Source organism: Nitrospira sp. Vd2 (genome assembly GCF_979581665.1).
On record NZ_CEFZSK010000003.1, the window covers coordinates 1 to 53,766 of the forward strand.

Consider the following 53,766-nt stretch of genomic DNA (forward strand, 5'->3'; position numbering starts at 1 on the left):
TCCTGGCCAGCGTGGCTCGATTTTGTCAGCGCACTTCAGAGACAGGACACTAGAGGTGTTCTCCAGCCGCGCAAACGCGATAAAGCCCTCGTAGCCGCCGGTTCAAGCGAAGCGTGGTGTGGAGCTGGCGAGAGGAATCGAACCGTCCAACCGTCGCCGAGTCGGCTCTGAAGCTTGCCTCCCGGCTCCTGCGAGGGTGCCAAGCCCCCTCGCAGACTCCCCACGAAGGGGACACATCCCCTTCGAACCCCTCGGTTGGAGGTTCGACATGGAGCTGGCGAGAGGAATCGAACCTCCAACCGGCGGTTTACAAAACCGCTGCTCTGCCGATTGAGCTACGCCAGCGCCAGGCGGAAGGGTATCATCGCTCGTTGTTGGCTGCAACCCGCTTCGTTTTTCGGCTCCTCATTATTGGAACGCCGCGAACGTCTTGACCTTACCTGACTGCCTGGCTATCCTCCCGCCATCATAGCTCCTCGAGGAGGTCTGATGAGAAGCCAGTACAGCGTTGCGGTGATCGGTCTGATGTTCGTAGCGGGCTGTAGTAGTGCCGAATGGGTCCACCCCACCAAACCCAAGGATGACTTCGCGCTCGATTACAACAAGTGCCAGACACAGGCGCTGAACGACCCAAAGTATCAGCAAGGGAACAACTACATGGTTCAGCTCGGCACGGAAAAGTGCCTCGCGAAGGCCGGCTGGGTGTTACGCGAGAAACTAGACTGATGAGTGTCGACGCAGGTCTGATTGTCTTCCTTTTTCATCTCGTCTTCTAGCGTTCACCCGGGCTTGCCAAACGCGGGATATGTGAAACTTCACCGCGTCGGCCAACTGCTGCTGCCGTTTGGCGATCGGTGTGGTACTCGCGACTTGGCGCCTTACTGCCACTGCGGGAGACAAAACGTCTCGTGCTCGAGGGGGCTATACCCACCGGGGAGATTGGGAAAGTCCGCCATCGCATACGTGCCGGTCTTCCAGATATGGAGACAGCGCGCCACGAGATAGGGCACCGGACGCGAGACACGCTCCACCTGAACGACTTGCGTTCCTTCCACTTGTCCGATCACCACGAACTTGTTGCCCGGCTGCACGCCTGCCGGATCGATCGACCCTCTGTAGAGGAAGACAAACACGCCAAGCGGAGCCGTTGATTCCAGCGGCCCCGAGACAAGGTCCTTGAGTGGAAGGCCTTGAGCGGTTATCAGAAGCCCCTGCGTCGTCGGTGACGCAGAGATGATCCGGCCGCCCACTTGTCCTACGCGCCCTTTGAAGTACACGTCGGACTCCGGACTGAAGATGCTCATCTGGAAAGTCGGGTCGAGGCCCTGCATGGCTTTCGGAGGGAAGAGCGACGGACTGCATGCCGGGAGCGCGACGAGCAATCCGATCGAGCCGATCATTAGGCATGCGCTTCGCCGTAGCGGATGGCGGTCGTTTCGCGTGATCGGCATGCGCGGCATTAGAGCAGAGAGGCGCCCTAAATGCATCTACTTTCGCATCTTGCTTGACTCGGCTTGATCGTCCACTTAGGCTTGGCGACGTGGGCGACCATTCCAGCAAGACGATTCTCATTGTCGAGGATGACCCCAACATCCTCAATCTGGTGAAATTGTACCTTGAGAAGGAGGGCTATCGCGTCGTGACGGCGGTCGATGGGCTGACGGCGTTGGCGCAGGTCAAGAGCGAGCGGCCGCACCTCCTGATCCTTGATTGGATGCTGCCGAAACTGGACGGCTTGGAGGTCTGCAAGCGCGTCCGGGCCAACCCCGAGACCGCGCTCCTGCCCATTATCATGATCACCGCCAAAGCCGAGGAATCGGATATGGTGATCGGCCTCGAACTGGGCGCCGATGACTACATTACCAAGCCGTTCAGCCCCAAGGCGCTGGCGGCCCGTGTCAGGGCCGTCTTCCGGCGTATCGAGCGTCAGCACGAACATCCCGAACGGTTCGAGTATCGTGGAATCGTCTTGGACAACGCCCGACATGAAGTGACGGTCGATGGCACGGAGGTCGCGCTCACGACGAAAGAGTACGGGTTGCTCGAGTACCTGCTGCGCTATCCCGGCCGCGTGCTGACGCGCGATGATTTGCTGAACGCCGTCTGGGGATATGACTACCATGGCACGACGCGAACCGTCGATGTGCACGTCCGGCGTCTCAAACAAAAGATCCCGCTCCTGGATGAGGCGATCGTCGCGGTGAAATCGTTGGGCTACAAACTCAAGGATCTGCATTAGCACCGTCATGCTGCGCCTCTCCATCCGCTGGAAACTGACGCTGAGCGTGCTGATGGCCGTCTCGCTCGGTCTGTCGGTCGCCGGTTGGCTGGCATTGCGTTCTATCGAGCGACTGGAACTCGCGCGGCTGCAGGAGGCGCTGGAAGGGGAGGCGAAGCTTGTTGCCACATCGCTCCAGCCGCGGTTGCTCTCCGATCAACAGACCGGCGACGCACGTGCCTCGCTTCAAGCCTTCGCCAAGCATCTGAGCGCGCAAGCGCGCGCGAGGGTGACGGTCATCGCTTTCGATGGCGCCGTGTTGGCCGATAGCGAAACAGCCGATGACCGCGTGGCGTCGCTCGACAATCACCGGGACCGGCCGGAAGTCATCGAGGCGCTCGCCACGGGGATCGGGACCGACATTCGGCTGAGTCAGACCACGGGGAAGCGAATGTTCTATTGCGCGGTCCCGGTTCGCTCGACCGCAGGAGAGGGGATCATCGGTATTGCCCGGCTGGCGCTGCATCTCACGTCCGTCGATGCCCGGATCGAACAACTGCAACACGCACTCGCCGCCGCCTTCGGCGTCGCATTGGCGGCCTCCTTGCTGCTCGCGCTGTTCCTGGCGCAGAGCTTGACGCGCCCGCTCACCAACATCGTCACGGTGGCCGGACGTCTCGCCGCCGGCCGTCTACAGGAGCGGGTGTGGGTGCGCGCGCAGGATGAAGTCGGTGTGCTAGGAACCTCGCTGAATCAAATGGCGGAGCGGCTGGAAGCGACCCTGAAAGAAGTGTCGGAGGATCGGGCCGAGCTGTTGGCCGTGTTGTCTTCCATGGTGGAAGGGGTTATGGTCCTCGACTGCAGCGGACGCATCTTACAGGTCAATCCGGCGTTCGAGGCGATGTTCGGCCTCAGAGGTGCCGACATCAACGGACGGCTGTACGCTGAAGTGATTCGGCATGTTGAATTCGACGACGTCGTCAAGCGGCTGATCGAGAGCAAGCACCACGCCGGTGCCGAGATCACGACGGCGGCGGGAAAGATTCTCAAAATCGAAGCCTCGTTCGCCGGGTACGAGCGGGAGCGGGAGCCCTGCGTCGTCTTGGTCTTTCATGACGTGACCGCTCTTCGCCGGCTGGAAAAAGTGCGCAAGGATTTCGTGGCGAACGTCTCGCATGAGCTCCGCACGCCGCTGACGTCAATTAAAGGCTACGTCGAGGCGCTGCTGGACGGCGCGAAGGACGATCACGAGACGTTGACCTCGTTTCTCCGGATCGTGTTGAACCAAGCCGATCGCCTGAGTCTGATTCTGGAAGACCTCCTGCAACTGTCGCAAATTGAATCCGGCCAGATTGCCCTTCGCCGTGACCCGGTCGATGTCCGAGAGGTGGTCGAGCGTACGCTCGCGCTGATCAAGCCGTTGGCCGACAAGAAGGGCCATCAGGTCCTCGTCGATCTGCCTCAGGACCTTCCGTCTGTGATAGGCGATGAGGACCGATTCGTGCAGGTCATGACTAATTTGGTCGACAACGCGGTGAAATACACCTCCGATCGCGGGATCATCCGAGTGGCGGCACGCCCAGTGTACGGGACACCGGCGTCGACGAGTCTCGATACGGTGGAAGTCAGCGTGAGCGATACCGGCATCGGCATCCCGCCGGCCGAACGGCCGCGGGTCTTCGAGCGGTTTTATCGCGTGGACAAAGCGCGGTCGCGAGAGCTGGGGGGAACTGGGCTCGGGCTGGCCATCGTGAAGCACATCGTGGAGGCCCACGGCGGGAGCGTGTGGGTCGAAGGGAACGAGCCGGCGGGAAGCCGCTTCGTGTTTCGCGTGCCGCGCGGCGAGTCGCGCTAGCCGTTCTTGTTCGCGCAGAACGTCCGTTCGGGCAACGGAGAGAACCCGGCGCCGACGTCCTCCTTGTAGCCCTCGATTTCCGTTCGTCCGGTCTGCCACACGTGAATGCAATCGGCCACGAGGTAGGGCTCGGTCTTCGGCGTGCCGTCCACGACGACGTTCGTGCGGCCCTTGGTGGTGCCGACGACGATAAACTTGTTGCCGGTTCGCAGCACACCGGGATCGAGTTCCCCGGGGTAGAGCAAGGCAAATTCGAAGTCGCCGGTCCGTTTCACCGCGTCCGTCGGTCCATAGACGGGATGTGTGACGATCGGGAGCTGCTCCGCCACGATCAACGTGCCTTTGCCTTGGCTCTTCGCCTGCACAATCCGTCCGCCCAACTCGACTTTCGTCCCGCTGTCCGACTGACCGCCGGGATTGCTCGGCGACGATTCCTTCCAAGCCGTAAAATCGAACGTCGGCGCCACCTTCTCCGTGACCTTGGAGGGAAAGGGCGAGGGAGCCGCACACGCGCTCAGCCCGATGAACCCGACGATCATGGCTGCGAACGGTCGAGTGACCATACCTTCTCCTTCCGTGCGAAACTTCACAATTGTGAATGTTGCGGCATCGTTACGGCTGTGTTACAAGTGCGTTACGGACGCTGACCGGAGGTGCCGCATGAAGATGGGACCGCTCATTCTTCTTTTCACTCCGATGGTCCTTGCCGGCTGCTCGGCACCCCTGTTTCCGCCATCGGTCACTCGGGATGTCTCTTCGGTGGAGTTCGGGGTGCTGGAAGCCCGACCGGACGTGTTCCGCGGAAAAGTCGTCCAGCTTGCCGGCCGTATCGTTGGGGTGGAGGAGGGACCGACCGGTACTGTGATTCGGGCTCAGGAGCTGGCGTTGCGCGACCATCCGGTCTACGGCCCGGCGGAGACCATGCATCCCACGAGCGAATTCGCCATTCTCTATCCGGGGAAGATCGAGCCGTCCGGTCTCTGGTATGGCAACAAGTTGGTCGTCATCGCCGTGTCGAACGGCGTGCAGGCCGTGAATGTCGAAGGTGCGAGCCGTATGGAACCCTATGTCATTGCCCGTTGCATGCATATCTGGAAGACCGGCGGGTACGGACTCTACGGCATCGAAGATTTTCCACACACGCAAGACGGATACTGGCCGCTTGAACATCAAACCTACTGCCCGGCTTGAACCGCTCGACTTGTGGGCGGCTGGAATGCTGGCCGCTCGGTGAGACCCTTCCTTCGTCTCGACTCGCCACACATCAACCGGCGGACGCCGGCACTATTGCCGGGGATTGGACACAGCCGCGAGCAGCACATTCGATGAACAGGCGGACGGATAGCCCAGGCGGCAGGACCGCTCATAGTCGGCATGCGCCTGACGCGTGTCTCCGAGTAGGGTGTACGCCATCGCTCGGTGGTAGTAGAGTTCGGAATCTGTCGACCCGAGAGCGATCGCACGAGAAAAGTCTTTCACCGCTTGATGGGGGCGACCGGACAGCAAGTGAACGAGGGCGCGGCTCTCGTACACTTCGCTGAGCTGGTTGTTCAGCGACGCGGCGCGATCGAGGTCGCGCGTGGCGTGATCGAACTCCTGACGAAGGGCATACACCACAGCCCGGTTCGCGTACGCGACAGCGTGATGGGGATCCAGTTCAACGGCACGAGAGAAATCAGCCATCGCGTCATCGAGGTGTCCCAGACGGCGATGCGCGAGCCCTCGATGCACGAGCGGCAGCGGCGACTCAGGCGCGAGGCGGACGGCTTGTGTCAGGACCACTAGAGCTTCATCGGTTTCACCGCCTTCAAGCAAGGCCACGCCGAGGTTGTTGACGTACCGTGAGTGCGTGCCGTCGAGGGCCACGGCGTGCCGGAAGTCTTTCGCGGCTTCGATCCAACGACCTTGTCGACCATGGACGAATCCGCGCGCGTTCCACGTTTCGGGATCGGATGGGGCCCGCTCGATCGCCCGGGAAAAGAGGTCGAGCGATTGTTCGTACTGGCCCGCGGCAAACCTGTGCTTCCCTTCCGCCATCAACGTTTGGACGGGATCGACGGACCCTGAATTCGTGAATCCAGCGCATCCCGCGACAGCGAGGAGACCCACCAGTGACAGCGCGTGCACGATCTTCATTCTTCCTCCGTGGTGAGCACGCTCCATTCGCCTGCCATCATAAGCACCGGCTGTTACGGAGGAAGAGACGGATTGTTACAGGTATGTAAATTTTTGGGACCGCCAAAGCGGCCCGGTTATCGATCGGAGGGGACTTTCGGTGCTCTGCGAGATTTCATGTCGCTGCGGAGGCGGTCCAGTTCCTGCCGGAGTTGCTCGAGCTCCACGTTCTGCTGCTTCAACCGATCACGCAATTCGAGATTCGCGTTGGTCAGCTCGCGCAATTGCAAGCGCAGGTCTTCAGTTTCGGAAACGGGCGGACCGGTCGGAGGCGCCGCTGGCGCGCCGGCCTTTGTAGCGCTGCTTCGTGGCGGTGGGGCGGTGGGAGCTGGGACGGCAACTGTCCCAGCCGGCCTCGTTGCCGGCGCCAGCGTCCGCCGCGCGACCAACACGTCCTGGACGTTCAAGGAGAGGTGTACCTTCTCGAAGGGGCCCCAGTCCGGCTCCTTGGCCTCAGGGACGATCGGCGGTTTCGCGGGCGGCGCGAGCCACAGTCGCATGCCCTTCGTATCGCGCGGATCGCGTTCCTCACCACCGCCTGGGTCGGCCGGATAAAAGGCATAATGGTCGGCCAGGACCACATGCAGGTATTGATCGCGGAAGAACAGCCCGCCCGACGTCATCTCCTTGAGATTGGGGTACGGCTTCTGTGGACCGGGGATCGAGAAGACGACGCGTTCCTTCGGGCCCGCTTGCTCGAACGCGAGCGCCATCGGTTCGGTGATCACGTCGAGTTCCTCGGCGGTGAAGACCGGAATCGGATGGGGTGTTTGAAAAATGCCGAGAAGGACGCCGCTATAACCCGACACCTCCAGTGCGCCGAGCAATGTTCTGAGGTCGTCGACCGAGATGGTCTTCGGATGTGCGTTGAGGGACGGGGGCGAGGTTCGTTCGGTGGTCAGGTCCGTGGCAAGGCCGATCTTGATGCCCCGTTCGTCGTACAGCGTTCGCTGGTGCACCGGCCCCACGCAGCCCGTGAGCATGAGCACCGCCGGGATGATCGACACGAGCAGCGACCGATATTTCGATGCGCTTGTCATTCCTTGCACGTGAATTGAACCGCCCACCGCTTGTCCATGACAACTTGGCCCATCCATGCCTTATCGGCCGTTCTGCCGACATTCGGCACTTCGCCTTCTCGAACGATGCGATAGCCTGCCGGACATTTCTCCGTCATGAGTCTCAGCGCCGTTCTCCGGGCATCGGACGCAAGCACATCGGTGTCTTGCGCAACCGGATAGATTACCGTGCCGCCGCGCTCGGTCTCATTCACCATGCGCGGACCGGTTCCGCATGCAGCCAGGAGAAGCGGGATGGCAATCCAGCAAGCAATCAGAAGCAGCGTCCGAGTGAACGTGAGATGTAAGTTCGGTAAGGCGGCCGCCGGCGCTATCCTGCACGAATAAAAGCATCGAATTACTGGTAGCGGACTTGCCATTGCACCAAGAACACGTTCTGTGCAAACGGGTCGGTGTTCGGCACGCTGCTGCCCGGTCCGGTGCCTTGATGGTGCCTGAACTCATAGTTGATTTGCACTTTCGATTGGATCTTTGGTGGGAGATTCTCAAAGTAGTAGGTGAGCCCGACGATCGTGCGCGTGTACATGTCGTTCGACGTGCTGGTGTTCGGATCGAATTGTTCGTACATGACGATCGGCTCGAAATTGCGGAAGGGCCCGCTGGAGATCAGGTACTTGCCATAGACGTACCACGTCCGTCGCTGCACGCCTGGCGCGCCGTCGCCGCCGCAAATGGTCCGATTCAAGCAGGCGCCTTGCGCCGGCGTGCCGACCAACGTTTGATTGGCGCCGTCATGGCCTTGCCACACTTCCCCTTGAATCATCAAGCCGGGAATCAGTCGAGACGTGTACCGGGCATCGATGCCGAACCGATCGAATTCCCCTTTGCCGCGCCCATTGATTGCGGTGTTCGTATTATTACTTTCGCCGGCCAGGATATTGAAGCTCACCCAGGAAATATCCGTCAGCATGAGGCGCTGGCGAGTATAGAACACTTTCGGGCCGTTGGCGCCGACGGCATTCGCCTGGAAGTTGTTATTGTTCATGATGCCGATCGCGTATTCAAGGCGATTGAACAGCGTGCCGCGCGCATCGACGAAGAAATCACGCTCATGGAGAAATTCGATCGTGCCGCCCGTCCCGTTCGTCGTCAGCCCCGTCGTGCCGCTGCCGCCGACCGAGGTGAGATAGGGTGAGCTGATCACATCGCGCAACCCGCCGGAAGTTTCCGTGAAGATCCCCCACGGCATCCGGAAGATCCCCATGCGGATGAAATTCAAATAGGGCGCAGCGGTAATGGAGGGCCGAAAGTCGATATAGGATTCGCGGAAGAAGGTCGCCGACGCGGCGCCGCCCACCGGGTTTTGCGTGCGATTGGTACAGTCGGTACCCGGATTACAGCCCGGTGTCGTGGACGTGAGGCCGATGCTCTGGAACTCGTACAGTACGTGCCACTTCGGGATATATTCGTTGATCTTGCCATAGGCCAGCAACTCGGACCGGCGAATCGAGAAGTTGTCCTGACTCTTCCCTTCGGCGACTTTGGCGTCCTGGTGCGTATAGAGGAATTGCAACGCGTTCAACCCGAAGTTCACCTTGTTGCTCAGCGAGGGCAGCTTCTCGATCTTCGCTTTCCACTCCTCGATGATGCTGATGCGCTTTTCCAAATTCGCTACCGGGTCATCCAGCGGGACGCCGCCGGTCGCAACGAGCGGCGCGGGCGGACCTTGGGCCCCCTCCACCTGTTGCGCGCGTGCGTTCGTAGACAAGAGCACTACGCACAGGACCGCCACCGCCAATGAGACAAACCGTGTGTGTCGTACCATCGACTACTCCTCCTCACTCACGTCGGTGTCACGCCGAAACGTTGCGGTAGTTGTACAGAGGTTCTGTGACGAGCACGTGATGGGAATGTTACAGACCGGTTAATTTTCGTACTGAGAAGGCGAGGTACGGATAGTAGGGAGGCCGAGAGAGGCTACGGTGACTTCGGCGGGGGGCTCGATGGCGACGTATGCCGAATGATCTTGCCTTCGACCATGTAGACCACGAGCTCCGCCACGTTGGTAGCATGATCGGCGATGCGCTCGATGTACTTGGCGATGAAGGTCAGGCGAATGGCGCGCGAAATCGTCTGGGGGTTCTCGACCATAAAGGAGAGCAGCTCCCGGAAGAGCTGTTCGGTGAGGCGATCGACGAAATCATCATCGCCACAGACCTTTCGTGCGAGCGTCGAGTCACGATTGACGAACGCGTCCAGGCTCTCTTTCACCATCCGCAGGGACCAATTCGCCATGTGGGGCAGGTCGATGTATGGTTTGAGCTGCGGTTCTTCGTTCAGCTCGATGGCTCGTTCGCAGATATTCTCCGCGAGATCGCTCATCCGCTCCAGCTCGCTCGAAATCTTCATGCCGGTCGTGACGAATCGCAGATCGCCCGCGGCCGGCTGATGCAACGCCAACAGCCGCAGGCACATCTCGTCCACCTCGACGTCCATGGCGTTGACCCGAGGATCGTTCGCGATCACGCGACGGGCACGATCGGCGTCGCGTTCGATGAGCGCCCGGAGTGCGCCCTGGATTTGGCTCTCGACCATCGTGCCCATGTCGATGAGCTTGCGCTTGAGGTCGTCAAGTTCTTCGTCGAATCGTCGGTGCATGTCGCCGTGAATTTGGTCCGTTAGCCAAATCGTCCCGTGATGTAGTCTTCGGTCAACTTCTTGCCCGGATTAGTAAAGATCTTCTCGGTCGTGTCGACCTCGATCAACTCCCCCAGATACATAAAGGCGGTGAAGTCGGACACGCGGGCGGCCTGTTGCATGTTGTGGGTGACGATGAGGATCGTGACCTTTTCCTTCAACCCGGCGATCAGGTCCTCGACCCGCGCCGTGGCCACGGGATCAAGCGCCGAGGTCGGCTCATCGAACAGAAGCATTTCCGGTTCGGTCGCCAAGGCTCTCGCAATGCAGAGGCGCTGTTGTTGGCCGCCGGACAGCGCCGTCGCGGGTTCGTCCAAGCGGTCCTTGACCTCTTCCCAGAGCGCCGCGTGTTTGAGCGCGCGTTCGACCTGCTCATCCAACGACTCCGCCGAGCGTCGGTTTCGCAGCCGCAAGCCGTACGCGACGTTCTCGTAAATCGATTTCGGAAAGGGGTTCGGCCTTTGAAACACCATGCCGATCCGCATGCGGACTTCAATCGGATCGATCGCGTCGCCCAGAATGTTGAAGCCATCGGGATACCATGTGATGGCGCCTTCGTAGCGCGTGCTGGGATACAGGTCGTGCATCCGGTTGAAACAGCGCAGGCATGTCGTCTTTCCGCAGCCGGATGGTCCGATCAACGCCGTCACCCGATGCTCCGCAATCGTCAGATCGAGGTGTTTGAGCGCCTGCACGTCGCCGTAGTAGAAATTCAGGCCTTTGACGTGGGCCTTGGTTGTCAGATGGGCTGATGGTTGCCGTGTGCCTACCATCGGATGCGTGTGCGAAATCGGTGGCGAATGTAAATCGCCGCCGCATTCATGGCGAGCGTCATCGCCATCAGGACGAGCCCGGCCGCGGCGGCATTGTGGTGAAAGGCCGCTTGAGGCCGGGATACCCAATTGAACATTTGAATCGGCAAGGCGGTGAAAGGATCGAAGAGCCACTCCAGGGACACGAATGGAAATTCGCGCTGCCATGGTGGATGCGGGAGAAAGGCGATGAAGGACAGGGCGCCGACGGTGAGCAACGGGGCCGTCTCACCGATGGCCCGCGACAAGGCGATGATCAGTCCCGTTAAGATTCCACCGGTGGAGTAGGGAATGACGTGATCCCGCACCGTTTGCCATTTCGTGGCGCCGAGCGCGTACGACGCCTCGCGAATATGCGCCGGCACACTGCGGAGCGCTTCCCGCGTGGTGATGATCACCATCGGGAGGATGAGCAGGGCCAGCGTGAGTCCGGCGGTCAGGATGCTGGCGCCCAGGTGAAATTGATAGACGAAAAGGCCGAGGGCCATCAGGCCGTACACGATCGAGGGGACGCCGGCGAGATTCGCGATGTTGATCTCGATCAAATCGGTCACCCAATTCTTTGGCGCATATTCTTCCAGGTAGATCGCGGCACCGATCCCCATCGGGACGGCAGCGAGGGCCGTGATCAGCATGACCAGCACCGTCCCGATCCAGGCGGTCAGGATGCCGGCCCGTTCGGGAAAGCGTGACGGATAGGCAGACAGGAACTGCCAGCCCAGCCGCGCCCAGCCGTCGATCAACAGATCCAGTAACAGGGCCAACAGCGTGAAGGACGCGATCAGCAACGCCAACAGGCCGGTGACGGCGAAGAGGCGATCCCGCCTCTTCCACGTCGCGATGCTCGTGCGGGCGTCCTGCGACATCACGTGCCTCCCCGAAAACGCCGGCGGCAGGCGTGTCCGGCGATGTTGAAGAGGAGCGTCATGAGCAGGAGCGTGAGACCAGCTGCGAAAATCGTCTGGTACCCCACGCTCCCGTGCGGGAGATCGCCGAGACTCACCTGAACGATATACGCAGTGATCGTCTCGGCCGGCTGCAGCGGATTCAGCGTCAAGGTCGGCTGCATGCCGGCCGCGATCGCGACGACCATCGTCTCCCCGATGGCGCGCGAGACGGCGAGGACATAGGCGGCGGCAATGCCGGAGGTCGCGGCGGGCACGACGACGTGCAGGGCGGCGTGCATCCGGGTGGCTCCCATCGCATAGGCGCCTTCACGCAGCATCATCGGCACGGCACGCAAGGCGTCTTCACTCATCGATGTGACATACGGAATGATCATGACGCCCATCACGAGGCCGGCGCTCAGCATGTTGAACCCCGGTAGCTCCGGCCACAGTCTTTGTAGAAGCGGCGTAACGAACAGGAGCGCGAAATAGCCGTAGACGACGGTGGGCACCGCGGTGAGCAATTCGAGGAACGGTTTGATGGTCTCCCGGGCCCCTGGCGGGCAGTACTCGCTCAAGAAGATGGCCGCAATCGTTCCGAAGGGTAGCGCGACGCCGAGCGCAATGCCGGTTGTGACAATGGTTCCCGACAGCAACGGCAAGATGCCGAAATGTGCCTCGGCAAAGAGCGGCGTCCATTGCATGTCGGTGAGGAAATCGATCAGCGGGACGGATCGGAAAAACGACCACGATTCGTAGACGAGCACGGCCACGATGCCGATCGTGATGGCGATCGACGAGACGGCGGCGACGAACAGCGCCCCCTCGATGGCCGCCTCACGCATCTTTCGCGCAACCACGCGTGCTCGATCGGTGTGCACAATGGGATAGGACTCTTCGGCGGGACGCGCATCCACGCTCATGGTCACTCTTTGCACGTTACAGTTTGGCCTCTCGCCGCAGCAGATCCTCCACCTTGATCCCAACTATCGATGTGCCGTGGAACGCGGTCCCGATCTTGCCGCTCCGCAAGTTGCCGAGCGCCGTCGTGTAGGCCGCCGACGGCAGCGGAATGTACTTGACCTGTTCCACAAGGGCCGCGCCGTTCGTCAGATAAAACTCGACGAAGCGCCGGACTTCCGGCCGGCCGGCCGACTTGCTGTTGACGTAGATGAACACGGGGCGAGAGAGCGGAAGATAGTGGCCGTTCTCGACCGTTTCACGGGACGGCAGGACTGGCCCGGCGCCGGCATCGACCCCAACAGCCTTGAGCTTGTCTCGGTTCGCATCGAAATAGGCGAACCCGAAATACCCCAAGGCATACTTGTCACGGGCCACCCCTTGCACCAAGATGTTGTCATCCTCACTCGCGGTGTAGTCACCGCGGCTCGCCTTGGCTTTCCCGACGACCGCCTCGGTAAAGTAATCGAACGTGCCAGAATCCGAGCCCGGACCGAACAGTTTGATGGGCGCGTCGGGCCAGGCGCTCCGAATCTGATTCCATTTCGTGATCCGTCCTTGTGCCGAGGGTTCCCATAGCTTTTTGAGTTCGGCCAACGTCACCGCATTCACCCACGTAGCGTGCGGGCTGACTACGATTGTGAGGGCATCATAGGCGACCGGGAACTCGTAGTACTGCACGCCGTTCTTCCGGCACGCGTCCATCTCGTCGACCGTGATCGGCCGCGAGGCGTCCTGAATATCCGATTCACCGCGGCAGAACTTCTTGAAGCCGCCGCCCGTGCCCGAAATCCCGACCGTGACCCGCACGCGCCCCGATGTCTTGTGCTGAAATTCCTCGGCGACCGCTTCGGTGATCGGGAAGACCGTGCTCGATCCGTCGATCTTGATCAGCGCCGGGCTCTCGGCATCCAACGAGGTTGCCAGCCCGGCCAAAGCCAGCATGACGAAAGCCGGAACGAACGCCATCGCTGTTGATCTCTCTCTACGCGACATGATGCCTCCTCATTACGGCAGCCCTTGGCCGCTCGTCTCATCGATCTCGGCTGCGGTCTTGAACCGATACCCGAGCCCCCAGATTGTTTCGATCAAGCTTGGCCCCTCGGGACGTTCGCGAAGCTTGCGCCGGACCTTCGATACGTGGGTATCGACGGTTCGTGGTTCTACGGTCACGCCTGTCCAAACGTGGGTCAACAATTCCTCTCGACGAAACACTCGGCCCGGCTGCAGCGCGAGCTGCCACAGCAACGCACATTCTGTCCGTGTCAATCTGACCCGCCGCGGGCCGATCTGGACTTCATGCCGGTGTTTATCGATCGTCACGTGGCCGATGGATAGACGGTGTGTCCGCCCTGCCGAACTGTGCTGGCGTGGCCGCCGCACGAACGCTCGTGACCGGTCGAACATCGTGTGCCACGATACCTGCTGTCTGTTATGGCTGAATGAACGTCGCGTTAATTTATTGTTACGGGAGGGAGAATACCGCCTCTTCGGACGTAGCCTGGCGCATAGCTTGCCCTGCTTCTCGAGGGAGAAAAGGAGGCACTATGCGAGGGATGATTGTAGCGAGCGCAGTGATGCTGCTGAGCGGATGCAGCGGTGTCGAGCGGGAGACGGGAGGAAATCGCTTTTCGGGTGCGTCGGCCGAAACCTCACCGCCGATGTCGTCCTCTTCGACGGCCGGCTCGGGGCGATCGACGCTGAACGCGTACCCGCAAATGTCGCCCGGCGGCGTTCATATCGGCCCTGATGCGCCGACCGGGTGTACGCCGGTCGCGCCGTGTGGTCCGGACTTATCGAGTGAGTACCGGTAACGGCCTGGCCGGGCTTTCGAGCCGACGTGCGCGCCACGCGCTCGATTGAGCAATAGCGTCCGTGGGCGATCGTAGTGCTTCGATCAGCGACGGAAGCTGCTCGATGATCCGGCGTGCACGTGCCCGCTCGCGACGCCAGTCTTTGACGATCGCCTTCCTCGATTTTAGGCCGTAGCGCTTCGCCAATTTCCGGAATTGAGCCCGTTCTTCGTAACGGCCGAGGACCTTCTGCATCTGCTTGAGCATTGAGAGCAGAGTCGACTCGCCGAGGCGTCCATTCGCCCATTCCTCCTGATATCGGATGGTCTTGACGCGCAACCGTAGCTCATGCAGCACGGCACGCGTTGCATGGCGAGCGGCGTCCGTGGCGAGCGCCTGAAGGGCAAGGGCGTTGATGTCGACCTGACGAAGCGTGCGGAGACGTGCCGCCACCCACTCGGGTGGAACGAAGCGTCCCTCGATCGGCAGCTCGGCCAAAAACGTCTCGATCTGCTGATGCCACCGCTTGCGTTCAATGCGAGCGCGGGCTTTCTCCAGACCTTCCTGAACCAGACGGTGATCGCGGTGCGGTGCGTCGATTGTCTCCAAATACGTCGAGAAAACCTGAAGAGCGCGCAACCGGCTCAGGCGGGATACGAGCTGCCGGAGTGCCGCCGCTCGCTCGTGATCCCCGATCAACTCGAAATACGCTTCCAGGCGGCGCAGGTTCGTTCGGAGCCGATGGAGCGTGTCCGGCGCCGGCTCTCCTGCCATCAGCCGGAGGACGGCCCGCCGCGCGGTCGCGCGATAGCGCGGTGTGGAATTGATGATTCGGGCACGACTCATGCGCTATCATCGCGCGAACGCGGCACCGCAGGCAACGGGCGGTTTTGGCGCCGCTCGTTCCTCGGTGAGCTGAGTCGGAGATGCTGTCATGGGAGTGAATACATGCAGATCATTTTAGTCCGTCACGGGATTGCCGTAGAGGCTTCGGAGTGGCGCGGATCGGATGCGGATCGGCCCTTAACCGATGAGGGCGAAGACAAAACGAGGCAGGCGGCCTATGGCCTGCGGCGGCTCAAGATAGAACCGGATCGAATCATGGCGAGCCCCCTGGTCCGCGCGCAGCAAACGGCCGTCATCCTGCAAGAGGTCCTCGAATGCTCTGCCGCCGTCCAGACGTCGCGTGCGCTGTGTCCGGAAGGCGATCCGGAGGGCGTGCTCGCGGTCCTTGCCGGATATGGGGCTGAGGAGACGATCGTCTGCGTGGGACATGAGCCGAATATCAGCTCGCTCGCGGGCACGTTGCTGGTTGGCGCGCCCGTCCCGGGTCTGCGGTTCAAGAAAGCCGGCGCGTGCTGCCTGCGAGTCGAACGCCGGGTCAAGCCGGGCGAAGCTCTCTTGGAATGGTGGTTACCGCCGGGGCAACTCAGGCTCCTGGCGCGGCGATAGGAGACTCCGCTGCGGCTGGGATGGCTGCCGGCGTCCGTGCGTTCTGCAAGATCGGCTGAATGATCGTGCGAAGCGTGTCCTGAATCTCTTCGGGTGATTTGCGCGCGTCGATCACTTTGAAGGCGAATTCCTCCGCCATCTTGTCGAATTCCCCGATCAGCAGGCTTTGATATTTCTTGAAGCTGTCGAACAGGTCGACGCCCAACCGCAAATCCATCCCCGATTCCCAGTAGTTCATCCCTTTGCTTTCGATCACGCGCAGCGCGAGCGTGTCGACGTCGATACGGAGATAGCAGACGAGATCGGGGACGACCGCGAAGCCGAACACGTCCCGAATCCACTTGCGATCGCCGCCGCGCACCGCATCGCGCGCGAGGGCCGTATAAATGTAGCGATCGGCCAGCACGATGAAGCCCGACCGCAGCGCGGGGATGACCTGATGCTCCAGGCGATCCGCGAAGTCGGTGGCATAGAGCAGGCTGAACGACCAGCGATCGAGGATGTTGCCTTGCTTGGCGGCTTCGATCGTCTTGGACATCAACGTGGACCGCGTCCAGCCGGTCGTCACGACGCCATAACCTTGGACCTCGAGCCATTCCTGCAGCAGGTCGATGTGCGTGGAGCGGCCGACCCCGTCGGTCCCCTCGATGGCGATTAACTTGCCCTTCAGGTCACTCAGATTGAGGTATGGCAAACCGTCGCCAAAATACCGATGTCCGTTTCCCATATGTGCCTCGCTTCGGTCGGTAGTGCTCCAAGGCTTTGGACACCAATTGACGCATCTCGCTCTGTTGCGTCTCGATGTCCTTGGTGGCATCCATAACGGTCAAGCCGTATTCCTCCACGATCTTGTCGTATTCAGCCAAGATTCTGGACTGGAAGATGCGAAAGCTCTCCGCCATGTCCTGACTGATGCCCATGTCCATGCCGGCTTCGTAGTATTTCAACTGCGCCCGTGTCCCGCCCAATAATCGGCTAATCGCCACCTCGATCGGGACCTTGAAGTAAAAAGCCAGATCGGGGCGAATCGCGAAGTTGTAGAGCTTGCGCACCCAATCCCGCGAGACGCCACGGACGGCGTCGCGCGCAAACGCGGTGTAGGCGTATCGGTCGGCGAGCACCACCATCCCGGCTTTGAGCGGCGGCAGAATTTCATGATAGAGCCGGCTGGCGAAATCGGTCGCATGGAGCAGGCTGAACGTCGTCGGCGTCAGCGCCTTGTTCTTCTTTCCGCGCTTCGTCGCCTCGCGCACGAGTTGCGAGGAGTTCCACTCGGTAAAAAACACCTTGTGCTCTTGCGATTCCAGCCATTTTTGCAGCAGGAGCAGTTGCGTGCTCTTCCCCGATCCGTCGATGCCCTCGACGATGATCAGCTTGCCGGGGAAAGGGTGAGGCTGTTGAAAGGTCGGCAGCGGTGCCGTCATGTCGTTTCTCCCACTCGAGTGACCGTAAAATGGATCGGGCGCTTGAAGAGCGTCTCGAACAGATCGGCGCGATTGCGGGCCGCCCACATTTCAAGTTCCGCGTCGGCCGCCGTGCGCAAGGACACCACCACCGGCCGCCCGAGCGTCACCCGCAGGTCCTGCACGACGGCGAATTGCGTGCGGTCGAGTCCATCGGCGATGCGCAACAAAGCGCTGAGGACCTTTAGCCTCCGCCGCTGTTCGCGGGTCATCGCCGCGAAGGTTGGATGCGCGGCCCGTGGCACTGCGCGTCGATGGTAGCGCGCGATGTTCGCCATCATCTCGATTTCCTCCAATGAGAAGCCGGCGAGGTCGGCGTGCTTGATGACATAGTACGCGTGCTTGTGGTGCTGGCGCGAGTTGATCAGGTAGCCCACGTCGTGCAGCCACGCCGCATATTCCAGAAGCTCGCGGTCGTGCTCGCCAAGGCGGTGCAGCCGTCGTGTCTCATCGAACAGGCGCGTCGCGAGTTTCGCGACGTGGCGCGTGTGGCCTTCCGGGGAATGGCAGCGCCGGGCCAAGAAGACGACGTTCCGTCGCCGGACGTTCGGGATTTCTTGCTCTGCGCGAAGGCCTTCCCGGTGCTGCTCGATAAATCGGTAGATCAGACCCTCGCGAATCGCCTTGTCGCTCAACGTCAGCGTGTCGATATCGAGGAGTTGCATCAAGGTGCGGATCACCATCGTGGCGGGCAGCAGCGTATCGGCCCGTTTTGGGTCCAATCCTGGAATTGCCAGCCGGGTCTTGAGCGGTGATCGCGCCAACAGCTTCTCGACCGCCTGAATATCTTTGCGCGTGATCGTCGCAAGGTTCAGTTGGGGGAGAGGCCGGCCCGTGCGCCGGAGATGGACGATCTCGGCCAAATTTCCAGCCATCCCCGAGGTGGCGATCAGCCGAATGATGGACCGCGCCTTCACGCGTTTGAGCGCCTCCTTCAAGTCGGATTCAATCGCGCGGCCCATCCGTGCCACGATCTTTGCAGACGGCGGATCACGGCGCAGGTAGAGGTCCTTGAGGCGAATGGCGCCGAGCTTCAGACTTTGCCCGTGGAGCATGCGTTCGCGGTTGCCGACGATGAGTTCCACCGACCCACCACCCACGTCGATCAGCATCGCCGGGCGCTCATCGAATTGGATGCTATGCCGGACACCGAGGTAGATCAGTCGCGCTTCTTCAAGGCCTGAAATGACCCGGATGGTCACACCCGTTTCGCGGAGGACGGTCTCCAGAAATTCGCCGCCGTTCTTGGCCTCGCGGACCGCGCTTGTCGCGACGGCCTCGATGTGTTCGTACCCCTTGTTCTTGGCCAGCGTGACCAAACTCCGGATTGCGTCGAGCCCGCGCGCCATCGCGGCCGCGGACAGTCGGCGCCGTTGAAAGGCGCCGTCCCCGAGTCGCGCCATGTTCTTGAAGCGGTCCAGAATCTTGTAGGACCCTTCCGGCTCGACCTCGGCCAGCACCATATGGATCGAGTTCGTCCCGACGTCGATGACCGCCAGCTTCGTCATGCCTCTACTTTACAACAATCGCGGGACGCATGTCGGGTAAAGAAAGGCGGGGGACGACAGGCATAAGCCGACACGGTGACGTCAGCTTTCCCGCCGTTTCGCGGTCGGGGTGGCGTTACGCCGAGAGGCGTGTGATCCGTGGGAGGGACAGCTCGTAGCCGAATCCACGACGCCGAAGTTCGATGTCGCCGTGGCGACTGAGCCGGTCCACCGCGTGAAAGACTTCGTTCCAGGTCAGCTCGGGAAGCCGCTCGACAAGCGTTTCCATCGACAGAACGTCCGCGTCGTGCAAGGCTCGAAGGACGAGATGCTCCGAGCGTGAAATGGGTTTACGCATGATGATACCTCCATTGACTCTGGTCACTGTTGACGACCGATGGGTGATCGATCAGGACGTACAGGCGTGTGCGCCCGAGCATGTCAGGAACGAATAAGCCGACCCCTCTCAGGCTGAGCGGCCCGTGATCTGTGGCGACCTCACGCTGCATGTGAAATGACCTGAATCGTTCGGTACGTCCGCGCTCGTCGAGCACCTCCAGGAGATCGAGGCAAAACGCCATGATCGGTCCAGAGAGTCCGCTTCCCCCGTCGACGCATCGCTGTTGGAGCAGGTCCTGGGCGCGTTCGTTTGCGTAGACGATCTGCAAAGAGCTCGCCGAGAGAATGATGATGCCCGTCGGCTCTGTGGTGGGATGCCGCGAGCACGTATTCTCGTCTGGCTGTGTCCGATCATTGTTCATTGGCGATTCCTTGCTGTGGTGCCTGTGACATTGACATCCCACTGTGACATCGGCGTCATGGGAGTATTACGGCCGGGTAAATTTTCCCTGATCACTCTGCGAGCGCGTCTCCGTTCGCGGGGGAACATCGCACCGCCACGACGCGGATGGCCGCCAGAGCAAGGAGGATCCCTCCGAGGATGGTGAGCCGCTGAACGTCAATGCCTTTGAACCACTCGGAGATCACTTCGGTCAGCATGACGACGAGGATGGTATCGACGATGAACGTGACCTTGACGCGTCCTTCTGAAAAATACGTCAACGCGGTCTTGAACACCTCGACGACGGCCAGGAGGAGCAGGGTGTCGATGACGATCTGCCGCAAGGCGACTTCCAGGGGCATGTGCACCAGCAACGTCAGGTCGATCGCGGTTTTGATGGTCCCGCCGACGAGCGCCAGCAGGATGGTGAGGATCAAGAGGCTCAACACAAGTTGGATCCCCCTAATCCAGAGCGCCGTCACGTCGAGGTCGCCGAGATCGTTGTAGAGAAGCGAGGTGGCCAACCGTTTCATGGGTTCCCTCCGTCAAAACTCGTCGATGGACACCGGGTGCAATAAATCCCTCACTGAAAGCACGCCGACAATCATCCCATGATCGAGCACGGCGAGATGCCGGGTCTGATGCCGCTCCATCAGATCGGCCGCCTCGGTGATCGGGCGATGGCCCTCGATGCCGATCACGGGGCTGCTCATGATCGCTGCCACGGCCATGAATCCGGGCATATGCCCGATAGCCACCGCGCGGGCACGATATCGGCTTCGGTCACGATACCGACAATGTCTCCGTGCCGCTCTACGAAGACGCTTCCGATCCGGCGCTCCCGCATCAACGAGGCGGCATCCATGACCGTCGCGGTATGCGGAACGGTCACGAGCTGGCGTGTCATCAGTGAGGTCGTCCTAATCATCCTGGTCTCCTTTCATCCGGCCTCGCGTGCCGGCTCATGATGTCCTGCATTCTAGGTGTCGTTCGGAACAGGGGATACCACGTCTTCGCAAGAGGGGCGCCGACTGCGGCCAGGCCCATAACGATGATGATCGCGACCACGGTGATCCTCTAGAGGATGGCCAGGAGCATTCGTTCAATCAGGAGCGGCCGCACCTCCTGATCCTTGATTGGATGCTGCCGAAACTGGACGGCTTGGAGGTCTGCAAGCGCGTCCGGGCCAACCCCGAGACCGCGCTCCTGCCCATTATCATGATCACCGCCAAAGCCGAGGAATCGGATATGGTGATCGGCCTCGAACTGGGCGCCGATGACTACATTACCAAGCCGTTCAGCCCCAAGGCGCTGGCGGCCCGTGTCAGGGCCGTCTTCCGGCGTATCGAGCGTCAGCACGAACATCCCGAACGGTTCGAGTATCGTGGAATCGTCTTGGACAACGCCCGACATGAAGTGACGGTCGATGGCACGGAGGTCGCGCTCACGACGAAAGAGTACGGGTTGCTCGAGTACCTGCTGCGCTATCCCGGCCGCGTGCTGACGCGCGATGATTTGCTGAACGCCGTCTGGGGATATGACTACCATGGCACGACGCGAACCGTCGATGTGCACGTCCGGCGTCTCAAACAAAAGATCCCGCTCCTGGATGAGGCGATCGTCGCGGTGAAATCGTTGGGCTACAAACTCAAGGATCTGCATTAGCACCGTCATGCTGCGCCTCTCCATCCGCTGGAAACTGACGCTGAGCGTGCTGATGGCCGTCTCGCTCGGTCTGTCGGTCGCCGGTTGGCTGGCATTGCGTTCTATCGAGCGACTGGAACTCGCGCGGCTGCAGGAGGCGCTGGAAGGGGAGGCGAAGCTTGTTGCCACATCGCTCCAGCCGCGGTTGCTCTCCGATCAACAGACCGGCGACGCACGTGCCTCGCTTCAAGCCTTCGCCAAGCATCTGAGCGCGCAAGCGCGCGCGAGGGTGACGGTCATCGCTTTCGATGGCGCCGTGTTGGCCGATAGCGAAACAGCCGATGACCGCGTGGCGTCGCTCGACAATCACCGGGACCGGCCGGAAGTCATCGAGGCGCTCGCCACGGGGATCGGGACCGACATTCGGCTGAGTCAGACCACGGGGAAGCGAATGTTCTATTGCGCGGTCCCGGTTCGCTCGACCGCAGGAGAGGGGATCATCGGTATTGCCCGGCTGGCGCTGCATCTCACGTCCGTCGATGCCCGGATCGAACAACTGCAACACGCACTCGCCGCCGCCTTCGGCGTCGCATTGGCGGCCTCCTTGCTGCTCGCGCTGTTCCTGGCGCAGAGCTTGACGCGCCCGCTCACCAACATCGTCACGGTGGCCGGACGTCTCGCCGCCGGCCGTCTACAGGAGCGGGTGTGGGTGCGCGCGCAGGATGAAGTCGGTGTGCTAGGAACCTCGCTGAATCAAATGGCGGAGCGGCTGGAAGCGACCCTGAAAGAAGTGTCGGAGGATCGGGCCGAGCTGTTGGCCGTGTTGTCTTCCATGGTGGAAGGGGTTATGGTCCTCGACTGCAGCGGACGCATCTTACAGGTCAATCCGGCGTTCGAGGCGATGTTCGGCCTCAGAGGTGCCGACATCAACGGACGGCTGTACGCTGAAGTGATTCGGCATGTTGAATTCGACGACGTCGTCAAGCGGCTGATCGAGAGCAAGCACCACGCCGGTGCCGAGATCACGACGGCGGCGGGAAAGATTCTCAAAATCGAAGCCTCGTTCGCCGGGTACGAGCGGGAGCGGGAGCCCTGCGTCGTCTTGGTCTTTCATGACGTGACCGCTCTTCGCCGGCTGGAAAAAGTGCGCAAGGATTTCGTGGCGAACGTCTCGCATGAGCTCCGCACGCCGCTGACGTCAATTAAAGGCTACGTCGAGGCGCTGCTGGACGGCGCGAAGGACGATCACGAGACGTTGACCTCGTTTCTCCGGATCGTGTTGAACCAAGCCGATCGCCTGAGTCTGATTCTGGAAGACCTCCTGCAACTGTCGCAAATTGAATCCGGCCAGATTGCCCTTCGCCGTGACCCGGTCGATGTCCGAGAGGTGGTCGAGCGTACGCTCGCGCTGATCAAGCCGTTGGCCGACAAGAAGGGCCATCAGGTCCTCGTCGATCTGCCTCAGGACCTTCCGTCTGTGATAGGCGATGAGGACCGATTCGTGCAGGTCATGACTAATTTGGTCGACAACGCGGTGAAATACACCTCCGATCGCGGGATCATCCGAGTGGCGGCACGCCCAGTGTACGGGACACCGGCGTCGACGAGTCTCGATACGGTGGAAGTCAGCGTGAGCGATACCGGCATCGGCATCCCGCCGGCCGAACGGCCGCGGGTCTTCGAGCGGTTTTATCGCGTGGACAAAGCGCGGTCGCGAGAGCTGGGGGGAACTGGGCTCGGGCTGGCCATCGTGAAGCACATCGTGGAGGCCCACGGCGGGAGCGTGTGGGTCGAAGGGAACGAGCCGGCGGGAAGCCGCTTCGTGTTTCGCGTGCCGCGCGGCGAGTCGCGCTAGCCGTTCTTGTTCGCGCAGAACGTCCGTTCGGGCAACGGAGAGAACCCGGCGCCGACGTCCTCCTTGTAGCCCTCGATTTCCGTTCGTCCGGTCTGCCACACGTGAATGCAATCGGCCACGAGGTAGGGCTCGGTCTTCGGCGTGCCGTCCACGACGACGTTCGTGCGGCCCTTGGTGGTGCCGACGACGATAAACTTGTTGCCGGTTCGCAGCACACCGGGATCGAGTTCCCCGGGGTAGAGCAAGGCAAATTCGAAGTCGCCGGTCCGTTTCACCGCGTCCGTCGGTCCATAGACGGGATGTGTGACGATCGGGAGCTGCTCCGCCACGATCAACGTGCCTTTGCCTTGGCTCTTCGCCTGCACAATCCGTCCGCCCAACTCGACTTTCGTCCCGCTGTCCGACTGACCGCCGGGATTGCTCGGCGACGATTCCTTCCAAGCCGTAAAATCGAACGTCGGCGCCACCTTCTCCGTGACCTTGGAGGGAAAGGGCGAGGGAGCCGCACACGCGCTCAGCCCGATGAACCCGACGATCATGGCTGCGAACGGTCGAGTGACCATACCTTCTCCTTCCGTGCGAAACTTCACAATTGTGAATGTTGCGGCATCGTTACGGCTGTGTTACAAGTGCGTTACGGACGCTGACCGGAGGTGCCGCATGAAGATGGGACCGCTCATTCTTCTTTTCACTCCGATGGTCCTTGCCGGCTGCTCGGCACCCCTGTTTCCGCCATCGGTCACTCGGGATGTCTCTTCGGTGGAGTTCGGGGTGCTGGAAGCCCGACCGGACGTGTTCCGCGGAAAAGTCGTCCAGCTTGCCGGCCGTATCGTTGGGGTGGAGGAGGGACCGACCGGTACTGTGATTCGGGCTCAGGAGCTGGCGTTGCGCGACCATCCGGTCTACGGCCCGGCGGAGACCATGCATCCCACGAGCGAATTCGCCATTCTCTATCCGGGGAAGATCGAGCCGTCCGGTCTCTGGTATGGCAACAAGTTGGTCGTCATCGCCGTGTCGAACGGCGTGCAGGCCGTGAATGTCGAAGGTGCGAGCCGTATGGAACCCTATGTCATTGCCCGTTGCATGCATATCTGGAAGACCGGCGGGTACGGACTCTACGGCATCGAAGATTTTCCACACACGCAAGACGGATACTGGCCGCTTGAACATCAAACCTACTGCCCGGCTTGAACCGCTCGACTTGTGGGCGGCTGGAATGCTGGCCGCTCGGTGAGACCCTTCCTTCGTCTCGACTCGCCACACATCAACCGGCGGACGCCGGCACTATTGCCGGGGATTGGACACAGCCGCGAGCAGCACATTCGATGAACAGGCGGACGGATAGCCCAGGCGGCAGGACCGCTCATAGTCGGCATGCGCCTGACGCGTGTCTCCGAGTAGGGTGTACGCCATCGCTCGGTGGTAGTAGAGTTCGGAATCTGTCGACCCGAGAGCGATCGCACGAGAAAAGTCTTTCACCGCTTGATGGGGGCGACCGGACAGCAAGTGAACGAGGGCGCGGCTCTCGTACACTTCGCTGAGCTGGTTGTTCAGCGACGCGGCGCGATCGAGGTCGCGCGTGGCGTGATCGAACTCCTGACGAAGGGCATACACCACAGCCCGGTTCGCGTACGCGACAGCGTGATGGGGATCCAGTTCAACGGCACGAGAGAAATCAGCCATCGCGTCATCGAGGTGTCCCAGACGGCGATGCGCGAGCCCTCGATGCACGAGCGGCAGCGGCGACTCAGGCGCGAGGCGGACGGCTTGTGTCAGGACCACTAGAGCTTCATCGGTTTCACCGCCTTCAAGCAAGGCCACGCCGAGGTTGTTGACGTACCGTGAGTGCGTGCCGTCGAGGGCCACGGCGTGCCGGAAGTCTTTCGCGGCTTCGATCCAACGACCTTGTCGACCATGGACGAATCCGCGCGCGTTCCACGTTTCGGGATCGGATGGGGCCCGCTCGATCGCCCGGGAAAAGAGGTCGAGCGATTGTTCGTACTGGCCCGCGGCAAACCTGTGCTTCCCTTCCGCCATCAACGTTTGGACGGGATCGACGGACCCTGAATTCGTGAATCCAGCGCATCCCGCGACAGCGAGGAGACCCACCAGTGACAGCGCGTGCACGATCTTCATTCTTCCTCCGTGGTGAGCACGCTCCATTCGCCTGCCATCATAAGCACCGGCTGTTACGGAGGAAGAGACGGATTGTTACAGGTATGTAAATTTTTGGGACCGCCAAAGCGGCCCGGTTATCGATCGGAGGGGACTTTCGGTGCTCTGCGAGATTTCATGTCGCTGCGGAGGCGGTCCAGTTCCTGCCGGAGTTGCTCGAGCTCCACGTTCTGCTGCTTCAACCGATCACGCAATTCGAGATTCGCGTTGGTCAGCTCGCGCAATTGCAAGCGCAGGTCTTCAGTTTCGGAAACGGGCGGACCGGTCGGAGGCGCCGCTGGCGCGCCGGCCTTTGTAGCGCTGCTTCGTGGCGGTGGGGCGGTGGGAGCTGGGACGGCAACTGTCCCAGCCGGCCTCGTTGCCGGCGCCAGCGTCCGCCGCGCGACCAACACGTCCTGGACGTTCAAGGAGAGGTGTACCTTCTCGAAGGGGCCCCAGTCCGGCTCCTTGGCCTCAGGGACGATCGGCGGTTTCGCGGGCGGCGCGAGCCACAGTCGCATGCCCTTCGTATCGCGCGGATCGCGTTCCTCACCACCGCCTGGGTCGGCCGGATAAAAGGCATAATGGTCGGCCAGGACCACATGCAGGTATTGATCGCGGAAGAACAGCCCGCCCGACGTCATCTCCTTGAGATTGGGGTACGGCTTCTGTGGACCGGGGATCGAGAAGACGACGCGTTCCTTCGGGCCCGCTTGCTCGAACGCGAGCGCCATCGGTTCGGTGATCACGTCGAGTTCCTCGGCGGTGAAGACCGGAATCGGATGGGGTGTTTGAAAAATGCCGAGAAGGACGCCGCTATAACCCGACACCTCCAGTGCGCCGAGCAATGTTCTGAGGTCGTCGACCGAGATGGTCTTCGGATGTGCGTTGAGGGACGGGGGCGAGGTTCGTTCGGTGGTCAGGTCCGTGGCAAGGCCGATCTTGATGCCCCGTTCGTCGTACAGCGTTCGCTGGTGCACCGGCCCCACGCAGCCCGTGAGCATGAGCACCGCCGGGATGATCGACACGAGCAGCGACCGATATTTCGATGCGCTTGTCATTCCTTGCACGTGAATTGAACCGCCCACCGCTTGTCCATGACAACTTGGCCCATCCATGCCTTATCGGCCGTTCTGCCGACATTCGGCACTTCGCCTTCTCGAACGATGCGATAGCCTGCCGGACATTTCTCCGTCATGAGTCTCAGCGCCGTTCTCCGGGCATCGGACGCAAGCACATCGGTGTCTTGCGCAACCGGATAGATTACCGTGCCGCCGCGCTCGGTCTCATTCACCATGCGCGGACCGGTTCCGCATGCAGCCAGGAGAAGCGGGATGGCAATCCAGCAAGCAATCAGAAGCAGCGTCCGAGTGAACGTGAGATGTAAGTTCGGTAAGGCGGCCGCCGGCGCTATCCTGCACGAATAAAAGCATCGAATTACTGGTAGCGGACTTGCCATTGCACCAAGAACACGTTCTGTGCAAACGGGTCGGTGTTCGGCACGCTGCTGCCCGGTCCGGTGCCTTGATGGTGCCTGAACTCATAGTTGATTTGCACTTTCGATTGGATCTTTGGTGGGAGATTCTCAAAGTAGTAGGTGAGCCCGACGATCGTGCGCGTGTACATGTCGTTCGACGTGCTGGTGTTCGGATCGAATTGTTCGTACATGACGATCGGCTCGAAATTGCGGAAGGGCCCGCTGGAGATCAGGTACTTGCCATAGACGTACCACGTCCGTCGCTGCACGCCTGGCGCGCCGTCGCCGCCGCAAATGGTCCGATTCAAGCAGGCGCCTTGCGCCGGCGTGCCGACCAACGTTTGATTGGCGCCGTCATGGCCTTGCCACACTTCCCCTTGAATCATCAAGCCGGGAATCAGTCGAGACGTGTACCGGGCATCGATGCCGAACCGATCGAATTCCCCTTTGCCGCGCCCATTGATTGCGGTGTTCGTATTATTACTTTCGCCGGCCAGGATATTGAAGCTCACCCAGGAAATATCCGTCAGCATGAGGCGCTGGCGAGTATAGAACACTTTCGGGCCGTTGGCGCCGACGGCATTCGCCTGGAAGTTGTTATTGTTCATGATGCCGATCGCGTATTCAAGGCGATTGAACAGCGTGCCGCGCGCATCGACGAAGAAATCACGCTCATGGAGAAATTCGATCGTGCCGCCCGTCCCGTTCGTCGTCAGCCCCGTCGTGCCGCTGCCGCCGACCGAGGTGAGATAGGGTGAGCTGATCACATCGCGCAACCCGCCGGAAGTTTCCGTGAAGATCCCCCACGGCATCCGGAAGATCCCCATGCGGATGAAATTCAAATAGGGCGCAGCGGTAATGGAGGGCCGAAAGTCGATATAGGATTCGCGGAAGAAGGTCGCCGACGCGGCGCCGCCCACCGGGTTTTGCGTGCGATTGGTACAGTCGGTACCCGGATTACAGCCCGGTGTCGTGGACGTGAGGCCGATGCTCTGGAACTCGTACAGTACGTGCCACTTCGGGATATATTCGTTGATCTTGCCATAGGCCAGCAACTCGGACCGGCGAATCGAGAAGTTGTCCTGACTCTTCCCTTCGGCGACTTTGGCGTCCTGGTGCGTATAGAGGAATTGCAACGCGTTCAACCCGAAGTTCACCTTGTTGCTCAGCGAGGGCAGCTTCTCGATCTTCGCTTTCCACTCCTCGATGATGCTGATGCGCTTTTCCAAATTCGCTACCGGGTCATCCAGCGGGACGCCGCCGGTCGCAACGAGCGGCGCGGGCGGACCTTGGGCCCCCTCCACCTGTTGCGCGCGTGCGTTCGTAGACAAGAGCACTACGCACAGGACCGCCACCGCCAATGAGACAAACCGTGTGTGTCGTACCATCGACTACTCCTCCTCACTCACGTCGGTGTCACGCCGAAACGTTGCGGTAGTTGTACAGAGGTTCTGTGACGAGCACGTGATGGGAATGTTACAGACCGGTTAATTTTCGTACTGAGAAGGCGAGGTACGGATAGTAGGGAGGCCGAGAGAGGCTACGGTGACTTCGGCGGGGGGCTCGATGGCGACGTATGCCGAATGATCTTGCCTTCGACCATGTAGACCACGAGCTCCGCCACGTTGGTAGCATGATCGGCGATGCGCTCGATGTACTTGGCGATGAAGGTCAGGCGAATGGCGCGCGAAATCGTCTGGGGGTTCTCGACCATAAAGGAGAGCAGCTCCCGGAAGAGCTGTTCGGTGAGGCGATCGACGAAATCATCATCGCCACAGACCTTTCGTGCGAGCGTCGAGTCACGATTGACGAACGCGTCCAGGCTCTCTTTCACCATCCGCAGGGACCAATTCGCCATGTGGGGCAGGTCGATGTATGGTTTGAGCTGCGGTTCTTCGTTCAGCTCGATGGCTCGTTCGCAGATATTCTCCGCGAGATCGCTCATCCGCTCCAGCTCGCTCGAAATCTTCATGCCGGTCGTGACGAATCGCAGATCGCCCGCGGCCGGCTGATGCAACGCCAACAGCCGCAGGCACATCTCGTCCACCTCGACGTCCATGGCGTTGACCCGAGGATCGTTCGCGATCACGCGACGGGCACGATCGGCGTCGCGTTCGATGAGCGCCCGGAGTGCGCCCTGGATTTGGCTCTCGACCATCGTGCCCATGTCGATGAGCTTGCGCTTGAGGTCGTCAAGTTCTTCGTCGAATCGTCGGTGCATGTCGCCGTGAATTTGGTCCGTTAGCCAAATCGTCCCGTGATGTAGTCTTCGGTCAACTTCTTGCCCGGATTAGTAAAGATCTTCTCGGTCGTGTCGACCTCGATCAACTCCCCCAGATACATAAAGGCGGTGAAGTCGGACACGCGGGCGGCCTGTTGCATGTTGTGGGTGACGATGAGGATCGTGACCTTTTCCTTCAACCCGGCGATCAGGTCCTCGACCCGCGCCGTGGCCACGGGATCAAGCGCCGAGGTCGGCTCATCGAACAGAAGCATTTCCGGTTCGGTCGCCAAGGCTCTCGCAATGCAGAGGCGCTGTTGTTGGCCGCCGGACAGCGCCGTCGCGGGTTCGTCCAAGCGGTCCTTGACCTCTTCCCAGAGCGCCGCGTGTTTGAGCGCGCGTTCGACCTGCTCATCCAACGACTCCGCCGAGCGTCGGTTTCGCAGCCGCAAGCCGTACGCGACGTTCTCGTAAATCGATTTCGGAAAGGGGTTCGGCCTTTGAAACACCATGCCGATCCGCATGCGGACTTCAATCGGATCGATCGCGTCGCCCAGAATGTTGAAGCCATCGGGATACCATGTGATGGCGCCTTCGTAGCGCGTGCTGGGATACAGGTCGTGCATCCGGTTGAAACAGCGCAGGCATGTCGTCTTTCCGCAGCCGGATGGTCCGATCAACGCCGTCACCCGATGCTCCGCAATCGTCAGATCGAGGTGTTTGAGCGCCTGCACGTCGCCGTAGTAGAAATTCAGGCCTTTGACGTGGGCCTTGGTTGTCAGATGGGCTGATGGTTGCCGTGTGCCTACCATCGGATGCGTGTGCGAAATCGGTGGCGAATGTAAATCGCCGCCGCATTCATGGCGAGCGTCATCGCCATCAGGACGAGCCCGGCCGCGGCGGCATTGTGGTGAAAGGCCGCTTGAGGCCGGGATACCCAATTGAACATTTGAATCGGCAAGGCGGTGAAAGGATCGAAGAGCCACTCCAGGGACACGAATGGAAATTCGCGCTGCCATGGTGGATGCGGGAGAAAGGCGATGAAGGACAGGGCGCCGACGGTGAGCAACGGGGCCGTCTCACCGATGGCCCGCGACAAGGCGATGATCAGTCCCGTTAAGATTCCACCGGTGGAGTAGGGAATGACGTGATCCCGCACCGTTTGCCATTTCGTGGCGCCGAGCGCGTACGACGCCTCGCGAATATGCGCCGGCACACTGCGGAGCGCTTCCCGCGTGGTGATGATCACCATCGGGAGGATGAGCAGGGCCAGCGTGAGTCCGGCGGTCAGGATGCTGGCGCCCAGGTGAAATTGATAGACGAAAAGGCCGAGGGCCATCAGGCCGTACACGATCGAGGGGACGCCGGCGAGATTCGCGATGTTGATCTCGATCAAATCGGTCACCCAATTCTTTGGCGCATATTCTTCCAGGTAGATCGCGGCACCGATCCCCATCGGGACGGCAGCGAGGGCCGTGATCAGCATGACCAGCACCGTCCCGATCCAGGCGGTCAGGATGCCGGCCCGTTCGGGAAAGCGTGACGGATAGGCAGACAGGAACTGCCAGCCCAGCCGCGCCCAGCCGTCGATCAACAGATCCAGTAACAGGGCCAACAGCGTGAAGGACGCGATCAGCAACGCCAACAGGCCGGTGACGGCGAAGAGGCGATCCCGCCTCTTCCACGTCGCGATGCTCGTGCGGGCGTCCTGCGACATCACGTGCCTCCCCGAAAACGCCGGCGGCAGGCGTGTCCGGCGATGTTGAAGAGGAGCGTCATGAGCAGGAGCGTGAGACCAGCTGCGAAAATCGTCTGGTACCCCACGCTCCCGTGCGGGAGATCGCCGAGACTCACCTGAACGATATACGCAGTGATCGTCTCGGCCGGCTGCAGCGGATTCAGCGTCAAGGTCGGCTGCATGCCGGCCGCGATCGCGACGACCATCGTCTCCCCGATGGCGCGCGAGACGGCGAGGACATAGGCGGCGGCAATGCCGGAGGTCGCGGCGGGCACGACGACGTGCAGGGCGGCGTGCATCCGGGTGGCTCCCATCGCATAGGCGCCTTCACGCAGCATCATCGGCACGGCACGCAAGGCGTCTTCACTCATCGATGTGACATACGGAATGATCATGACGCCCATCACGAGGCCGGCGCTCAGCATGTTGAACCCCGGTAGCTCCGGCCACAGTCTTTGTAGAAGCGGCGTAACGAACAGGAGCGCGAAATAGCCGTAGACGACGGTGGGCACCGCGGTGAGCAATTCGAGGAACGGTTTGATGGTCTCCCGGGCCCCTGGCGGGCAGTACTCGCTCAAGAAGATGGCCGCAATCGTTCCGAAGGGTAGCGCGACGCCGAGCGCAATGCCGGTTGTGACAATGGTTCCCGACAGCAACGGCAAGATGCCGAAATGTGCCTCGGCAAAGAGCGGCGTCCATTGCATGTCGGTGAGGAAATCGATCAGCGGGACGGATCGGAAAAACGACCACGATTCGTAGACGAGCACGGCCACGATGCCGATCGTGATGGCGATCGACGAGACGGCGGCGACGAACAGCGCCCCCTCGATGGCCGCCTCACGCATCTTTCGCGCAACCACGCGTGCTCGATCGGTGTGCACAATGGGATAGGACTCTTCGGCGGGACGCGCATCCACGCTCATGGTCACTCTTTGCACGTTACAGTTTGGCCTCTCGCCGCAGCAGATCCTCCACCTTGATCCCAACTATCGATGTGCCGTGGAACGCGGTCCCGATCTTGCCGCTCCGCAAGTTGCCGAGCGCCGTCGTGTAGGCCGCCGACGGCAGCGGAATGTACTTGACCTGTTCCACAAGGGCCGCGCCGTTCGTCAGATAAAACTCGACGAAGCGCCGGACTTCCGGCCGGCCGGCCGACTTGCTGTTGACGTAGATGAACACGGGGCGAGAGAGCGGAAGATAGTGGCCGTTCTCGACCGTTTCACGGGACGGCAGGACTGGCCCGGCGCCGGCATCGACCCCAACAGCCTTGAGCTTGTCTCGGTTCGCATCGAAATAGGCGAACCCGAAATACCCCAAGGCATACTTGTCACGGGCCACCCCTTGCACCAAGATGTTGTCATCCTCACTCGCGGTGTAGTCACCGCGGCTCGCCTTGGCTTTCCCGACGACCGCCTCGGTAAAGTAATCGAACGTGCCAGAATCCGAGCCCGGACCGAACAGTTTGATGGGCGCGTCGGGCCAGGCGCTCCGAATCTGATTCCATTTCGTGATCCGTCCTTGTGCCGAGGGTTCCCATAGCTTTTTGAGTTCGGCCAACGTCACCGCATTCACCCACGTAGCGTGCGGGCTGACTACGATTGTGAGGGCATCATAGGCGACCGGGAACTCGTAGTACTGCACGCCGTTCTTCCGGCACGCGTCCATCTCGTCGACCGTGATCGGCCGCGAGGCGTCCTGAATATCCGATTCACCGCGGCAGAACTTCTTGAAGCCGCCGCCCGTGCCCGAAATCCCGACCGTGACCCGCACGCGCCCCGATGTCTTGTGCTGAAATTCCTCGGCGACCGCTTCGGTGATCGGGAAGACCGTGCTCGATCCGTCGATCTTGATCAGCGCCGGGCTCTCGGCATCCAACGAGGTTGCCAGCCCGGCCAAAGCCAGCATGACGAAAGCCGGAACGAACGCCATCGCTGTTGATCTCTCTCTACGCGACATGATGCCTCCTCATTACGGCAGCCCTTGGCCGCTCGTCTCATCGATCTCGGCTGCGGTCTTGAACCGATACCCGAGCCCCCAGATTGTTTCGATCAAGCTTGGCCCCTCGGGACGTTCGCGAAGCTTGCGCCGGACCTTCGATACGTGGGTATCGACGGTTCGTGGTTCTACGGTCACGCCTGTCCAAACGTGGGTCAACAATTCCTCTCGACGAAACACTCGGCCCGGCTGCAGCGCGAGCTGCCACAGCAACGCACATTCTGTCCGTGTCAATCTGACCCGCCGCGGGCCGATCTGGACTTCATGCCGGTGTTTATCGATCGTCACGTGGCCGATGGATAGACGGTGTGTCCGCCCTGCCGAACTGTGCTGGCGTGGCCGCCGCACGAACGCTCGTGACCGGTCGAACATCGTGTGCCACGATACCTGCTGTCTGTTATGGCTGAATGAACGTCGCGTTAATTTATTGTTACGGGAGGGAGAATACCGCCTCTTCGGACGTAGCCTGGCGCATAGCTTGCCCTGCTTCTCGAGGGAGAAAAGGAGGCACTATGCGAGGGATGATTGTAGCGAGCGCAGTGATGCTGCTGAGCGGATGCAGCGGTGTCGAGCGGGAGACGGGAGGAAATCGCTTTTCGGGTGCGTCGGCCGAAACCTCACCGCCGATGTCGTCCTCTTCGACGGCCGGCTCGGGGCGATCGACGCTGAACGCGTACCCGCAAATGTCGCCCGGCGGCGTTCATATCGGCCCTGATGCGCCGACCGGGTGTACGCCGGTCGCGCCGTGTGGTCCGGACTTATCGAGTGAGTACCGGTAACGGCCTGGCCGGGCTTTCGAGCCGACGTGCGCGCCACGCGCTCGATTGAGCAATAGCGTCCGTGGGCGATCGTAGTGCTTCGATCAGCGACGGAAGCTGCTCGATGATCCGGCGTGCACGTGCCCGCTCGCGACGCCAGTCTTTGACGATCGCCTTCCTCGATTTTAGGCCGTAGCGCTTCGCCAATTTCCGGAATTGAGCCCGTTCTTCGTAACGGCCGAGGACCTTCTGCATCTGCTTGAGCATTGAGAGCAGAGTCGACTCGCCGAGGCGTCCATTCGCCCATTCCTCCTGATATCGGATGGTCTTGACGCGCAACCGTAGCTCATGCAGCACGGCACGCGTTGCATGGCGAGCGGCGTCCGTGGCGAGCGCCTGAAGGGCAAGGGCGTTGATGTCGACCTGACGAAGCGTGCGGAGACGTGCCGCCACCCACTCGGGTGGAACGAAGCGTCCCTCGATCGGCAGCTCGGCCAAAAACGTCTCGATCTGCTGATGCCACCGCTTGCGTTCAATGCGAGCGCGGGCTTTCTCCAGACCTTCCTGAACCAGACGGTGATCGCGGTGCGGTGCGTCGATTGTCTCCAAATACGTCGAGAAAACCTGAAGAGCGCGCAACCGGCTCAGGCGGGATACGAGCTGCCGGAGTGCCGCCGCTCGCTCGTGATCCCCGATCAACTCGAAATACGCTTCCAGGCGGCGCAGGTTCGTTCGGAGCCGATGGAGCGTGTCCGGCGCCGGCTCTCCTGCCATCAGCCGGAGGACGGCCCGCCGCGCGGTCGCGCGATAGCGCGGTGTGGAATTGATGATTCGGGCACGACTCATGCGCTATCATCGCGCGAACGCGGCACCGCAGGCAACGGGCGGTTTTGGCGCCGCTCGTTCCTCGGTGAGCTGAGTCGGAGATGCTGTCATGGGAGTGAATACATGCAGATCATTTTAGTCCGTCACGGGATTGCCGTAGAGGCTTCGGAGTGGCGCGGATCGGATGCGGATCGGCCCTTAACCGATGAGGGCGAAGACAAAACGAGGCAGGCGGCCTATGGCCTGCGGCGGCTCAAGATAGAACCGGATCGAATCATGGCGAGCCCCCTGGTCCGCGCGCAGCAAACGGCCGTCATCCTGCAAGAGGTCCTCGAATGCTCTGCCGCCGTCCAGACGTCGCGTGCGCTGTGTCCGGAAGGCGATCCGGAGGGCGTGCTCGCGGTCCTTGCCGGATATGGGGCTGAGGAGACGATCGTCTGCGTGGGACATGAGCCGAATATCAGCTCGCTCGCGGGCACGTTGCTGGTTGGCGCGCCCGTCCCGGGTCTGCGGTTCAAGAAAGCCGGCGCGTGCTGCCTGCGAGTCGAACGCCGGGTCAAGCCGGGCGAAGCTCTCTTGGAATGGTGGTTACCGCCGGGGCAACTCAGGCTCCTGGCGCGGCGATAGGAGACTCCGCTGCGGCTGGGATGGCTGCCGGCGTCCGTGCGTTCTGCAAGATCGGCTGAATGATCGTGCGAAGCGTGTCCTGAATCTCTTCGGGTGATTTGCGCGCGTCGATCACTTTGAAGGCGAATTCCTCCGCCATCTTGTCGAATTCCCCGATCAGCAGGCTTTGATATTTCTTGAAGCTGTCGAACAGGTCGACGCCCAACCGCAAATCCATCCCCGATTCCCAGTAGTTCATCCCTTTGCTTTCGATCACGCGCAGCGCGAGCGTGTCGACGTCGATACGGAGATAGCAGACGAGATCGGGGACGACCGCGAAGCCGAACACGTCCCGAATCCACTTGCGATCGCCGCCGCGCACCGCATCGCGCGCGAGGGCCGTATAAATGTAGCGATCGGCCAGCACGATGAAGCCCGACCGCAGCGCGGGGATGACCTGATGCTCCAGGCGATCCGCGAAGTCGGTGGCATAGAGCAGGCTGAACGACCAGCGATCGAGGATGTTGCCTTGCTTGGCGGCTTCGATCGTCTTGGACATCAACGTGGACCGCGTCCAGCCGGTCGTCACGACGCCATAACCTTGGACCTCGAGCCATTCCTGCAGCAGGTCGATGTGCGTGGAGCGGCCGACCCCGTCGGTCCCCTCGATGGCGATTAACTTGCCCTTCAGGTCACTCAGATTGAGGTATGGCAAACCGTCGCCAAAATACCGATGTCCGTTTCCCATATGTGCCTCGCTTCGGTCGGTAGTGCTCCAAGGCTTTGGACACCAATTGACGCATCTCGCTCTGTTGCGTCTCGATGTCCTTGGTGGCATCCATAACGGTCAAGCCGTATTCCTCCACGATCTTGTCGTATTCAGCCAAGATTCTGGACTGGAAGATGCGAAAGCTCTCCGCCATGTCCTGACTGATGCCCATGTCCATGCCGGCTTCGTAGTATTTCAACTGCGCCCGTGTCCCGCCCAATAATCGGCTAATCGCCACCTCGATCGGGACCTTGAAGTAAAAAGCCAGATCGGGGCGAATCGCGAAGTTGTAGAGCTTGCGCACCCAATCCCGCGAGACGCCACGGACGGCGTCGCGCGCAAACGCGGTGTAGGCGTATCGGTCGGCGAGCACCACCATCCCGGCTTTGAGCGGCGGCAGAATTTCATGATAGAGCCGGCTGGCGAAATCGGTCGCATGGAGCAGGCTGAACGTCGTCGGCGTCAGCGCCTTGTTCTTCTTTCCGCGCTTCGTCGCCTCGCGCACGAGTTGCGAGGAGTTCCACTCGGTAAAAAACACCTTGTGCTCTTGCGATTCCAGCCATTTTTGCAGCAGGAGCAGTTGCGTGCTCTTCCCCGATCCGTCGATGCCCTCGACGATGATCAGCTTGCCGGGGAAAGGGTGAGGCTGTTGAAAGGTCGGCAGCGGTGCCGTCATGTCGTTTCTCCCACTCGAGTGACCGTAAAATGGATCGGGCGCTTGAAGAGCGTCTCGAACAGATCGGCGCGATTGCGGGCCGCCCACATTTCAAGTTCCGCGTCGGCCGCCGTGCGCAAGGACACCACCACCGGCCGCCCGAGCGTCACCCGCAGGTCCTGCACGACGGCGAATTGCGTGCGGTCGAGTCCATCGGCGATGCGCAACAAAGCGCTGAGGACCTTTAGCCTCCGCCGCTGTTCGCGGGTCATCGCCGCGAAGGTTGGATGCGCGGCCCGTGGCACTGCGCGTCGATGGTAGCGCGCGATGTTCGCCATCATCTCGATTTCCTCCAATGAGAAGCCGGCGAGGTCGGCGTGCTTGATGACATAGTACGCGTGCTTGTGGTGCTGGCGCGAGTTGATCAGGTAGCCCACGTCGTGCAGCCACGCCGCATATTCCAGAAGCTCGCGGTCGTGCTCGCCAAGGCGGTGCAGCCGTCGTGTCTCATCGAACAGGCGCGTCGCGAGTTTCGCGACGTGGCGCGTGTGGCCTTCCGGGGAATGGCAGCGCCGGGCCAAGAAGACGACGTTCCGTCGCCGGACGTTCGGGATTTCTTGCTCTGCGCGAAGGCCTTCCCGGTGCTGCTCGATAAATCGGTAGATCAGACCCTCGCGAATCGCCTTGTCGCTCAACGTCAGCGTGTCGATATCGAGGAGTTGCATCAAGGTGCGGATCACCATCGTGGCGGGCAGCAGCGTATCGGCCCGTTTTGGGTCCAATCCTGGAATTGCCAGCCGGGTCTTGAGCGGTGATCGCGCCAACAGCTTCTCGACCGCCTGAATATCTTTGCGCGTGATCGTCGCAAGGTTCAGTTGGGGGAGAGGCCGGCCCGTGCGCCGGAGATGGACGATCTCGGCCAAATTTCCAGCCATCCCCGAGGTGGCGATCAGCCGAATGATGGACCGCGCCTTCACGCGTTTGAGCGCCTCCTTCAAGTCGGATTCAATCGCGCGGCCCATCCGTGCCACGATCTTTGCAGACGGCGGATCACGGCGCAGGTAGAGGTCCTTGAGGCGAATGGCGCCGAGCTTCAGACTTTGCCCGTGGAGCATGCGTTCGCGGTTGCCGACGATGAGTTCCACCGACCCACCACCCACGTCGATCAGCATCGCCGGGCGCTCATCGAATTGGATGCTATGCCGGACACCGAGGTAGATCAGTCGCGCTTCTTCAAGGCCTGAAATGACCCGGATGGTCACACCCGTTTCGCGGAGGACGGTCTCCAGAAATTCGCCGCCGTTCTTGGCCTCGCGGACCGCGCTTGTCGCGACGGCCTCGATGTGTTCGTACCCCTTGTTCTTGGCCAGCGTGACCAAACTCCGGATTGCGTCGAGCCCGCGCGCCATCGCGGCCGCGGACAGTCGGCGCCGTTGAAAGGCGCCGTCCCCGAGTCGCGCCATGTTCTTGAAGCGGTCCAGAATCTTGTAGGACCCTTCCGGCTCGACCTCGGCCAGCACCATATGGATCGAGTTCGTCCCGACGTCGATGACCGCCAGCTTCGTCATGCCTCTACTTTACAACAATCGCGGGACGCATGTCGGGTAAAGAAAGGCGGGGGACGACAGGCATAAGCCGACACGGTGACGTCAGCTTTCCCGCCGTTTCGCGGTCGGGGTGGCGTTACGCCGAGAGGCGTGTGATCCGTGGGAGGGACAGCTCGTAGCCGAATCCACGACGCCGAAGTTCGATGTCGCCGTGGCGACTGAGCCGGTCCACCGCGTGAAAGACTTCGTTCCAGGTCAGCTCGGGAAGCCGCTCGACAAGCGTTTCCATCGACAGAACGTCCGCGTCGTGCAAGGCTCGAAGGACGAGATGCTCCGAGCGTGAAATGGGTTTACGCATGATGATACCTCCATTGACTCTGGTCACTGTTGACGACCGATGGGTGATCGATCAGGACGTACAGGCGTGTGCGCCCGAGCATGTCAGGAACGAATAAGCCGACCCCTCTCAGGCTGAGCGGCCCGTGATCTGTGGCGACCTCACGCTGCATGTGAAATGACCTGAATCGTTCGGTACGTCCGCGCTCGTCGAGCACCTCCAGGAGATCGAGGCAAAACGCCATGATCGGTCCAGAGAGTCCGCTTCCCCCGTCGACGCATCGCTGTTGGAGCAGGTCCTGGGCGCGTTCGTTTGCGTAGACGATCTGCAAAGAGCTCGCCGAGAGAATGATGATGCCCGTCGGCTCTGTGGTGGGATGCCGCGAGCACGTATTCTCGTCTGGCTGTGTCCGATCATTGTTCATTGGCGATTCCTTGCTGTGGTGCCTGTGACATTGACATCCCACTGTGACATCGGCGTCATGGGAGTATTACGGCCGGGTAAATTTTCCCTGATCACTCTGCGAGCGCGTCTCCGTTCGCGGGGGAACATCGCACCGCCACGACGCGGATGGCCGCCAGAGCAAGGAGGATCCCTCCGAGGATGGTGAGCCGCTGAACGTCAATGCCTTTGAACCACTCGGAGATCACTTCGGTCAGCATGACGACGAGGATGGTATCGACGATGAACGTGACCTTGACGCGTCCTTCTGAAAAATACGTCAACGCGGTCTTGAACACCTCGACGACGGCCAGGAGGAGCAGGGTGTCGATGACGATCTGCCGCAAGGCGACTTCCAGGGGCATGTGCACCAGCAACGTCAGGTCGATCGCGGTTTTGATGGTCCCGCCGACGAGCGCCAGCAGGATGGTGAGGATCAAGAGGCTCAACACAAGTTGGATCCCCCTAATCCAGAGCGCCGTCACGTCGAGGTCGCCGAGATCGTTGTAGAGAAGCGAGGTGGCCAACCGTTTCATGGGTTCCCTCCGTCAAAACTCGTCGATGGACACCGGGTGCAATAAATCCCTCACTGAAAGCACGCCGACAATCATCCCATGATCGAGCACGGCGAGATGCCGGGTCTGATGCCGCTCCATCAGATCGGCCGCCTCGGTGATCGGGCGATGGCCCTCGATGCCGATCACGGGGCTGCTCATGATCGCTGCCACGGCCATGAATCCGGGCATATGCCCGATAGCCACCGCGCGGGCACGATATCGGCTTCGGTCACGATACCGACAATGTCTCCGTGCCGCTCTACGAAGACGCTTCCGATCCGGCGCTCCCGCATCAACGAGGCGGCATCCATGACCGTCGCGGTATGCGGAACGGTCACGAGCTGGCGTGTCATCAGTGAGGTCGTCCTAATCATCCTGGTCTCCTTTCATCCGGCCTCGCGTGCCGGCTCATGATGTCCTGCATTCTAGGTGTCGTTCGGAACAGGGGATACCACGTCTTCGCAAGAGGGGCGCCGACTGCGGCCAGGCCCATAACGATGATGATCGCGACCACGGTGATCCTCTAGAGGATGGCCAGGAGCATTCGTTCAATCAGGTGGTTCACGCACATCGCCGCGATCGTGTCCGCCCATCTCGATTCCATTCTGGAAGGTGGGACAGCAGGCAAGCAGCCTGATGCTGCCGCAGCATCGAGCAAGGCGTCGGCATTGGTCGCGCTCGAATCGAACAGGATCAGAATACTGCCCGTCGTCGGGTCCGCCGTCGCGCGGTGGACGCCGTGTACCTTCGTTAGCCGGCGCTCGGCGGCTGTCGCTCTTGCCCGCGAGCCTTTGACCGCCGCCCCCTTGATCCGCAGTCGGCCCCTGGTGAGGTGAACCGCACAGGCTCTCTCACGTTCCATATGAGAAAGATACGACGGCAATGTTACTGCCAAGGAAAGCTGGAATTACGGGCGTGTAAATTCTTCGGAGGCCGGAGCGGGCGGGCTGTCGAGCCGGCGCTACTCGTCCGCGATTTTCTTGAGCCGCCGGTCGAGCGCGAAACGGGTGAGGCCGAGATGCTTGGCCGCGAGACTCTTATTGTACCCGGCGAGGCGGAGCACTTCTTCGATCACCGCCTCTTCGACGTCTGCGAGCGTCTGCTTGCCGAGCGTCATCTCCACACGGACGACCTGCTCTTCACCTTGCGAGATCGACACGGCGGTTTGCTGGGCGCTGTCGTGCAGCTCACGCGGGAGACAACTCGCCGTGAGTGTGCGTCCATGGCAGAAGATCATCGCGCGTTCGATGATGTTTTGAAGCTCGCGGATATTGCCGGGATAGCTATAGCGTTCGAGGAGGCGCTTGGCATCCGCATCGATTTCCACGACGTCCTTTCCGAATTCCTTGGCGTAGCGGACGAGCGCCTGCATGCACAGCGGGATGATATCTTCGACGCGGCGCCGCAGCGGCGGCAACTCGAACGTCACCACGTTCAGACGGAAATACAAATCTTCCCGAAATGCACCGCGGGCCACCTCTTTTTTCAGGTCCCGGTTCGTGGCGGCGATCAAGCGAAAGTCCGCCGCGATGTCTTCCGTGCCGCCCAGCCGGCGGAACGTCCGTTCCTGAAGCATGCGCAGCAGCTTCGCCTGCATGCCGAGATCGAGGTCGCCGATCTCGTCCAAGAACAGCGTGCCGCCCTCGGCGCGATCCAACAGGCCCAGCTTGCGCTGGTGTGCGCCGGTAAATGCGCCGCGCTCGTAGCCGAAGAGCTCGCTTTCGAACAGCTCCCTCGGGATGGCGGTGCAGTTGACCCCGATGAACGGCGAGCCGCTCCGGACGCCGTTGTGATGGAGCACGCGCGCGATGAATTCCTTGCCCGTCCCCGTCTCACCGAGTAACAGGACACTGCTCTTCGGGTTCTGCGCCACCTCGCGCACCTGCGCGACGAGCTGCTGCATGGCCGCGCTTTCCGCAATGAGATTGTCCATCGCGAACTGGTCGCTCTCCCGTTCGCTTTGATAGGTGACGCGCCGGCGCAGTGCGAGGAGTTCGATCGCGCGGTCGACAACCTGATCGAGCCCTTCCAAATCGACGGTCTTGATGACGAAATCATAGGCGCCCAGCTTCATCGCTTCCACGGCGTCCTGGACGGTCCCGTACGCGGTCAGCATGATGACGAGCGACTGCGGAGACTTGGGCCGGATCTCTTTGAGCGTGTCGAGTCCCGACATCCCGGGCATTTTGAGATCGAGCAAAATCAGATCCGGGATATCGCGCTCAAGCGCGGCAAGCAAGGTTTCGCCCGAGTCGAACCCGGCCACACGATGCTGGCGCTGGGAGAGACGCTTGACGACTGAGCTGCGGATCGCCGGTTCATCGTCGGTGACAAAGATCGTGGCGTGCATAGAATCCTCGATCGACGACCCTACGCCGCCGTGACTCGTGGTTGCTGTCGCAAGGGAAGCCAGATACGGGCCGTCGTCCCTTTGCCCGGTTCACTGGTGAGCTGAATATCGCCGCCGTGCGCGTCGATGATATTGCGGCAAATGGCGAGGCCGAGACCGGTGCCGCGATGTTTGCCGCTTGTGTAGAACGGTTTGAAGACGTGCGGCAAGTCCTGAGGCGCAATGCCGGGCCCAGTATCGGCCACGTCGATGACCATGCCGGGTTGGTGATCGCGCCGCGATTCGAACGCCGTCACCGTCAACGTGCCGGTGTCCGGCATCGCTTCGATGGCATTCTGCAACAGGTTCAGCAGGACCTGCTTGAGCTGATCCCGGTCGGCGTGGAGTTGGGGCAGCATCGGATGCAGTCGCCGATGGACGACGAGATGCTTGGCGGCGATGGACGCATCTATCAGCTTCAGCACTTCCTGAACGACTTCGCCGAGCGGGAACAGCATCGGCGCGACCTCGCGGGGACGCGCATAGTCGATGATCTGATTCACGATTCGGTCGAGCCGCCGCGTTTCATTCAGGATGACTTCCAAGTCGGCGCGACGGGGGTCGCGCGGGTCGGCATCGTCGAGCAGGAGCGCCGCCGTCGATCCGATCCCGACGAGCGGATTGCGGATCTCGTGCGCGATGCCGGCGGCCACTTGGCCGAGCGTGGCGAGCCGTTCGGCGCGGCTGAGTTGGGCCTGCATTTGATCCAACGCCGTGATGTCGATATTGAAGCCTTGATACATGATCGTCTTCCCGTGTTCGTCGCGAATCGGAATGCGACGGCTCAGCACCTTGCGGACGGTGCCGTCCTTGTGGAGGAAGCGGAAGACGGTCTCGCACGGCTTGTCGGCTTTGACGGCCTGCTCGAACTCGTTCAAGACCCGCTCACGGTCCTCGGGGTGGTACAGCTCGCGAATCACCTCCGGGTCGTCCTCTTGATCGGGGTCCAGGCCGGCGAGGATGCGGTTGTAGCGGTTGATGAACGTCATCGCCATGCCGCTCGTCGTGAAGATGCCGAACGGCGCGTGGTCGACGATGCTGCGATATTTCGACTCGGACGCCGCGAGATGCTCGTTGACGGTGCGCAGCTCCGTCTCGGATTGCTGAAGTTTCGCCACGTGGGTCCGGACTTCGCGGCTCATCGCGTTCATCACGCGCGTGAGCTTCCCGATCTCGTCGCCGCGATCGAGGACGGGCACATCGGGTAACGTCGCGCCCGTCAAGGAGCGGACCGATTTGGCCAAGGTGACGAGCGGACCGGTAATGGACCGCGCGATCGAGTGAAGGGCGAGCACCATCACGAAGATGGCCACGATCGAGCCGCCGAAGATGTTGAGGATCATCGACGTGCGGGCTTCCGTGATGCCGGTCAGCGCGTCGTTCAACGTGTCCTGCTCCAGGCGGTCGAACTGCTTCATCTGCTCGCGGATCTTGAGCATCACCGACCGGCCGCGGCCTTCTTCGACGTACTTGAGCGCTTCCGCGTAATGGCCGGTCTTGACGCTTTGAATCAAGCCGTCCTTTTCGCTGATCAGGCGCTTGACGAGGCGCTGCGCTTCGTGCACGGCCGCGGCTTGGGGCGCGTGGCCCGCCACCATCTGCTCGAGCGAGTCGCCGACGCTCAGGATGCGACCGTGTGCAAAGCGATACGGCTCCAAGTATCCCTCTTGGCGGGTCACCACGTAGCCACGGAATCCACTTTCCATATCGACGACCAGACGCATGTACTCGGCCGCGGTTCGTTGCGTCAGATAGACGCGATTCAACTGTTCTTCATGGTCGGCATAGGTCCGAACACTGCGGTAGGTCGTGGCGGTCAGCAGGATCAGCGCGACGAGCGGAATGACCGACGTGAGGAGGAGCTTCCGCTCAATCGGCAGGTCGTTGAAGAGTCCAATGGCGCGTCGCCACATGGGGCCTCCGCCTCCTACTTGTGATCGTAAGAAGGAGGTTTGCGTATTGTCAAACTATCACACGCTACACATCGATTGAATCTGGCGCCTGATGGCGCATCGGTCGGCAGCCGTCATGTACCTGTCGCGCCGAGGAGTCGGACCTTCTTCCATCCCCCTAAAATTCCCGGTAACCCTTTCCCGCCGCATACGAGACCGCAATCGTGTTCGCTTGGACGGCATAGCGGGCTTCGGCCAAGCGGACCTCGGCGGCCAAGACTTCCGTGGTGGCCGTCGTCACATCGACAATGGAGGAGAGGCCGAGGCGGTAGCGTTCCTTGGCGAGCGTCAGCGCGCTCCTGGCGGCTTCGACTTCTTTTTCCTCCACCTTGATCTGCTGCCGGGCGGTTTGCAGCCCGAGATACGCCTCGGTCACTTCCAACGCGATCTTGTTGCCGAGATCGAGGCGGCTCTGCTCTTCCTTGTATTTTTGCTGAAGCGATTCGGCCACGCGGCTTTCGATTATGAAGCCGGTGAACAGGGGCACCGACAGCACGGCCGCGGCTCCCCACCAGAGATTGGTTTGGCCCGAGTGGGCGCCGCCGTATTGATTGACTGGAGCGTCGCTGAAATGAATGACGCCGGACATGCCGGTCGCCGAGATCGTCGGGAAGTTCAGCGCTTTCACCGCGCGCACGTGTTCTTCGGCGGCACGGATGCGGTCGGCACTGCGCATCACCTCCGGTCGGTCCTCCAAGGCGTATTGCACGAGCGATTCCAATGTGGCGGACTGGGGGGCCGGAGGCGCGACGTCTTCGAGCGTGTATTCCTCGGGGCCGCGAACGCCCATGGCGTTGTTGAGGTCGGCGAAGGCCGCCCGCAGTTCGTTCTTGACCTGGACCAGTTGCACCTCGGCGTTGCGCAATTCGAGCGAGATCAGATCGAAATCGAGTTTCGATTTGAGCTCACGTTGGTACAAGGCTTTGATTTGACCATATAGGACGCCTCGTTCCCTGACGGTTTCCTCCGCGATCTGAATCAGTCGCTGCAGGCGCAGGCAATGGATGTAGGCTTGCTGCACGCGGAGAATGACCAGCGCCTTGTTCGTGAGGATGTCTTTCTCGCTGGCCTCCTGGCTCGCCCGTTCCGCGAGGACGCGGTGGGCTGTTTGCCCGAAGTCGTAAATGAGCTGATCGGCCCGAAAGCCGGCGTTCTCGACATACGACGTCGGCTTGTTCTGAGCACCCGCAATGTTGAACGCGCTGAGGGGACGAATCGTGCCGCCGGTCTGAATCGCGTAGGCGTCGAGTTGCGGATAGTACTTCGCCTTGGCTTGAGCGACGACGGCCTGAGCCGCCATCGAGGTTTCGTGCGCGCGTTTCACCATCGGATGCCGATCGAGACCGATCTCGACGGCCGTCCGGAACCCGAGAAATGCGCCCTTGACGAGGGGAACCTCGGTCTTCTCTTGGGCGATGGCGGGCATCGCATTGAGGGCGAGCGCAAGGATGAGGGCAACCGCCATGAGGCCGCCCCTCGCGTCAGTACCGCCCATATTCCGTTCCCACCGCGTACGCGACGGCCGCTTCGCTCAGTCGGTAGTTGTACTGAGACTCCGCGAGACTCACCTCGGCGTTCAGGACATCCATCGTCGCCGTCGTGACATCGAGGATGGAACCGAGGTTGGTTTTGTAGCGTTCTCGCGCGAGGGTCAGCGCCTCTCTGGCATGGGCGACCCGCTCCTCGTCGACGGCGATCCGCTGCGCGGCGGTCAGTTGGCTGTAGTAGGCCCGCGCCACCTGCAGCATCACATCGTTCGCAATCGCGCGCGCGCTCGCGACCACTTCACCCTTCCGCGCTTCCGCTTCCTCGATCTGTCCCTGGATGCGACCCCCGGTGTAGAGCGGAAACGAACTGGTGCCGCCCGCGCCCCACCATCCCAGTTGTGCCCCGGGGTTACTGACCTCTTTCCCGCTGGGCCGTTCCTCGCGCCCCCACCAGGTGTACCCCGTCGTGCCGATCGCGCTGATCGTGCCGAACCGTTGTGCGCGGGCGGCCTTGACGAACTCTTCAGCCGCGCGGATTCGATCCTCGTTGCCCAACAATTCGGGCCGGTGCGCGATCGCGTCACGGAAGAGTTGCTCGATCTCGGGCGGCGTCTTGAGCTGGAGCGGCAGAGGCTGAAGATCATAGGCCTCTCGGCCCTGCACACCCATCGCGTAACTCAGATTGGCATATGCCGCCGCCAGGTCGTTCTCGGCTTTGATCAGCGCCAGTTCCGCTCGTTGGGCCTCCACAACGGCAAAATCGAAGTCCAGCTTCGATCGCAGGTTGTGACGGTACAGGGTTTCCGCTTGATCGCGCATCAGTTGGCGTTCCTTCAGCACTTCACGTGCGATGTCGACGAACCGTTGTTGCTTCAGCGAATTGATGTAGGCATGTTCGACATTCAGGATGACGACCGCTTTGGTGATCAAGACGTTCTTTTCGGCCGACGCGGTCAACGCTTGATTCGCCAGAATGCGATGCGCGGTAAATCCAAAATCGGTGATCAACAGATCGACGCGAAGGCCGGGAGTGGTCAAATAGTTCGTCGGCTTGGGCAGTGATCCGGAGATGCCGAGATTGGCCAGCACGCGCGTATTTCCCGCCGTATTGGCGAAGACGCCGGTGATCCACGGGTAGTTCGCGGCCTCGACCTGCTTGGTTGTCGCCATGGTCTGCAAGACGTCGTGCTGCGCGATGCGGAGCAACGGATGGTGGGAGACTCCGCGGCGGATCGCGTCCTCGAACGACAAGGTCTCCGGCCGGCTGTCGGCAGATGAGCGTTCGGCGGCGAAGGCAAACGTTGCACCGATCAAGCCCAATGCCGTGAGAACCATCCCGGCTGTCTTCATCAACATCTTTGAACTCCTGTTAGTACCGCCGGTAGTCTTGACCGGCGGCATACGCCATCACCACTTGGCCGGTCTTATAGATGTATTGCGCTTCCGTCAGTCGTGATTCGGCTTCAAAGAGCATCGTGGTCGCGCGGATCACATCCAGGATCGGACTGAGCCCCAGCCGGTAGCGCTGCTGTGCGAGCAGGAGCGCTTCCTTCGCAACCGTCACGCGCTCCTGTTCGAGTCGGATTTGCTCGATGTTCGTGACTTCAGTTAAATGAGCACGGATCACCTGAAGGACGACATCGTTGGCAACGTTCTGCAGGTCCTGCTCGGCCTCGGACTTGAGATGTCGTGCTTCACTGACTTGGTTTTGGATTTTGAAGCCGGTAAACAGCGGGAAGCGCGCGGTCGCACCGGCGCCCCAGAACGGCGCCACTTCATTGTCATGAATGCCACCGTCGTGCGTGTCCCAGTACTTCGTCACGCCGATCGTGCCGACGGCGGTCAACGAGCCGTAATTGAGGGACCGCATCGCCTTGAGCAATTCCTCGTTCGCCTGAATCTTGTCGCGGCCGCCGAGCAGCTCCGGCCGATGCTCCAACCCTTCCCGAACCAAGGTCTCGAGTTCCGGCGGCGGCACCGTTTCCAACGAGACGGTTTGCAGCCGATACGGATGGGTCGCGTCGAGCCCCATCGCGTTGTTGAACGCGGCGAACGCCTTCTGTAGATCGTTCCGAGTTTCGATCACCGCAAGCTCGGCGTTCGCGACCTCGACGGCGATCAAATCCAAATCCACTTTCGACTTGAGCTGTTGTTTGTGAAGGGCCGCGACTTGTTCCCGGACGGCGGTCCGCCGCTTGACCGTCTCCTCGGCGATGGACAAGAGGGCTTGGCGAAGCAGACAATCCAGGTACGTTTTCTGGACGTTGAGAATCACGAGGGCTTTTTTCGTCAGCTGCTCTTTCTCGGACGCCGCTTGCGTCGCCTGGCTGGCCTCGATGCGATGGGCGGTGTAGCCGAAGTCGGTGATCAGTTGGTTCAGGATGAGACCGCCGGTCAGCATGTTCTGGTTGTGGTGCGGGAGCGCGCCGCCGGGATCGAAGCCGTGGCCGCCTTGATCGTGGATCGTCCGGCCGTCGGAGGTCACGATCCTCAGCGAGCCGGTCGTTCCGGCCACCGACGCCTCCAGCCACGGGTACCGATCACCTTTGCGCTGTTTGGTCATCGCCTGGGCCGCGAGCGACTTGTAGCGGGTTTGCTCGAGCGCCGGATGGTGCTCGAGTGCGATACGAATCGCTCGATCGAGGGTGATGAAGGAATCAGGCGCAAGCAGCGACGTCCGAGCGGATGAACTGGCCTCCGGGACCTCCGCGCGGCCCAAGGAGGGATGCGCACCGAAGCCGATGATGAGCAACAGCAACAGGAGGACAGCGCGGCGGATCGTGCTCACGCGCGGGCTCAATCGTTTAAAGTTTTTGACTCGCCGGCTTCCCTGCCGGCAGGTTGTAGGCGGATGCCGCGACCGACGAGCCATCGTTCAGCTTCGATTTCCCGACGACGACCACATCCTCATTCCCGGTCAAGCCTTCCAGAACTTCCACCCAGACGCCATCGTCGATGCCGGTTGTGATCTTCGCGCGACGCGCCTTGCCTTGCTCGACGACGAAGACGGCCTTGCCTTCTTGCCCGTTGACGATCGCCGCCGGCGGAATTGCGAGGGCGTCCTTGTGTTCTTGCAGCGCCAGCGTGGCATTCACGAACATGCCCGGTTGCAGTTCGCGGTTCGGATTCGGCAAATCGACTTCTACCAGAAGCGTGCGGGTCGCCGGATCGAGCGCCTCGGTGGTCCGCGTCACCGTCGCCTTGAATTCCTTGCCCGGCGCTTCTTTGACCGTAATCACGACCGGGATGCCGGGTTTCACGTACAGGGCGGCTTCCTGCGGCACGCTGACGTAGACCCGCAATGTGCTCAAGTCCATGATCGTGAACAGCGGGACCGCCTGAGTGGCCGATCCCGTGGCCGCTTGGATCAGCGCGCCCGGATCGACGAACCGCGCGGTAATGGTCCCGGAAAATGGTGCAAACACCTTCGTGTACTGAAGCAGCGTTTTCCGGCTGTCGCGCAGGTGCTTGGCGGCTTCCGCCGCGGCGCCGGCCACATCGACGTCCTGCTTGGCGATGATGTCGTGGTTCTCCTTCCAGACGCCCAGATAGCGCTCGTACGTCACTCTCTTGATCTCGTAATCGGCCTCCGCTTGGCGATACTGATCTTCGATCTCCGGCGCATCGATCACGGCCAGCAACTGGCCTTCCTTCACCGTGTCGCCTTTATCGAAGCCGATCCATTTCAAGTACCCGGAGACCTTCCCATACAGCGTCGCTTGATACCAAGGGGAAATGTTCGCGGGCAGCGTCAAGGTAAGGGTCATGTCACGCCGGACGGGTTTGGCGACTTGTACGGGGATGCGCTCGCCTTGTTCGGCGGCTAGCCCGGTTCGCTCCGGGGAAGAGGCCGTTTGATGTTGGCCTTGCGCGATCAGGAATGCGACGACCAGCAACGCGATCCCTCCTAGGGACCACGTGATCATCCGTCGTCGGCCGGCTGGCGTCATCTGATCGGTTGTCGAGGGATAGGGTGTTGTCTTAGCCTGCATGCGGCGTCCCGGTCCTGTCAAGGTGAGTGGCGGCGCGGCTCATGGCTGTTGGTCGTCTTCTCTCGCATCATGTTTGTCTCGACCGCCGCTCGGTGCGACAGCGAATGTGCCCGCCGAGCGCCTCCGGACGATGGCATGGAGCACGGGAATGAACAATAGCGTCATGAAGGTCGACACCAGGAGCCCTCCGATCACGGCCCGCGCGAGCGGCATGTTGGCTTCGCTGCCTTCGCCGAGGCCGAACGCCATCGGGGTCAAGCCCATCACGGTAGCCAATGAGGTCATCAGAATCGGTCGAATGCGAAGGCGCCCCGCCTCGACCACCGCGTCCTCCAACGGCATGCCTTCCATCAGCCGGTTGTTCGCGAAATCGACCAAGAGCACGCTGTTGGAGACCACGATGCCGATCATCATCAGCGTTCCGATGAGCGATTCGACGTTCACGGACGTGTTGGTGGCCAACAACATCCAGATGACGCCGATGAAGCCGAGCGGAACGGCGAACATGATCACGAAGGGGTCGAGCCACGAGCGGAAGAGTCCCACCATGACGAGATAGATCAGGATCATGGCCAACGGCAGCGTGCCGGCGAATCCCTTCAGCGCCGCCCGCATGCTGTCGATCTCACCCTTGAAGTCGAGTTTAACGTCCTGCGGCAGCTTGAACTTCGCGATGGCGTCTTCAACCTGGCCGGCCACGCGACCGAGGTCGTTCCCTGGTACGCCGACAAGCACGTCGATCGTCCGTTGTAAATTGTAGTGATCGACGGTTTCCGGCCCGGTCTTGCGAGTGACATCGACGATGTCACGCAGGACGGTCGGGGAGAGATGCCCGTCTACGCCGCCACTGCCAGGCAGCGTCGGCCGCTCCGGGAACGGGGTTTGACCCATGACGAGCGAGCTGCCTCGCACGCCGCCGGTGCCGCTCACCGCCATCGCCGGATGTTGCACCTGTTTGCCGACCAGCGGCATGTTCAAGAAATCGTCGAACCGCACCAACACTTGTTCGGGGAACTGCGTGACGACGAAGTAGGCGTTATTCGATCGCGGGTCGATCCAGTACCCGGGGTTCAGCGTGACGTTGGAGCTGAGACCGGTGATGAGATCCGTCACGATTTGCTTTTCATCGAGCCCGACATACGCGGCCTTGGCTCGATTGATGTCCAAATGAATCTCCGGGTAGTCCATCCCTTGGCGAACTTGCGCGTCCGCCGTGCCGGGGACGGCGGCGGCGAGTTCGCGGAGTTGGTTTGCCGTGTCGGCCAGGACGTTCAACTTCGGTCCGCTGACTTTGATGTCGATCGGCGCCGGCATTCCGGCGTTGATGACGTCGCTCACGATCCCGCCGGTCTGGAACGAGAACTTGAGCCCGGGGAGCTCACGGGCGAGCTTGGGCCGCAGGCGATCGATGATGTCGTCGGTGCGGACGGCATGCTCCCGTTTCAAACTGACGAGGAGAAACGCCTGATGTGGCCCGTTCACGGGGCTATAGAGCACCATCCACCCCTGGGGCAAGCCGATATTAGCAACCACCTGCTCGAGTTCGGATTCCGGGATCTCTTCCCGCACGAGGGTTTCGATCTGTTTGACGATCGCCTCGGTCTTCTCGATTCGGGTCCCTTCCGGCGCGGAAATGTTGAGAATGAATTGCCCGGCATCGACCTTCGGAAAGAATTCCGTGGCCAGCAGCGGGGCCATGAACAGCGATCCCACGAACGTGAGCGTCACCGTCATGATCACGAGCGCCTTGTGCGCGAGGCACCATCGGAGCACGTGGACGTAGCGGTCGACGAACGGGTCGAACAGGTTCAGCCGATTCCAGAGGGCGACCATGCGGCCGAAACCAGACGGCCTCGATCCACTGTTCATGGACTGTTGTGGGGTTGAGGCGCTGTGACGGACATGCGTGTGCCGCAGCAGGCGTTCCATCGCCACCGGTGCGACCGTCAGCGCGACGAGGTAGGACGCGATCATGGCGTAGGCGACGGCCAATGCGAGCGGTACGAACAAGAACTTGATGATGCCGGTGAAGAACGCAATCGGCAGGAATACGAGAAAGACGGTGATGGTGATCACCAACATCGGCATGGCGACTTCGCTGACCGCGTCCCCAGCCGCTTGCATCGACGTTTTTCCCATCTCCAAGTGGCGGTGGAAGTTCTCCACCACGACGATCGCGTCGTCGACGAGCCGTCCGACCGCGAGTGCCATGCCGCCGAGGGTCATGATGTTGACCGTGTGCCCCGTGAAATAGAGGCAGATGAAATCCGCGGCGAGGGAGAGCGGAATCGCGATGGCGACGATGAGCATCGAGCGGACGCTGCCGAGGAACAGGAGCACCATGAGGCAGGCGAGGCCGCCGCCGAGGGCCAGTTCGTGCAGCACCGTGTCGATCGCCTGACGAATGTAGAGGGACTGATCGAAGAGCAGTTTGACATCGACGTCTTTCGGCAGGCCGATCAATTTCGGGATGATCGCCTTGATGCCGTCGATCACCTCCAGCGTATTGGCGCCCGCCTGTTTCATGATCGGCAGGTACACCGCCCGGCGCTGGTTGATGTTGACGATATTGACCTGCACCATCGTCGAATCGACCGCGCGCCCCACGTCTTTGAGAAAGACCGGTACGCCGTTGACGATCTTGATCGGGATGTCGTTCATCTGGTCGACGACTTTGATCATGCTGTTCGTATAGACGTTGTAGTCGAGGTCGCCGATCTTGACGTCGCCGGCGGGCAACAGGACGCTTTGCGAGTTCACCGCGTCGACGATCTCGTGAGTCGAGACGCCGCGCGCCAGCATCCGCTCGCGATCGAGGAAGACGGTAATTTGCCGGACCGTCCCGCCGAACGTGGTGGGGTACATGATGCCCGGCACGTTGCCGAGCTGCGGCCGGACGGTGAAATAGGCGAGGTCGCGGACTTCCTTTTCCCCGAGGGTCTCGCTGCTGGTCGTCTGGACCGCAATCGGCAGGTTGGCGGCGCCGAATTTGATGATGATCGGCGGAAAGATGCCTTGCGGCAAATAGCGGAGGTTGGCGTAGGTCAGACTCGTGATCTCCGCCAATCCGGCATTGACGTCATACGACGGATGAAAATAGATCTTGATGAGGCTCACGCCCGGCAGTGACCGGGATTCGATGTGCTCGATGTAGGAGGCCTGGAGAAAGGCCTGCTCCAAGCGCAGGGTAATCGCCCCTTCGATCTCGGACGGCCCCATGCCTTTGTAAAACGTCGCGACGGCGACCACCGGCATGTTGATCTCCGGGAAGATGTCCACGACCATCTTCTGGTAGGACACCACGCCCAACATGACGACGATCAAGCTGATCGCAATGACGGCGTAGGGGTTTTTGAGTGAGGCGCGAACCATGGACCGCCTACGTTAACACACTTTTCCTCATCAGCTTGGCCCTCCGCGACGCACGGCGGTAATCAGACAGTATCAATCAGAGGTAATCACAAAACGTGCCTCGTGTTCGTCTGCCGCCCTTTGGCACATGGGGGACACTGAGAATGGAGGCCACTTGCCACAATCGGACGAGGGAATGGAGGCGTCGGCATGAGGTTTAGGTGAGCCACAGTCCGCGCTATGGATTATGCGGCAAAGTGCTGCGCAACGTCGCTCTGAGCGGGTCCTCGATCGGCATCAGTTCCTCGCCGCGGATCACTTCGACTTCACCAGGCTCCGGCCGCCTGGTCCGCAACTGGCGCAAATTGGGATCCGGCCGGGCGCGGTGTTGTTGCTGATGAAACCACCGACCCACCTCCTCATTGGCTCGGAGACTGCTCAGGAGCGGATCGGTGGCACCAAACAGCGGGCTAGCCGGATCACGACGTCCGCCCCAGTCCTTCATCTCGCCGAAGACGACACTCGAAAGCGGAAGGGACGCGACGAGGACGGCAGTGAAGACAATCGCACGATGAAGCGTCGTATTCGTCATGAGTGAAAATCCCATCAGGGTTCTCTCGCGTTGAATCCTACGCTTCTCGCGAGTATCCGTCAACTCACTGCATACGTACTTACCACCGATCTCCTTCTCGCCGTCGAGCGCTTTTGCACGCGTCGCACTGTGCGGACGTTTACGCCAAGGCGTCCGGCCTGGGTGTCGGCGCCCTAAAGCGCCAGGGATGCGCCATCACGATTTCTGGCGTACATGATCATGTCTGTGCTCGCCAAGGGTCTCGAATGCCGAAGCGGACCAACTATTGCATCGCCCGCCTCAGTTAAAGCGACACACTCGCCCAACCAAGGAGGACCTATGGAGACCGTTCGTCACGGCCGGCCGGACCGTAACATCGAGGTCCACATCCTCCGCCTCCTGCGATCCCACCGTCGTCTCACCTTTCTCTCCATGGCCGAGGCTGCCCCGCAGTACACCTGGCGCGAGTTATTGGATGCATTGCACCGTCTCAACCGCAAAGGCCGGGTCTCTTTGACTCCAATGCAATGGGACTACGAGGTGATGCTTGCCGCGGGACCATAACGTCGTGAGGAGCCCGAGTCCCCGGATGTCTTCTAACGACACGTCCACGAGGGAGGCCGTCATGATCTGTCCACGGTGTAGCGGCACGATGGTGATCGAGGAATTTGTGGATCAGCGGAGCACTCAGGAGGGATTCGCGGGCGCCCGCTGTTTGAACTGCGGCCACATCGACGATGCGTTGATTCGCGCGAACCGTGTACGGCTGCCGGTCAAGCTCCGGACGAGGTCCGCCCGCCATGCCATCGCCGCGCGTCTGGTCACGTGACCGTATGGCGCGCGACT

At 61.3% G+C, this 53,766-nt stretch carries 63 protein-coding genes and 1 tRNA gene; 13 read left to right on the plus strand and 51 right to left on the minus strand.

The annotated features are described in order from the left end of the window. Positions 1-269: 269 nt before the first annotated feature. Positions 270-345, minus strand: a tRNA-Thr gene (locus tag AC1U7K_RS01445). Positions 346-489: 144 nt separating this feature from the next. Here AC1U7K_RS01445 and AC1U7K_RS01450 point away from each other — a divergent pair. Continuing rightward, positions 490-726 (plus strand): hypothetical protein, encoded by a 237-nt coding sequence (locus AC1U7K_RS01450; RefSeq protein WP_480249041.1) that lies wholly within the window; start codon positions 490-492, stop codon positions 724-726. A gap of 152 nt (positions 727-878) precedes the next feature. Here AC1U7K_RS01450 and AC1U7K_RS01455 read toward each other — a convergent pair whose 3' ends face one another. Beyond that, positions 879-1,400 carry a Slp family lipoprotein gene (locus tag AC1U7K_RS01455; RefSeq protein ID WP_480249042.1) on the minus strand — a complete coding sequence of 174 codons (522 nt, stop codon included), beginning with the start codon at positions 1,398-1,400 and terminating at the stop codon, positions 879-881. 140 nt (positions 1,401-1,540) lie between these two features. On the opposite strand from AC1U7K_RS01455, the gene AC1U7K_RS01460 reads away from it, so the two are divergent. Both AC1U7K_RS01460 and pnpS (AC1U7K_RS01465) read left to right on the plus strand, forming a co-directional pair. Beyond that, positions 1,541-2,239, plus strand: coding sequence for a response regulator transcription factor (locus tag AC1U7K_RS01460; protein ID WP_480249043.1), 699 nt, complete (start codon positions 1,541-1,543; stop codon positions 2,237-2,239). A 7-nt stretch (positions 2,240-2,246) separates the two neighbouring features. Further along, positions 2,247-4,073, plus strand: coding sequence for a two-component system histidine kinase PnpS (gene pnpS / locus AC1U7K_RS01465; RefSeq protein WP_480249044.1), 1,827 nt, complete (start codon positions 2,247-2,249; stop codon positions 4,071-4,073). Here the strand turns inward: pnpS (AC1U7K_RS01465) and AC1U7K_RS01470 are convergent. Then, positions 4,070-4,636, minus strand: coding sequence for a Slp family lipoprotein (locus AC1U7K_RS01470; protein ID WP_480249045.1), 567 nt, complete (start codon positions 4,634-4,636; stop codon positions 4,070-4,072). The genes pnpS (AC1U7K_RS01465) and AC1U7K_RS01470 overlap by 4 nt on opposite strands. A 97-nt stretch (positions 4,637-4,733) precedes the next feature. On the opposite strand from AC1U7K_RS01470, the gene AC1U7K_RS01475 reads away from it, so the two are divergent. Next, positions 4,734-5,264 carry a Slp family lipoprotein gene (locus tag AC1U7K_RS01475; RefSeq protein ID WP_480249046.1) on the plus strand — a complete coding sequence of 177 codons (531 nt, stop codon included), beginning with the start codon at positions 4,734-4,736 and terminating at the stop codon, positions 5,262-5,264. A gap of 93 nt (positions 5,265-5,357) precedes the next feature. Here AC1U7K_RS01475 and AC1U7K_RS01480 read toward each other — a convergent pair whose 3' ends face one another. The 10 genes from AC1U7K_RS01480 to AC1U7K_RS01525 form a co-directional block, all read right to left on the minus strand. After that, on the minus strand, positions 5,358-6,209 hold the full coding sequence (locus tag AC1U7K_RS01480) for a tetratricopeptide repeat protein (RefSeq protein WP_480249047.1): 852 nt from the start codon (positions 6,207-6,209) through the stop codon (positions 5,358-5,360). 116 nt (positions 6,210-6,325) lie between these two features. Then, entirely contained in the window at positions 6,326-7,288 is a 963-nt protein-coding gene (locus tag AC1U7K_RS01485) for a hypothetical protein (RefSeq protein WP_480249048.1), read from the minus strand. Further along, the gene (locus AC1U7K_RS01490) at positions 7,285-7,524 is read right to left on the minus strand and encodes a hypothetical protein (RefSeq protein ID WP_480249049.1); all 240 of its coding nucleotides are present in this window, start codon (positions 7,522-7,524) and stop codon (positions 7,285-7,287) included. The genes AC1U7K_RS01485 and AC1U7K_RS01490 overlap by 4 nt, the downstream gene beginning before the upstream one ends. Positions 7,525-7,664: 140 nt before the next feature. After that, positions 7,665-9,092 carry a hypothetical protein gene (locus AC1U7K_RS01495; protein WP_480249050.1) on the minus strand — a complete coding sequence of 476 codons (1,428 nt, stop codon included), beginning with the start codon at positions 9,090-9,092 and terminating at the stop codon, positions 7,665-7,667. 152 nt (positions 9,093-9,244) lie between these two features. Further along, positions 9,245-9,925, minus strand: a complete 681-nt coding sequence (gene phoU, locus AC1U7K_RS01500) for a phosphate signaling complex protein PhoU (protein ID WP_480249051.1) — start codon at positions 9,923-9,925, stop codon at positions 9,245-9,247. 20 nt (positions 9,926-9,945) lie between these two features. Next, positions 9,946-10,737, minus strand: coding sequence for a phosphate ABC transporter ATP-binding protein PstB (pstB, locus tag AC1U7K_RS01505; RefSeq protein ID WP_480249052.1), 792 nt, complete (start codon positions 10,735-10,737; stop codon positions 9,946-9,948). Next, positions 10,731-11,642, minus strand: coding sequence for a phosphate ABC transporter permease PstA (gene pstA / locus AC1U7K_RS01510; protein ID WP_480249053.1), 912 nt, complete (start codon positions 11,640-11,642; stop codon positions 10,731-10,733). The genes pstB (AC1U7K_RS01505) and pstA (AC1U7K_RS01510) overlap by 7 nt, the downstream gene beginning before the upstream one ends. Next, on the minus strand, positions 11,642-12,508 hold the full coding sequence (pstC, locus tag AC1U7K_RS01515) for a phosphate ABC transporter permease subunit PstC (RefSeq protein WP_480249135.1): 867 nt from the start codon (positions 12,506-12,508) through the stop codon (positions 11,642-11,644). The genes pstA (AC1U7K_RS01510) and pstC (AC1U7K_RS01515) overlap by 1 nt, the downstream gene beginning before the upstream one ends. 94 nt (positions 12,509-12,602) lie before the next feature. Beyond that, positions 12,603-13,619, minus strand: coding sequence for a PstS family phosphate ABC transporter substrate-binding protein (locus AC1U7K_RS01520; RefSeq protein WP_480249054.1), 1,017 nt, complete (start codon positions 13,617-13,619; stop codon positions 12,603-12,605). Between the two features lie 12 nt (positions 13,620-13,631). Continuing rightward, entirely contained in the window at positions 13,632-14,006 is a 375-nt protein-coding gene (locus AC1U7K_RS01525; RefSeq protein WP_480249055.1) for a winged helix-turn-helix domain-containing protein, read from the minus strand. A gap of 164 nt (positions 14,007-14,170) precedes the next feature. On the opposite strand from AC1U7K_RS01525, the gene AC1U7K_RS01530 reads away from it, so the two are divergent. Further along, on the plus strand, positions 14,171-14,437 hold the full coding sequence (locus AC1U7K_RS01530; RefSeq protein ID WP_480249056.1) for a hypothetical protein: 267 nt from the start codon (positions 14,171-14,173) through the stop codon (positions 14,435-14,437). Here AC1U7K_RS01530 and AC1U7K_RS01535 read toward each other — a convergent pair. Beyond that, a complete protein-coding gene (locus AC1U7K_RS01535; protein ID WP_480249057.1) occupies positions 14,417-15,262 on the minus strand; it encodes a CHAD domain-containing protein in 846 nt (281 codons plus the stop codon). The genes AC1U7K_RS01530 and AC1U7K_RS01535 overlap by 21 nt on opposite strands. A gap of 102 nt (positions 15,263-15,364) precedes the next feature. On the opposite strand from AC1U7K_RS01535, the gene sixA (AC1U7K_RS01540) reads away from it, so the two are divergent. After that, complete coding sequence (gene sixA / locus AC1U7K_RS01540) at positions 15,365-15,868, plus strand: phosphohistidine phosphatase SixA (RefSeq protein ID WP_480249058.1); 504 nt, start codon at positions 15,365-15,367, stop codon at positions 15,866-15,868. Here sixA (AC1U7K_RS01540) and AC1U7K_RS01545 read toward each other — a convergent pair. From AC1U7K_RS01545 to AC1U7K_RS01580, 8 genes are all read right to left on the minus strand, one after another. After that, on the minus strand, positions 15,846-16,562 hold the full coding sequence (locus tag AC1U7K_RS01545) for a dTMP kinase (protein ID WP_480249059.1): 717 nt from the start codon (positions 16,560-16,562) through the stop codon (positions 15,846-15,848). The two genes, sixA (AC1U7K_RS01540) and AC1U7K_RS01545, sit on opposite strands and share 23 nt — an antisense overlap. Next, entirely contained in the window at positions 16,540-17,292 is a 753-nt protein-coding gene (gene tmk, locus AC1U7K_RS01550; RefSeq protein WP_480249060.1) for a dTMP kinase, read from the minus strand. Before tmk (AC1U7K_RS01550) ends, AC1U7K_RS01545 begins: the two co-directional genes overlap by 23 nt. After that, positions 17,289-18,839, minus strand: coding sequence for a Ppx/GppA phosphatase family protein (locus AC1U7K_RS01555; RefSeq protein WP_480249061.1), 1,551 nt, complete (start codon positions 18,837-18,839; stop codon positions 17,289-17,291). Before AC1U7K_RS01555 ends, tmk (AC1U7K_RS01550) begins: the two co-directional genes overlap by 4 nt. Before the next feature lie 115 nt (positions 18,840-18,954). Continuing rightward, complete coding sequence (locus tag AC1U7K_RS01560) at positions 18,955-19,176, minus strand: hypothetical protein (protein ID WP_480249062.1); 222 nt, start codon at positions 19,174-19,176, stop codon at positions 18,955-18,957. Next, a complete protein-coding gene (locus AC1U7K_RS01565) occupies positions 19,169-19,579 on the minus strand; it encodes a hypothetical protein (RefSeq protein ID WP_480249063.1) in 411 nt (136 codons plus the stop codon). Before AC1U7K_RS01565 ends, AC1U7K_RS01560 begins: the two co-directional genes overlap by 8 nt. Positions 19,580-19,670: 91 nt before the next feature. Continuing rightward, entirely contained in the window at positions 19,671-20,132 is a 462-nt protein-coding gene (locus AC1U7K_RS01570; RefSeq protein WP_480249064.1) for a phosphate-starvation-inducible PsiE family protein, read from the minus strand. Positions 20,133-20,144: 12 nt separating this feature from the next. Beyond that, entirely contained in the window at positions 20,145-20,312 is a 168-nt protein-coding gene (locus tag AC1U7K_RS01575; RefSeq protein WP_480249065.1) for a CBS domain-containing protein, read from the minus strand. Beyond that, positions 20,309-20,527 carry a CBS domain-containing protein gene (locus AC1U7K_RS01580; RefSeq protein WP_480249066.1) on the minus strand — a complete coding sequence of 73 codons (219 nt, stop codon included), beginning with the start codon at positions 20,525-20,527 and terminating at the stop codon, positions 20,309-20,311. The genes AC1U7K_RS01575 and AC1U7K_RS01580 overlap by 4 nt, the downstream gene beginning before the upstream one ends. A gap of 26 nt (positions 20,528-20,553) precedes the next feature. Between AC1U7K_RS01580 and AC1U7K_RS01585 the strand changes: the two genes are divergently transcribed. Together AC1U7K_RS01585 and pnpS (AC1U7K_RS01590) are read left to right on the plus strand one after the other, a co-directional pair. Then, a complete protein-coding gene (locus tag AC1U7K_RS01585) occupies positions 20,554-21,264 on the plus strand; it encodes a winged helix-turn-helix domain-containing protein (RefSeq protein WP_480249067.1) in 711 nt (236 codons plus the stop codon). A gap of 7 nt (positions 21,265-21,271) precedes the next feature. Further along, a complete protein-coding gene (gene pnpS, locus AC1U7K_RS01590) occupies positions 21,272-23,098 on the plus strand; it encodes a two-component system histidine kinase PnpS (RefSeq protein WP_480249044.1) in 1,827 nt (608 codons plus the stop codon). On the opposite strand, the gene AC1U7K_RS01595 is transcribed toward pnpS (AC1U7K_RS01590), so the two are convergent. After that, complete coding sequence (locus AC1U7K_RS01595) at positions 23,095-23,661, minus strand: Slp family lipoprotein (protein WP_480249045.1); 567 nt, start codon at positions 23,659-23,661, stop codon at positions 23,095-23,097. The genes pnpS (AC1U7K_RS01590) and AC1U7K_RS01595 overlap by 4 nt on opposite strands. 97 nt (positions 23,662-23,758) lie before the next feature. Between AC1U7K_RS01595 and AC1U7K_RS01600 the strand changes: the two genes are divergently transcribed. Beyond that, on the plus strand, positions 23,759-24,289 hold the full coding sequence (locus tag AC1U7K_RS01600) for a Slp family lipoprotein (RefSeq protein WP_480249046.1): 531 nt from the start codon (positions 23,759-23,761) through the stop codon (positions 24,287-24,289). Between the two features lie 93 nt (positions 24,290-24,382). Here the strand turns inward: AC1U7K_RS01600 and AC1U7K_RS01605 are convergent, their stop codons facing one another. The 10 genes from AC1U7K_RS01605 to AC1U7K_RS01650 form a co-directional block, all read right to left on the minus strand. Further along, complete coding sequence (locus tag AC1U7K_RS01605; RefSeq protein ID WP_480249047.1) at positions 24,383-25,234, minus strand: tetratricopeptide repeat protein; 852 nt, start codon at positions 25,232-25,234, stop codon at positions 24,383-24,385. 116 nt (positions 25,235-25,350) lie between these two features. Continuing rightward, positions 25,351-26,313 carry a hypothetical protein gene (locus tag AC1U7K_RS01610; RefSeq protein ID WP_480249048.1) on the minus strand — a complete coding sequence of 321 codons (963 nt, stop codon included), beginning with the start codon at positions 26,311-26,313 and terminating at the stop codon, positions 25,351-25,353. Beyond that, on the minus strand, positions 26,310-26,549 hold the full coding sequence (locus AC1U7K_RS01615) for a hypothetical protein (RefSeq protein WP_480249049.1): 240 nt from the start codon (positions 26,547-26,549) through the stop codon (positions 26,310-26,312). The genes AC1U7K_RS01610 and AC1U7K_RS01615 overlap by 4 nt, the downstream gene beginning before the upstream one ends. Before the next feature lie 140 nt (positions 26,550-26,689). Further along, the gene (locus AC1U7K_RS01620) at positions 26,690-28,117 is read right to left on the minus strand and encodes a hypothetical protein (RefSeq protein ID WP_480249050.1); all 1,428 of its coding nucleotides are present in this window, start codon (positions 28,115-28,117) and stop codon (positions 26,690-26,692) included. Between the two features lie 152 nt (positions 28,118-28,269). Further along, positions 28,270-28,950 (minus strand): phosphate signaling complex protein PhoU, encoded by a 681-nt coding sequence (gene phoU, locus AC1U7K_RS01625; protein ID WP_480249051.1) that lies wholly within the window; start codon positions 28,948-28,950, stop codon positions 28,270-28,272. Between the two features lie 20 nt (positions 28,951-28,970). Then, positions 28,971-29,762 (minus strand): phosphate ABC transporter ATP-binding protein PstB, encoded by a 792-nt coding sequence (gene pstB, locus AC1U7K_RS01630; protein ID WP_480249052.1) that lies wholly within the window; start codon positions 29,760-29,762, stop codon positions 28,971-28,973. Beyond that, positions 29,756-30,667 carry a phosphate ABC transporter permease PstA gene (gene pstA / locus AC1U7K_RS01635; RefSeq protein WP_480249053.1) on the minus strand — a complete coding sequence of 304 codons (912 nt, stop codon included), beginning with the start codon at positions 30,665-30,667 and terminating at the stop codon, positions 29,756-29,758. Before pstA (AC1U7K_RS01635) ends, pstB (AC1U7K_RS01630) begins: the two co-directional genes overlap by 7 nt. Beyond that, the gene (gene pstC / locus AC1U7K_RS01640) at positions 30,667-31,533 is read right to left on the minus strand and encodes a phosphate ABC transporter permease subunit PstC (protein ID WP_480249135.1); all 867 of its coding nucleotides are present in this window, start codon (positions 31,531-31,533) and stop codon (positions 30,667-30,669) included. The genes pstA (AC1U7K_RS01635) and pstC (AC1U7K_RS01640) overlap by 1 nt, the downstream gene beginning before the upstream one ends. 94 nt (positions 31,534-31,627) lie before the next feature. Continuing rightward, positions 31,628-32,644, minus strand: a complete 1,017-nt coding sequence (locus AC1U7K_RS01645) for a PstS family phosphate ABC transporter substrate-binding protein (RefSeq protein WP_480249054.1) — start codon at positions 32,642-32,644, stop codon at positions 31,628-31,630. A gap of 12 nt (positions 32,645-32,656) precedes the next feature. Next, complete coding sequence (locus AC1U7K_RS01650; protein ID WP_480249055.1) at positions 32,657-33,031, minus strand: winged helix-turn-helix domain-containing protein; 375 nt, start codon at positions 33,029-33,031, stop codon at positions 32,657-32,659. Between the two features lie 164 nt (positions 33,032-33,195). Here AC1U7K_RS01650 and AC1U7K_RS01655 point away from each other — a divergent pair, with 164 nt between their 5' ends. Next, positions 33,196-33,462, plus strand: a complete 267-nt coding sequence (locus tag AC1U7K_RS01655) for a hypothetical protein (RefSeq protein ID WP_480249056.1) — start codon at positions 33,196-33,198, stop codon at positions 33,460-33,462. Here AC1U7K_RS01655 and AC1U7K_RS01660 read toward each other — a convergent pair. Then, on the minus strand, positions 33,442-34,287 hold the full coding sequence (locus AC1U7K_RS01660; RefSeq protein WP_480249057.1) for a CHAD domain-containing protein: 846 nt from the start codon (positions 34,285-34,287) through the stop codon (positions 33,442-33,444). The genes AC1U7K_RS01655 and AC1U7K_RS01660 overlap by 21 nt on opposite strands. Positions 34,288-34,389: 102 nt before the next feature. Here AC1U7K_RS01660 and sixA (AC1U7K_RS01665) point away from each other — a divergent pair, with 102 nt between their 5' ends. Further along, entirely contained in the window at positions 34,390-34,893 is a 504-nt protein-coding gene (gene sixA / locus AC1U7K_RS01665; protein WP_480249058.1) for a phosphohistidine phosphatase SixA, read from the plus strand. Here sixA (AC1U7K_RS01665) and AC1U7K_RS01670 read toward each other — a convergent pair. The 17 genes from AC1U7K_RS01670 to AC1U7K_RS01750 all read right to left on the minus strand — a co-directional run bounded on the left by AC1U7K_RS01670 (position 34,871) and on the right by AC1U7K_RS01750 (position 52,956). Further along, complete coding sequence (locus AC1U7K_RS01670; RefSeq protein ID WP_480249059.1) at positions 34,871-35,587, minus strand: dTMP kinase; 717 nt, start codon at positions 35,585-35,587, stop codon at positions 34,871-34,873. The genes sixA (AC1U7K_RS01665) and AC1U7K_RS01670 overlap by 23 nt on opposite strands. After that, positions 35,565-36,317, minus strand: a complete 753-nt coding sequence (tmk, locus tag AC1U7K_RS01675; RefSeq protein ID WP_480249060.1) for a dTMP kinase — start codon at positions 36,315-36,317, stop codon at positions 35,565-35,567. Before tmk (AC1U7K_RS01675) ends, AC1U7K_RS01670 begins: the two co-directional genes overlap by 23 nt. Then, positions 36,314-37,864, minus strand: coding sequence for a Ppx/GppA phosphatase family protein (locus AC1U7K_RS01680; RefSeq protein ID WP_480249061.1), 1,551 nt, complete (start codon positions 37,862-37,864; stop codon positions 36,314-36,316). Before AC1U7K_RS01680 ends, tmk (AC1U7K_RS01675) begins: the two co-directional genes overlap by 4 nt. A 115-nt stretch (positions 37,865-37,979) precedes the next feature. Further along, positions 37,980-38,201 (minus strand): hypothetical protein, encoded by a 222-nt coding sequence (locus tag AC1U7K_RS01685; RefSeq protein WP_480249062.1) that lies wholly within the window; start codon positions 38,199-38,201, stop codon positions 37,980-37,982. Next, complete coding sequence (locus AC1U7K_RS01690; protein ID WP_480249063.1) at positions 38,194-38,604, minus strand: hypothetical protein; 411 nt, start codon at positions 38,602-38,604, stop codon at positions 38,194-38,196. Before AC1U7K_RS01690 ends, AC1U7K_RS01685 begins: the two co-directional genes overlap by 8 nt. A 91-nt stretch (positions 38,605-38,695) precedes the next feature. Then, on the minus strand, positions 38,696-39,157 hold the full coding sequence (locus AC1U7K_RS01695; protein ID WP_480249064.1) for a phosphate-starvation-inducible PsiE family protein: 462 nt from the start codon (positions 39,155-39,157) through the stop codon (positions 38,696-38,698). Between the two features lie 12 nt (positions 39,158-39,169). Then, on the minus strand, positions 39,170-39,337 hold the full coding sequence (locus AC1U7K_RS01700) for a CBS domain-containing protein (protein ID WP_480249065.1): 168 nt from the start codon (positions 39,335-39,337) through the stop codon (positions 39,170-39,172). Beyond that, positions 39,334-39,552 (minus strand): CBS domain-containing protein, encoded by a 219-nt coding sequence (locus tag AC1U7K_RS01705; protein WP_480249066.1) that lies wholly within the window; start codon positions 39,550-39,552, stop codon positions 39,334-39,336. Before AC1U7K_RS01705 ends, AC1U7K_RS01700 begins: the two co-directional genes overlap by 4 nt. A gap of 149 nt (positions 39,553-39,701) precedes the next feature. Continuing rightward, complete coding sequence (locus AC1U7K_RS01710; protein ID WP_480249068.1) at positions 39,702-40,040, minus strand: HMA2 domain-containing protein; 339 nt, start codon at positions 40,038-40,040, stop codon at positions 39,702-39,704. Between the two features lie 99 nt (positions 40,041-40,139). Continuing rightward, complete coding sequence (locus AC1U7K_RS01715; protein ID WP_480249069.1) at positions 40,140-41,528, minus strand: sigma-54-dependent transcriptional regulator; 1,389 nt, start codon at positions 41,526-41,528, stop codon at positions 40,140-40,142. A gap of 20 nt (positions 41,529-41,548) precedes the next feature. Continuing rightward, a complete protein-coding gene (locus AC1U7K_RS01720; RefSeq protein WP_480249070.1) occupies positions 41,549-43,480 on the minus strand; it encodes an ATP-binding protein in 1,932 nt (643 codons plus the stop codon). A 157-nt stretch (positions 43,481-43,637) separates the two neighbouring features. Beyond that, positions 43,638-44,984, minus strand: coding sequence for a TolC family protein (locus AC1U7K_RS01725; protein WP_480249071.1), 1,347 nt, complete (start codon positions 44,982-44,984; stop codon positions 43,638-43,640). A gap of 16 nt (positions 44,985-45,000) precedes the next feature. Further along, the gene (locus AC1U7K_RS01730; protein ID WP_480249072.1) at positions 45,001-46,362 is read right to left on the minus strand and encodes a TolC family protein; all 1,362 of its coding nucleotides are present in this window, start codon (positions 46,360-46,362) and stop codon (positions 45,001-45,003) included. Between the two features lie 13 nt (positions 46,363-46,375). Continuing rightward, positions 46,376-47,794 carry a TolC family protein gene (locus AC1U7K_RS01735; RefSeq protein ID WP_480249073.1) on the minus strand — a complete coding sequence of 473 codons (1,419 nt, stop codon included), beginning with the start codon at positions 47,792-47,794 and terminating at the stop codon, positions 46,376-46,378. Positions 47,795-47,810: 16 nt separating this feature from the next. Then, positions 47,811-48,998, minus strand: coding sequence for an efflux RND transporter periplasmic adaptor subunit (locus AC1U7K_RS01740; protein WP_480249074.1), 1,188 nt, complete (start codon positions 48,996-48,998; stop codon positions 47,811-47,813). 39 nt (positions 48,999-49,037) lie between these two features. After that, positions 49,038-52,370, minus strand: a complete 3,333-nt coding sequence (locus tag AC1U7K_RS01745; RefSeq protein WP_480249075.1) for an efflux RND transporter permease subunit — start codon at positions 52,368-52,370, stop codon at positions 49,038-49,040. Positions 52,371-52,587: 217 nt separating this feature from the next. Continuing rightward, positions 52,588-52,956, minus strand: a complete 369-nt coding sequence (locus AC1U7K_RS01750; protein WP_480249076.1) for a hypothetical protein — start codon at positions 52,954-52,956, stop codon at positions 52,588-52,590. A 303-nt stretch (positions 52,957-53,259) separates the two neighbouring features. Here AC1U7K_RS01750 and AC1U7K_RS01755 point away from each other — a divergent pair, with 303 nt between their 5' ends. Both AC1U7K_RS01755 and AC1U7K_RS01760 read left to right on the plus strand, forming a co-directional pair. After that, on the plus strand, positions 53,260-53,484 hold the full coding sequence (locus AC1U7K_RS01755; protein WP_480249077.1) for a hypothetical protein: 225 nt from the start codon (positions 53,260-53,262) through the stop codon (positions 53,482-53,484). A 61-nt stretch (positions 53,485-53,545) separates the two neighbouring features. Continuing rightward, positions 53,546-53,749 (plus strand): hypothetical protein, encoded by a 204-nt coding sequence (locus AC1U7K_RS01760; protein ID WP_480249078.1) that lies wholly within the window; start codon positions 53,546-53,548, stop codon positions 53,747-53,749. The last annotated feature ends 17 nt before the right edge of the window (positions 53,750-53,766 follow it).

Coding starts and splice junctions, on each gene's coding strand:
- AC1U7K_RS01450 (WP_480249041.1), top strand. CDS start 490: ATGAGAAGCCAGTACAGCGTTGCGGTGATCGGTCTGATGTTCGTAGCG.
- AC1U7K_RS01455 (WP_480249042.1), bottom strand. CDS start 1,400: ATGATCGGCTCGATCGGATTGCTCGTCGCGCTCCCGGCATGCAGTCCG.
- pnpS (WP_480249044.1), top strand. CDS start 2,247: ATGCTGCGCCTCTCCATCCGCTGGAAACTGACGCTGAGCGTGCTGATG.
- AC1U7K_RS01470 (WP_480249045.1), bottom strand. CDS start 4,636: ATGGTCACTCGACCGTTCGCAGCCATGATCGTCGGGTTCATCGGGCTG.
- AC1U7K_RS01475 (WP_480249046.1), top strand. CDS start 4,734: ATGAAGATGGGACCGCTCATTCTTCTTTTCACTCCGATGGTCCTTGCC.
- AC1U7K_RS01480 (WP_480249047.1), bottom strand. CDS start 6,209: ATGAAGATCGTGCACGCGCTGTCACTGGTGGGTCTCCTCGCTGTCGCG.
- AC1U7K_RS01485 (WP_480249048.1), bottom strand. CDS start 7,288: ATGACAAGCGCATCGAAATATCGGTCGCTGCTCGTGTCGATCATCCCG.
- AC1U7K_RS01490 (WP_480249049.1), bottom strand. CDS start 7,524: ATGGTGAATGAGACCGAGCGCGGCGGCACGGTAATCTATCCGGTTGCG.
- AC1U7K_RS01495 (WP_480249050.1), bottom strand. CDS start 9,092: ATGGTACGACACACACGGTTTGTCTCATTGGCGGTGGCGGTCCTGTGC.
- phoU (WP_480249051.1), bottom strand. CDS start 9,925: ATGCACCGACGATTCGACGAAGAACTTGACGACCTCAAGCGCAAGCTC.
- pstB (WP_480249052.1), bottom strand. CDS start 10,737: ATGGTAGGCACACGGCAACCATCAGCCCATCTGACAACCAAGGCCCAC.
- pstA (WP_480249053.1), bottom strand. CDS start 11,642: ATGTCGCAGGACGCCCGCACGAGCATCGCGACGTGGAAGAGGCGGGAT.
- pstC (WP_480249135.1), bottom strand. CDS start 12,508: ATGCGTGAGGCGGCCATCGAGGGGGCGCTGTTCGTCGCCGCCGTCTCG.
- AC1U7K_RS01520 (WP_480249054.1), bottom strand. CDS start 13,619: ATGTCGCGTAGAGAGAGATCAACAGCGATGGCGTTCGTTCCGGCTTTC.
- AC1U7K_RS01530 (WP_480249056.1), top strand. CDS start 14,171: ATGCGAGGGATGATTGTAGCGAGCGCAGTGATGCTGCTGAGCGGATGC.
- AC1U7K_RS01535 (WP_480249057.1), bottom strand. CDS start 15,262: ATGAGTCGTGCCCGAATCATCAATTCCACACCGCGCTATCGCGCGACC.
- sixA (WP_480249058.1), top strand. CDS start 15,365: ATGCAGATCATTTTAGTCCGTCACGGGATTGCCGTAGAGGCTTCGGAG.
- tmk (WP_480249060.1), bottom strand. CDS start 17,292: ATGACGGCACCGCTGCCGACCTTTCAACAGCCTCACCCTTTCCCCGGC.
- AC1U7K_RS01555 (WP_480249061.1), bottom strand. CDS start 18,839: ATGACGAAGCTGGCGGTCATCGACGTCGGGACGAACTCGATCCATATG.
- AC1U7K_RS01560 (WP_480249062.1), bottom strand. CDS start 19,176: ATGCGTAAACCCATTTCACGCTCGGAGCATCTCGTCCTTCGAGCCTTG.
- AC1U7K_RS01565 (WP_480249063.1), bottom strand. CDS start 19,579: ATGAACAATGATCGGACACAGCCAGACGAGAATACGTGCTCGCGGCAT.
- AC1U7K_RS01570 (WP_480249064.1), bottom strand. CDS start 20,132: ATGAAACGGTTGGCCACCTCGCTTCTCTACAACGATCTCGGCGACCTC.
- AC1U7K_RS01575 (WP_480249065.1), bottom strand. CDS start 20,312: ATGAGCAGCCCCGTGATCGGCATCGAGGGCCATCGCCCGATCACCGAG.
- AC1U7K_RS01580 (WP_480249066.1), bottom strand. CDS start 20,527: ATGATTAGGACGACCTCACTGATGACACGCCAGCTCGTGACCGTTCCG.
- pnpS (WP_480249044.1), top strand. CDS start 21,272: ATGCTGCGCCTCTCCATCCGCTGGAAACTGACGCTGAGCGTGCTGATG.
- AC1U7K_RS01595 (WP_480249045.1), bottom strand. CDS start 23,661: ATGGTCACTCGACCGTTCGCAGCCATGATCGTCGGGTTCATCGGGCTG.
- AC1U7K_RS01600 (WP_480249046.1), top strand. CDS start 23,759: ATGAAGATGGGACCGCTCATTCTTCTTTTCACTCCGATGGTCCTTGCC.
- AC1U7K_RS01605 (WP_480249047.1), bottom strand. CDS start 25,234: ATGAAGATCGTGCACGCGCTGTCACTGGTGGGTCTCCTCGCTGTCGCG.
- AC1U7K_RS01610 (WP_480249048.1), bottom strand. CDS start 26,313: ATGACAAGCGCATCGAAATATCGGTCGCTGCTCGTGTCGATCATCCCG.
- AC1U7K_RS01615 (WP_480249049.1), bottom strand. CDS start 26,549: ATGGTGAATGAGACCGAGCGCGGCGGCACGGTAATCTATCCGGTTGCG.
- AC1U7K_RS01620 (WP_480249050.1), bottom strand. CDS start 28,117: ATGGTACGACACACACGGTTTGTCTCATTGGCGGTGGCGGTCCTGTGC.
- phoU (WP_480249051.1), bottom strand. CDS start 28,950: ATGCACCGACGATTCGACGAAGAACTTGACGACCTCAAGCGCAAGCTC.
- pstB (WP_480249052.1), bottom strand. CDS start 29,762: ATGGTAGGCACACGGCAACCATCAGCCCATCTGACAACCAAGGCCCAC.
- pstA (WP_480249053.1), bottom strand. CDS start 30,667: ATGTCGCAGGACGCCCGCACGAGCATCGCGACGTGGAAGAGGCGGGAT.
- pstC (WP_480249135.1), bottom strand. CDS start 31,533: ATGCGTGAGGCGGCCATCGAGGGGGCGCTGTTCGTCGCCGCCGTCTCG.
- AC1U7K_RS01645 (WP_480249054.1), bottom strand. CDS start 32,644: ATGTCGCGTAGAGAGAGATCAACAGCGATGGCGTTCGTTCCGGCTTTC.
- AC1U7K_RS01655 (WP_480249056.1), top strand. CDS start 33,196: ATGCGAGGGATGATTGTAGCGAGCGCAGTGATGCTGCTGAGCGGATGC.
- AC1U7K_RS01660 (WP_480249057.1), bottom strand. CDS start 34,287: ATGAGTCGTGCCCGAATCATCAATTCCACACCGCGCTATCGCGCGACC.
- sixA (WP_480249058.1), top strand. CDS start 34,390: ATGCAGATCATTTTAGTCCGTCACGGGATTGCCGTAGAGGCTTCGGAG.
- tmk (WP_480249060.1), bottom strand. CDS start 36,317: ATGACGGCACCGCTGCCGACCTTTCAACAGCCTCACCCTTTCCCCGGC.
- AC1U7K_RS01680 (WP_480249061.1), bottom strand. CDS start 37,864: ATGACGAAGCTGGCGGTCATCGACGTCGGGACGAACTCGATCCATATG.
- AC1U7K_RS01685 (WP_480249062.1), bottom strand. CDS start 38,201: ATGCGTAAACCCATTTCACGCTCGGAGCATCTCGTCCTTCGAGCCTTG.
- AC1U7K_RS01690 (WP_480249063.1), bottom strand. CDS start 38,604: ATGAACAATGATCGGACACAGCCAGACGAGAATACGTGCTCGCGGCAT.
- AC1U7K_RS01695 (WP_480249064.1), bottom strand. CDS start 39,157: ATGAAACGGTTGGCCACCTCGCTTCTCTACAACGATCTCGGCGACCTC.
- AC1U7K_RS01700 (WP_480249065.1), bottom strand. CDS start 39,337: ATGAGCAGCCCCGTGATCGGCATCGAGGGCCATCGCCCGATCACCGAG.
- AC1U7K_RS01705 (WP_480249066.1), bottom strand. CDS start 39,552: ATGATTAGGACGACCTCACTGATGACACGCCAGCTCGTGACCGTTCCG.
- AC1U7K_RS01710 (WP_480249068.1), bottom strand. CDS start 40,040: ATGGAACGTGAGAGAGCCTGTGCGGTTCACCTCACCAGGGGCCGACTG.
- AC1U7K_RS01715 (WP_480249069.1), bottom strand. CDS start 41,528: ATGCACGCCACGATCTTTGTCACCGACGATGAACCGGCGATCCGCAGC.
- AC1U7K_RS01720 (WP_480249070.1), bottom strand. CDS start 43,480: ATGTGGCGACGCGCCATTGGACTCTTCAACGACCTGCCGATTGAGCGG.
- AC1U7K_RS01725 (WP_480249071.1), bottom strand. CDS start 44,984: ATGGCGGTTGCCCTCATCCTTGCGCTCGCCCTCAATGCGATGCCCGCC.
- AC1U7K_RS01730 (WP_480249072.1), bottom strand. CDS start 46,362: ATGTTGATGAAGACAGCCGGGATGGTTCTCACGGCATTGGGCTTGATC.
- AC1U7K_RS01740 (WP_480249074.1), bottom strand. CDS start 48,998: ATGCAGGCTAAGACAACACCCTATCCCTCGACAACCGATCAGATGACG.
- AC1U7K_RS01745 (WP_480249075.1), bottom strand. CDS start 52,370: ATGGTTCGCGCCTCACTCAAAAACCCCTACGCCGTCATTGCGATCAGC.
- AC1U7K_RS01750 (WP_480249076.1), bottom strand. CDS start 52,956: ATGGGATTTTCACTCATGACGAATACGACGCTTCATCGTGCGATTGTC.
- AC1U7K_RS01755 (WP_480249077.1), top strand. CDS start 53,260: ATGGAGACCGTTCGTCACGGCCGGCCGGACCGTAACATCGAGGTCCAC.
- AC1U7K_RS01760 (WP_480249078.1), top strand. CDS start 53,546: ATGATCTGTCCACGGTGTAGCGGCACGATGGTGATCGAGGAATTTGTG.